Below are 44,493 nucleotides of genomic sequence, written 5' to 3'. Positions count from 1 at the left end.
TAACTTAAATTTTAAGGTGGTTACAGCGACGGGGCTCACCTCTTACCATTCCGAACAGAGAAGTTAAGCCCGCCAGCGCCGATGGTACTGCAATCCGTGGGAGAGTAGGTCGCCGCCTTTTTTGAAGACTCAATCATTAACTTGGTTGGGTCTTTTTTTTGCGCTTTACTGAATAAACTAAAAAAATACCTGACAGCCACTGGCTGTCCTCCTTTTAATTTCAAATATTATTATCTTTAGTCTCCTTTAAAAAAGAAGCTCCCGATTTGTTACAAACATGATGTACACCATTATAGATGTTGAAACTACTGGTAAAAGCAATAAGCTTACCGAAATATCTATGTTTAAACATGATGGGACGCAAGTTATAGATGAGTTTACGTCTTTAGTGAATCCTCAGCTATTAATTCCAGATTATATCACGGCGCTTACTGGTATTGATAACGGTATGGTAGCCCCTGCGCCCGCCTTTTCTGAAATTGCAGAAGATATTTTGAGGTTTACCGAAAACTGCATTTTTGTGGCACACAATGTCAATTTTGATTATAATGCTATCCGGAATGAATTTAAAGCTATAGGGATTGATTTTAACAGAAAAAAACTGTGTACCATCCGATTGGCTAGAAAACTGATACCCGGACACAGATCTTATAGTTTAGGAAAATTGTGTCATGCCTTGCATATTCCTATAGCAGAGCGTCATCGGGCGAGAGGTGATGCTGAAGCTACTGTTATTTTATTTGAACGCTTGCTTTATCAAGAACATGCGGAAACTGTTTTTAATGACTTTTTAAAAAAATCATCTAAGGAAGCCACATTGCCTTCGCATTTGCCAACTTCGGTGTTTCATAATTTACCCAACACGCCCGGTGTATATTATTTTAAAAATAAAAAAGGTAAAATTATTTATGTGGGGAAAGCTAAGGATATTAAGAAACGCGTGCTCAGTCATTTTTATAGTAAAACGAAGAAATCTTTGGCGATGTGTCGTGAGACTGCGGATATTGACTTTGCATTGTCTGGCAGTGAATTGATAGCCTTGCTAATGGAAGATGCGGCCATAAAACAGCATTACCCAGAATACAACCAAGTAGCCAAACGGGCGCCCAAAATGCATGCTATTTTTTCTTATACCGATAGAAAAGGGATTATACATATGGCGTATAATACGCTTAAAGCGACACCAAACCCGATACTGACCTTACATTCTATAACCGAATGCCGCCAGCAGATAGAACAGTTGTGTAGCCGGTTTGAACTCTGCCCAAAGTACTGCCATTTACAAGAAAATGTGGGCACTTGCAATCACTTTAAAATACATACCTGTAAAGGCGTTTGCAAGGACCAAGAGCATGTTGAAGATTACAACCAACGTGTATTGCAAGCTATAGAAAGTCTCAATAACGACAAAAAAGATGTTGTTTTAAAACAAAAGGGAAGATACGACTACGAAGATGCCTTTATTATGATTGAAAAAGGCACCTATTTAGGTTACGGTTTTATTGATAAAACAGAACAAATTAACTGCACCGAAGATTTTGAACCCTTTTTAATACGGCAGCAAGATAATCGTGATATTCAAAAGATTATTAGGAGGGTGTTGGTTTAGTTGTATGTATACTTTATGATTTTTAACTTCTACCCTTTATTTCTTTTTTCAATTTCATTCATATACCAATCTAAGGTTTTACCATTTTTTCCAAGTTCCCTTGATAAATAATTCTCGTGCCCTCTGATAACGATTTTCTTCGCGTTTAGCATCTTTAAAATCGTATCCCATTGTTTGTGCTTCCAATATATTCCTAATTCCTTTGGAAAATCTTCTGGAATTTTGTTTGATGTCTCTAAGAAATTCTTCTCGAACTGATTGATCAAGTTTGCTTTCTTCTGATTTAAGTCGTCTAATTTCTGCTTCAAAATATCTTTGTTCTTGTTCCTCAAGTTTTCTATATTCTTCTGCAAGTTTGCTTTTTTCTCTTTTAAGTCCAGTGATGCTTTCTTTTTCTCGTTCAATACTGATTTTAACTCTTTCTGTACGTTCAACAAATTCTTGCCCAATAGTTTGTTGTTGTTCTTCAAATTCAGCTCTAATTCGTTCTTCAGATTTATTGCTGTCGAGTACTTCTTCTGTAAGTTCATCAACTCCTTCTTGCTCAATTTCAAGTTCTTTTGCTTTTTCAGTATATCTTCTTTCCAAGTTTGAACAGTGTTCCTGAAATTCTTCTTCTTCTGAATTAATTGCGTCGAAGTTGCCTCTAAGTTCTGAAGATACTTCTCTTTCAATTCGTATTTCCATATCTTCCAATCCCTGCTTCTCTGTTTTTGTAGCGTTCTCAATTCTTGATATTTCAGATTCAAACTCATGTTCAGCTCTTCTGTAAGGTTCAGATTGAAGGCACTTTTTAATAGTTCGTAACGTATTGTTAAGTCTCGCTTTACGACACGAGATCGATTCTTCAAAAATTCTTCTTTGGTCTTCATCAAATTCCAATACTCCCTCTGAAGTTCCAGAGGAAACTCGTATATACTTGGTGCTTGCTTCGATTCCATTATATTCCCACTTTACGCGTTTTGTTGTTTTAAAATTGTCTTCTATCTCTTGTTCAGATGATTTAGGTATTATAATACTTATTGTATCAATTCCTAGGCGTCTTAACTTAATTTTCTTCTCTTCATTTACCTTATGTGTGATTACTAATTCAATTAATAGAATTGGTTTATCATTTTCATCAAAAAAAGTGACATCAGGTCTAATTAATAAATATCTATCTTCAACTTCTGGGTTTTTCCCATACTTGATTTCTCCATTACCATCTTCATAAAAAGTAAGTTGAGATTTAACCTTTTTTGCGGTTACAAATTTGGCTTTTTCTAATAAAATTGGTGAGCCATCATTTCCTTTAGGTGGATATTTATAAAGATTAGGAACTTTAATTGTTTTTAGCCTTTGTAAAATATCTGTTGCTAAAATTTCTCTATATTCTCGATTACTGAATGTACAAGGTTTCTCATCTTTTACAATATCTACTGGAACGTGACGAAAATATGACCTGTGGTTAATATTCTTTTTTTTAACAGCTTCCATCTGCTTGTCACAACCAATACAGAAATAGCCTTTACGTCCACTTTGAGCATTATCAATGAAAAGGTGCTCTCCTTTAACATTTTTGGCCCAATCGTTGTTTGCTTCTATATCATATTTTTTTTCTTCTAATGACATTTACTGTTGTAATTGAATATAAGTAAGCCTAAAAATATAAATCTTTATCAGAATAGTTGTACTATTTTTAATTAATGTTTTAGGGTTTTTGAACTTTGCAGATAGGTATATAATTTAGATTAGTCTTTGACTTTGGCAGACACCTGCGGGAGCGATAGTAGTGGTTAGCTTTTGGTGAGGCAGTCCCGATAGTTATCGGGAAGCCAAAACTAGTAACGGATAGCGCGGTTTTTACTTTTTCAGTAAAAACCCGCCCAAAAAATCGTTCAAATTAGTATCTTCAAAGTTTAAATTTTCATCTATTTAATGGCCGATAATAAGGAACTAGATTTAGCATGGCAGTTTGTGAACCATACCAACCGCTCGATTTTTTTAACGGGTAAGGCGGGGACTGGTAAAACTACATTTTTGCACCGTTTGAAAATGCGCAGTTTGAAGCGCCTTGTTGTTGTTGCACCTACTGGTGTGGCGGCCATTAATGCTAAGGGGGTGACGATCCATTCATTTTTTCAGATGCCTTTTGGCCCAATTTTACCGGATACCGATTTGAATGCGGGTAAGGGTTTCAATCGTAAATTTAGTAAAACCAAGATTAATATTATTAGGAGTATGGACCTGCTGGTGATTGACGAAATTAGTATGGTTCGTGCCGATTTGCTGGATGGTATTGATAGAACATTGCGCCGTTTTAGAAATCGTAATAAAGTGTTTGGTGGTGTGCAGGTACTGATGATTGGTGATTTACAACAACTATCGCCTGTCATCAAAGAGAACGAATGGGAGTTATTGCGCCATGAGTATAAAAATGGTTTCTTTTTCAGTAGTAAGGCATTCATGGCCTGTAACGCTATTACTATAGAACTAAAGCATATTTACCGCCAAGAAAACCCGAAGTTTATTGAGATTCTGAATGAAATTAGAAATGATCGACTGTCGGAGCAAGGCGCGGCAGAGCTCAACAAACGCTACTTTCCTGATTTTAAACCTGAACCGGATGAAGGTTACATTTCCCTAACGACGCACAACAATAGGGCAGAGGCTACCAATACCAAAGAGTTGGAAAAGTTGAGTACAGCACCTTTTACGTATCGGGCAAAGGTGAAAGGCAAATTTCCCGAAATGTCTTATCCCAATAAGGAAATTCTGGAATTGAAGGTTGGGGCCCAAGTGATGTTTATAAAAAATGATAGTAGTCCGGAGAAGCGCTATTTTAATGGGAAGATTGGGAAAGTCATCCATTTGGACGCAGATGAAATTACGGTGCATTGTCAGGACGATGAGTTCAATATTATTGTGACACCTGAGGAATGGGAAAACGTAAAATACTCTGTGGATGATGAAACGAAAGCTATTACGGAGGAAAATATTGGCAGTTTTACCCAAATGCCTTTGCGCTTGGCTTGGAGCATCACGATTCATAAAAGCCAAGGGCTAACCTTTGAAAAGGCCATTATAGATGCCGAAGGTGCATTTGCCCATGGGCAAACTTACGTGGCGCTTAGCAGATGCAAGTCTTTGGAAGGTTTGGTGTTAAAAAGTAAGATTCATTCCAATCAGATTATATGCGATGGTAATGTAGCAAGTTTTAATGCTCAGGCGGCTGCAAATGAACCGGATCAAAAGGTTTTGGAGGATTCTCAAAAGTATTTTCAGTTGGATTTGATCGCAGAGATTTTTGGGTTTTATCCATTTTTAAATCCTTTGAACCGTATTTTGGATATTTACTATAAAAACCGAACGGTAATTGAAGGGCCTGTTGAAACTACGTTTTTGCCTATTAAAGCATGCCTGACCAATTTTTTAAAAGTAGCTAATGGGTTTAATGCACAATTAAAAGAGCTTTCGGAGGGTGAAGGTTTGGCTGAAGATAGTGCAGTAATTCAAGAACGTTTTAAAAAAGCGATAGCTTATTTTAAAAGTGAAACCGAAACCAAAATTTTAGAGCCTTTAAAAACGTTTGCATTTACTACGGATAACCAAACTATAGATAAGGATATTACCAAGAATTTGGACGTCCTTGAAGATTTACTTACCGTGAAGCTACTGTATTTTAGGGGCATGATATCGGGCTTTAAAGCAAAGCAATTTTTGGAGTTGCGTGCTAAATCCGTGTTCACAGGAAAAGATAAGCCTAAAAAACCAAGAAAAGCTGTTATTGAGGGCACCAGCAATGTGGAGCTTTTTGAAAAATTGCGCATATTAAGAAATGATATTGCCCAAGAAAAGGATTTGATACATTATCAGATTTTTGCTCAAAAGACACTGTACGAAATGTGTGAAACCTTACCGACTACAAAACAGGAATTATTGAAAGTAAATGGTATGGGGAAAACACGGGTTGAAAAATACGGTGATGCTATTTTAAAGGTTATTCGGGCCTATTGTGATGAGCATGATATTGAGACTTCTGCGGAAGCCGAAATTTTTGATGCGCCCAAACCAAAGCGTAAAAAAGGGGATACCAAAAAAGAATCTTTATCATTGTTTCAATCGGGTAAATCCGTGCAGGAGATTGCGGATGTTCGAGAGCTGAACACCAACACCATTATTGGACATTTAGCGAGTTTTATACCTTCTGGTGAAGTGGAAATAACGGATTTAATCCCTGAAACGCATTACAATGAACTAAAGGAAATTATTCCGCAGAAAACCTTTGAAAACCTATCGGATTTGAAGCATCAGTTGGATGATAAATATAGTTATGGTGCATTGCGGTTGGTACTTGAAGATTTGAATTCCTGACCCCTCCGCCTTCAGCACCTCCCCTTAAAACAAGGGGAGGAGTTCAGAAAGCATTTAGATATTTTGATTACTTTTTGTAAGGATTTGAATGTGGTTTGACTAAACGAGCATTCTATTTGAAATTCAAATTATTTAGTTAAATTAGTGTCCATGAACGTTATCATCCTATCTACTTTAAAAACCCTTCGGAAATCCCAAGTTTTATTAGATAATTTATCGAATGCACAATTATGTGATGCTTCTGTGCCTCCTTATTATTCTAGCATAGGAACGCACATTCGTCATATCTTGGATTTTTATGATTGTATTTTTAATGTGGATGAAAACAGTAAAGTGGACTTAACAGCTAGAAGCAGAAATAAGGTTGTGGAATCAGATTGTGGCTGTGCGCAAGATTATTTGAAGAGCATTATCTCAAGATTGAATAGGGCTTCTTTTGATATTAACGACACCGTTTTGGTTACGGATGATTTGGGATTGGGGAAAACCGAGATTCCCTACACATACGGCTCGTTATTGGCGCAGGCTAACAGCCACACCATTCACCATTACGCTATTATAAATTATATTTTCGATAGTTTGGGTATTGAGATCAATGATGATCAATTTGGGTATAATCCAACTACGCCCAAGCAAGTAGCTTCGAAGTGATATTTTTTGAAAGAGAGAGGGTTCTCGATACGATTTTTTGCAAAAATCACTCGAACTTGTAGAAGTCAACTAATTCGAGGACGAAATTAACAATAATTAATTTTGTCCAATGAGAAACACAAATGATGATTATACATTAATCCGGAATTATATTCAGAAGTATCAGTTTTTGATAAAAGAATATGATTTGGTAGCAAGTTCTACTTCTTTTTGAACATACTGTTCATGATGGTTCTGATACCTTTGAACATCATGATTACGGCCATTGCAGAAATGGCACAGCCCATAATTAGAAGTGGTAAATATAATTTGTCATCTGGCTTACTAAAGGCAAAGCTTAGCAATATAGGCCCCATAAAAAGGCTTAACAAAGCAAATACCATTGTCTTTATACCCTTCAGCAAAACTTTTTTATCTGTTCTATTTTCTTCGCTCATTATTGTAGTGTTTTATAGCGTTTCTTACGCTTTTGTGTTCGTTAAGTAGTTCTAAAGCTTCAGCTTCAGAAACCTTAATTTCTTTCATTATCATTTTTGTTCCTCTGTCCACTAACTTGTTGTTGCTCAATTGCATGTCCACCATTTTATTACCCTTTACATGGCCTAGCTGAATCATTGTGGATGTAGTAATCATATTCAATACCAATTTCTGGGCGGTGCCAGCTTTCATCCGCGAACTTCCGGTTACGAATTCTGGGCCAACTATCACTTCAATAGGAAATTGGGCAGTTTGCGATAAGGGACTATTACGGTTGCAAGTAATGCATCCCGTTACGATATTATTTTGATTGCAAGTTTCCAAAGCTGAAACCACATAGGGCGTTGTACCCGAGGCCGCAATTCCGACAACAACATCTTTTGCACTGATTTGATATTCCTGTAAATCCTTCCAGCCTTGGGTTGTGGAGTCCTCGGCAAACTCAACTGCTTTTCTAATGGCAGAATCACCACCTGCAATTAAACCAATTACCAAGTCATGGGAAACGCCAAAAGTTGGAGGACACTCTGAGGCATCCACAATCCCCAATCTACCACTGGTTCCTGCACCCATATAAAATAGGCGACCACCATGCTTTAGTTTTGAAACAATTTGATGTACTAAGGCTTCGATTTCTGGCAAGACCTTTTCAACAGCGTGAGGGACGGTTTTGTCTTCGTTGTTAATGTTTTTCAACAATTCCGAAACGCTCATCTTTTCCAGATGGTCGTGATTGGAATCCTGCTCGGTAGTTTTGGTGAAACTCATGTTTCAAAAATACTAATTATAAAAAAAGCTCCCGAAATGGAAGCTTTAATATTTTAATTTAAAATCGAATTAAACGTCGAATTTGGTCGCATTACACTATTCGCTTCCGATTCATCAGGAAGATAATAACCTCCAATACTTACAGGTTTACCTTGAATTTCATTTAGGGCTGTTACAATATCGGACTCGGCTTTCTCCAATTTTTGAGCAATAGGGTCAAACTCTTCTTTTAAGGATTGATCCTCATTTTGATTTGCCAATTCCTGTGCCCAATAAAAGGCAAGGTAAAAATGACTACCTCTGTTGTCCAATTCTCCGGCAACCCTTGATGGGCCTTTATTATTATCCAATAACTTTCCTGTTGCTTCATCCAATGTTTCGGCCAAGACTTTAACTTTTGGGTTGCTGTTTACCTCACTGTAATGTTCCAAAGAAACTGCCAGCGCTAAAAACTCACCCAAAGAATCCCAGCGTAAATGGTTTTCCTCCAACAATTGTTGTACGTGCTTTGGAGCAGAACCTCCTGCACCAGTTTCAAATAAGCCTCCTCCATTCATCAAAGGCACAATAGACAACATTTTTGCGCTAGTTCCCACTTCAAGAATAGGGAATAGGTCCGTTAAATAATCACGTAGCACATTACCAGAGACCGAAATGGTATCTTTCCCATCTTTCAATCTTTTACAAGTGAAAAGCGTTGCATCCACTGGAGCAAGAATTCTTAAATCCAACCCAGAGGTATCGTGGTCTTTTAAATAAGTGTTTACTTTTTTAATCAATTCCGCATCGTGCGCTCTGTTTTTGTCTAACCAAAATACTGCAGGAGCCTGTGAAGCTCTCGCCCGGGTAACGGCTAATTTTACCCAATCCTGAACAGGAGCATCCTTTGTTTGGCACATGCGCCAAATATCACCTTCTTCAACATTATGTCGCAACAATACGTTGCCGGAAGCATCTATAACTTTTACAACACCGTCGGAAGCAATTTCAAAAGTTTTATCATGAGAACCGTATTCTTCTGCCTTTTGAGCCATTAAACCAACATTAGGTACTGTACCCATTGTTGTCGGGTCAAAAGCACCATGTTCCTTGCAGAAATCTATAGTAGCCGCATAAACACCGGCATAACTACTGTCCGGGATAACGGCTTTGGTGTCCTGAAGATTGCCCTGGGCATTCCACATTTTACCAGAAGTACGAATCATCGCAGGCATCGAAGCATCAATAATTACATCACTTGGTACATGCAAATTGGTAATCCCTTTATCGGAATTTACCATGGCAATGCCAGGTCCTTTTTCATAAGTGGCGGCAATATCCGCTTCAATTTCTTGGCGTTTATCAGCGGGTAGTTCCTGGATACGTTCCAATAAATTTCCAAGACCTGAATTAACGTTAACACCAAGCGCTTCAATGGTTTCACCATGCTTTTCAAAAACATCCTTGAAGAATATTTTTACCGCATGCCCAAAAATAATTGGGTCGCTCACCTTCATCATGGTGCCTTTCATGTGCAATGAAAACAGAATATTTTGTTCACGAGCATCCGCTACTTGAGCTTCAAAAAACGCCAATAATGCCTTTTTGCTCATTTTGGTGGCATCAATAATCTCGCCTTTTAATAAAGGAAAACTACCTTTTAAAACAGAGGCATTGCCATTGGTGTCCTCATGCACGATTTTGATACTTGTCGCTTCACCAAGAGTCACCGATTTTTCGTTATGGGCAAAATCGCCGGCACTCATAGTGGCCACATGGGTCCTTGAATTTTCAGACCATGCACCCATTCTGTGCGGGTTCTTTTTCGCATAATTCTTTACGGCCTTTGGAGCCCGTCTATCACTATTACCCTCGCGTAAAACAGGGTTTACGGCACTTCCCTTTACTTTATCGTAACGCTCCTTAATGTCTTTTTCTGTGTCATTTTCCGGTTCATTTGGGTAATCTGGAATCGCAAAACCTTTGGACTGCAACTCCTTAATGGCCCCTTTCAACTGAGGTACTGAAGCACTGATGTTCGGCAATTTTATGATATTGGCTTCTGGCTTTTTTGCCAATTCGCCTAGTATTGCCAAATCATCAGAAACCTGTTGTTCTTCCGTTAAAAAATCGGGAAAAACTGCAAGGATTCTTGCCGCCAAGGAAATATCCCTAGTTTCAATTTCGATACCAGAAGATTTTACAAAAGTCTCCACGATTGGTAAAAAGGATCGTGTTGCCAAAGCTGGTGCCTCGTCAGTTTTTGTATAAATAATTTTAGACATTCGCGTCGCGTTTTTTTATGAATAAAAGAGCTAAAAACAGCAGAGAAAATTCGATTCGTTTTTAGCGACTGCGAATATACGAAATTTGATAGTTATAATGGAAGCATATGGAAGGGAAAAACAGAGAACCCGGAGACATTTCGCATAATTTTAATATATCCTCTGAGAAGTATTGAATTGTCAAAATTGCATATCATATAATGCCAAAAATAAAAAGCCATATCACTATAGAATTTAATCTATTCTGACATGGCTTTCCTTGAAATAACTTTACGTGACCTAATTTAACATTGCTGTTAAAATCAACCTGCATTTTCAAACAGATCTTTTCAATTCAAGTAACGGTATTTCAAATGAAACATAAGATGTAATTTTCAAAATGTATTGACCTATTACTATCATGTTTCATGATGTAATTGTTTTTTCTCAGTGTTTGCTTTCATTCTACATTTTCATGAGGAAATCCTGTCAAACATCACTTTCAAATGCCTCGGGCGTTTTAAGTCCTTCTCATTTTTAAGCTTTTAGTCACGCGTTCATTCCAGCAATCTACATTTGGGGAATGTTTGTAACCTGCGGTTTCATTATTTACATTTTCATGTAAATCGTTCAACCTAAAAAAAACAATTATATGTGTAAAGAACGTTTCTTTTACGGAATTTTTAAATTTAAATCTGCATGAGTTGCAAAACCGGCATGCACCGTTATTTTTAATTCCTCACCTAATATACGCCAAAAGTTCCGTATTGCCAAATTTTTGTAACGTTTTATATGTCAACCGCTTATCAACAGCACTTATTAACTTTTGTTCATAAAAAAAGCCCTGGGCAAATCCAAGGCTTTTCAGTGTTGTTAGTTTTTCTGTTAGTGTCTTTTCTCTTTAATTCTTGCTTTCTTACCAGTAAGGCCTCTAAAGTAGTAAATACGTGCACGACGTACTTTACCACGCTTGTTCACCTCAATTTTCTGCAAAGCAGGCAAGTTTACAGGGAAGATACGCTCAACGCCGATAGACCCCGACATCTTTCTGATGGTAAATGTCTCAGAGGAACCAGAGCCTCTTCTTTGGATCACAACCCCTCTAAAAAACTGGGTACGCGTCTTGTTGCCTTCCTTAATTTCGTAATAAACGGTAATGGTGTCACCGGCACCAAAATCCGGTATGTCCTTTTTTGTTACAAATTCGTCTTGAACAAATTTTACTAAAGATTCCATGTCTTTATGCTTAAAAATAGTTGATTCGAAACAACATACACGATTCTCGCCAGAGGTTAACCCGAAATTGGGTGCAAATATAATTAATAATACAAAATGCACAATTATTAATTTTATTTTTTATTTGGGCGCGTGCCTACCTGTGGTATCGCAGGCAGGTTACCCTTTTTAGTAATTTGGGCGTTCCCCTCGATGTAACTTTAGAAAGCGTAATGAAACATCCGTCCTCGGGTCGGGCTTTCCGTTATATCTTTTTTTGTAACTCCACCGAGGGTCATTGCGAGCTTGGCGAAGCAATCTCATCAACCAAAGAGATTACTTCGTCGTGCCTCCTCGTAATGACGGGATATTTGTAAAAACAAAAAAAGGATGCCACTTCAATCCCTAACACGGGCTTGTTTAATTGCTTCGGCGCGAATACCATGGGTATCGTGGTTTTTTTGGAGAGGTTCGTTTAACGGAATTGTATATGAAAAGTAACATTTTTATGTAAAATACTTTTCAGATTAAAACAAAGATAACAGAAAAGAACTATACTTAAAGTTTAGCTCTTGACTGCTATTTTTTATAAACCGCGTTGGCCATAGTAATTCTTAGAATGGATTTGTAGCCCAAATTGTAACTTCAGGAATGAATCCTTTTTTTCTCATTTCTATAATTGAAATAATTGCATGAGCTACATCTTTAGAACCTAATTTGTTTGATTCTTCTTCTCGTTCTTTTCTTTCCTTGTCTGCAAATGCTGTAGCTACTTCACTTGGATTAACTAAACAAACTCGAATATTGTCTTTTCTCAATTCAGCTTGCCATGATTGCGTTATTCCTCTTACAGCAAATTTGGAAGAAGCATAAACACTACCTCTTACAAACCCTTTTGAACTTGCTGTAGAACCTATGTTTATAATATCTCCATGGTTTTGTTTCTTGAAAACAGGAAGAATCTCTTGAGTTAATAGAATTAAACCAAAGACATTGGTAGAATAAATATCCATTAGGTTTTCTTCTGTAATTTCACCTAATAATGGGAAAACACCAATTCCTGCGTTATTAATTAAGACATCAACTTTTCCATTTAATAAATCTACTGCTTCTTTTGCCTTTATAGGAATAGATTTTAAATCGCTAATATCAAATGGGAGAGGGATGGCATCCAATTCATTGGCAACTTCTTTTAATTTATTAGCATCCCGTCCAGTAATAACTACGTTAGCACCTTTATCTATAAATTGTCTAGCAGTTTCTTTACCTATACCAGAGCTACCACCAGTAATAAGCACATTTTTATTCCTTAGTTCCATATTTACTTATTAACAGACAAAAGGTGCCCCATTTGTAATGCATCTTTTACCAAGGATTCTTGAATTGGCGCAACTTTAGTATTGTAATCAATTAAACCGTAATCAATTCCTGACACAACACGTTCTGCACGATTTCCTTTTTCAGCTTCGACAAGTTCAGTAATACTGTCTGCTACTAATTGTGGATTCGGTGCATCATCTGTTGCATAAAAACCTTCGAAGTTTTTTAACATAGCGTATGGAACATCTTTGTGTTCTCCATAAGCGTTAAATACATCTTGATTTTCTTCTTTAGGACCTGTAAATAACAAATTTGTTCCAAATGGCCCAGGCTCTACTATACTCACTTCAATGCCAAAAGGAGCTAATTCGTATCTCATTGCCTGCGAATAGGCTTCTACAGCGTGTTTACTTGCGCAGTAAATTCCGAAATACGGGAAAGTAAGTCTCCCCGCTAATGATGTTACATTTACGATTAGTCCGTCTTTTTGTTTTCGCATATAAGGTAGAACTGCTTTTGTCGTACGCAGAATACCAAAGAAGTTCGTTTCAAATTGTTCTTTGGCTTGTTCAATACTGTAAGCTTCTGTAATGCCAACAAACATATAACCAGCATTATTTATAAGATGGTCAATTTTTCCATCGCTTTTGGCAATTGTATTTATAGCTGATATCACGGAATAGTCATTATTCACGTCCATATCAAGAACTGATATTTTCAGATTTTCTTTTTCAGCAATGTTTAATAAGTCTTCTTTTTTTGAAGCATTTTTAGTTTCACTATTTCTCATTGTAGCCCATACTTTATAACCTTTTCTGGCTAAAGTTAATGTAGTTAGGTAACCGAATCCACTACTACTTCCTGTAATTACAACTGTTTTGTTTTTTGAATTTTCCATTTTATTTATTTTGAATTATTTATTATTAGACCAGTCTACTATTAAATGTTAAAAAAAATTATAATATATATTTTTCTAGGTATAGAATAAATGTTTCAATCGACTCTACATTTTTTGCCGACTTCATTCTTAACAATGCTCCTTCCCACATTGTAAGGATTAAATCACTTAAAATTTTAGGGGATTCACTTATTTTAATATTTCCTTCAATTTGTCCTTCTTGAATACAGTTTTCAAAACACTTTTCCCAAACACTTAATTCGTTTGCAATCGAAATACTAAATGATTCAGAAAAGTCAGATAGTTCTGTGCTACAATTTCCTAGTAAACAACCTTCTTTATACTCTTTCACTATATAAATATCTTGCATATCTCTAAAGAAAGATATTATTCTTTGTTTATGATTTTTAGTGCCATCTTCTAAATAACTTCTAAGTACAACTAAAGATTTCTCAGAATAAAACTTGATTATTTGTAAACCAAAATCCTCTTTACTTTTGAAGTAATAGTAGAATGAACCTTTAGGAATATTAGCTTCTTTCAGAATTTTATTCAAGCCAATATTATGATATCCATTTTTTAGAATTAAATCAGTTCCTTTTTCTAAAATACTTTCTACTATTTCTTTTTTCATTATTCAAATATTAGACCAGTCGTCTACAAATTTAATAATAAATTTATAAATGAAAAGTATTTCTTTAGGTTTTTATTATTGCCAACGCGGTCACGGATATTTGCCGTTCTGATTTCCTTATATCCGCCGTTAAACGAATGTATCATTTTTTTTCTGACAAAGTCATGGTTTTGGCTTTCATGAGCAGGAATGTTTATTAGGTAAAACTATAGATCACCCTAACAGAATATGTGTCCTTATCCAAGGATTTTCTATGTGATTAAAACCCCTCAAATACTCCCAATCCAAAAAGGGCAAAATCATACTTAACCGGGTCTTCAGCATCCAGTTTCCGCAAATTTTTGTCCAGTTCCAAAAGCGCTTTGGCATCATTTTGCTTTCTTTTCAGCAAGCCCAGTTTTCGGGCCACGTTACCGGAATGTACATCCATGGGGCAAGATAATTGGCTGGGCGAAAGGTGTTTCCAAATCCCAAAATCCACCCCGGCATTATCCTGTCGGATCATCCACCGCAGATACATATTGATACGTTTCGCTGCCGATTTCTTCAACGGGTCGCTTACATGTTTTTGACTACGGGGAATATGCTCAATTTCAAAAAACAGCGTTTTGAATTTCGAAATAGATTTTTGAAGTGAATCCTTTTCCGCATGTTTTGAAAACACTTGTTCCAAACCACCATGATTCTTATAAATATGTTGCAACGATTTTATAAATTGAATGCAATCATCCCCATTAAAGGTGCGGTGCACAAAAGGCTCCAGTTTTTCCAAATCACTCTTTTGATGGTTCAAAACAAAATCAAAGGGCGAATTATCCAAAAGTTCCATTAACCTTTGGGCATTGTTGATAATGCTCTTTCGGTTACCCCATGCAATGGTGGCCGTAAGAAAACCTGATATTTCAATATCCTCTTTTTTTGAAAATCGGTGGGGTACCTGTATGGGGTCACTTTCAATAAATTTTGGGTTGTTGTACTGTTCTACCTTTTCGTCTAAGAAGATTTTGAGTTCCGCCTTTGGAAGTTTATTTCCTATTTTATTCATATTTGGCAAAAATAGCTGTAATTAGCTAAGTACAAAATAGACTAAGATCTTTATTAAACCTAGTAGCCAATTTATGATTCGCCCTAATAAGTCATGTATTCTTCCAATTATAGTGTTTTCCCAATTTTGCTGTACATCCCTGTGGTTTGCGGGTAACGGGGTTATGGGCGGAATTACGGAAAGCTTTAGTTTAGAAGGTAATGCCTTAGGATACTTAACTTCTGCGGTACAGTTGGGATTTATTTTTGGGACGTTTGTTTTCGCTTTATATACAATAACAGATAGGTATTCACCCTCAAAGGTGTTTTTTTGGAGCGCCATAATTAGTGCCGTATTCAACCTTTTTGTTGTGTTTGAATTTAATACAACAAGTTCTTTATTGGCCTTTCGGTTTGTAACAGGCGTTTTTTTAGCAGGTATTTATCCTGTGGGAATGAAAATAGCAGCAGATTATTTCAGTAAGGGTTTGGGGAAATCACTTGGGTTCTTGGTCGGCGCCCTGGTTTTAGGAACTGCCTTACCACATCTTTTGAGGGGTTTAGGATGGTTTCCGTCATGGCGATCAGTGATTTATGCCACCTCCGTGTTGGCTATTTTTGGAGGTATAATAGTATTGGTGTTGGTTCCAAATGGCCCATACAGAAAACCGGCATCTAAGTTTGATTTTTCTTTTGTTTACAAGGTTTTTAAGCCTTTAAATTTTAGGTCTGCGGCTTTTGGGTATTTTGGGCATATGTGGGAACTTTATGCGTTTTGGGCTTTTCTTCCCGTAGTTCTGGCCGCTTATCAGAATTATCATGGTATAATAGAATTTAATACTTCCTTGATTAGCTTTATGGTAATAGCCATTGGGGCATTGGGTTGTGTGCTTTCAGGATATCTATCACAAAAATATACATCAAAAAACGTGGCTGCATTCGCACTAGGTATTTCTTGTGTTTGCTGTATTTTGTCGCCATTCTTTTTTCTATCAGAATTTCAAGTATTGAATTTTATCTTTTTGGTAATTTGGGGAATGGTGGTAATAGCGGACTCTCCATTGTTTTCAACGTTGGTGGCTCAAAATACCGAAGCCGAAGTAAAGGGTACTGCTTTAACTATTGTAAACTCTATTGGTTTTGCGATAACTATTATAAGCATTCAAATTTTGAATACTTTGGAGTTAATTATTGATGCGAAATATTTGTTTCTAATTCTATCGATAGGACCCATTTTTGGATTAATGGCCTTACTGAAAGAAAAGAAAGCTTAGGAAACAATCTTGCCATCTACCATAACCAGTTTTCTATCAGCCATATCGGCCAATTCCTCATTATGGGTAACGATAACAAAGGTCTGCCCAAATTCGTCGCGAAGCTTAAAAAAGAGATTGTGCAGGTTTTCGGCAGATTCGCTATCCAAATTTCCGGACGGCTCATCTGCAAAAATTAAATCAGGTTTGTTTATCAATGCCCTTGCCACGGCAACGCGTTGTTGCTCACCACCGGAAAGTTCGTTGGGCTTGTGATTATAGCGATGCGATAGTCCCAAAAAGTCCAGTAACTCTTTAGCACGTTTTTCAGCTTCGGCTTTGTTGGTGCCTTTTATAAACGCTGGCAAACACACATTTTCTAGGGCCGTAAACTCGGGCAATAATTGATGAAACTGAAAAATAAAACCAATATGTCGGTTTCTAAATTTAGCCAATGCTTTATCGTTAAGCGATTTTATTTCGTTATTATTGATAACCAAGCTAAAATCTCCAGTTTTTGAAGCTTTGTCCAAAGTGCCCAAAATCTGTAAAAGTGTTGTTTTTCCAGCTCCCGAGGCTCCAACAATCGAAACCACTTCACCTTTTTTTACTTCAATATCCACGCCCTTCAGGACGTGTAAATCGTCATAATATTTATGGATGTTTTTGGCTTGAATCATGGGTTATAAATAACAGGCGTGAATTTACCATTTTAAGTCGTTACCCACAATTATGATTTAAAATTATTGTTTGAAATTACTATTTCGGCACAAATGATGGTGTAAACCGATAAAATAAATTTTGAAATTTATATATTGAGGCTATAATCGGAAAAGATGCCATACAAGAATTTTGAAGAGTACAGTATCCAAGTAACGGATGATGTTAAGGAGCGCTATAAAAAAATAATTGAAGACTTAGGAGAAGATACTGACCGGGACGGTCTTTTAAAAACCCCGGAACGGGCCGCCAAGGCCATGCAGTTTTTGACCCAAGGCTATGACCAGGACCCCGTCGAAATCCTGACAAGTGCTATGTTTAAGGAATCCTATAATGAAATGGTGATTGTTAAGGATATTGAATTGTATTCGCTTTGCGAGCATCATATTTTACCTTTTTTCGGAAAAGTGCATATTGCTTACATCCCTAATGGCCACATAGTTGGGTTGAGCAAATTGCCAAGAATTGTGGATGTATTTGCGAGGCGTTTGCAAGTGCAAGAGCGTCTAACAGAACAGATTTTAGATTGTATAAACGATACCTTGAAGCCACAAGGCGTAGCTGTGGTTATTGAGGCCTCACACATGTGTATGATGATGCGGGGAGTGCAAAAACAGAATTCAATAACCACTACATCGGGTTTTCGTGGGCAGTTTGAAAAAATAGAAACTCGTAATGAATTCTTGAAATTGATTGGTAAGTAGTTAGTTATCTTGCAAATAGGTGTAACATTTGGTATGCTTATTGTACTTATCAGTTAAATTAGTTATTGAATGAATAAATACAAAAAATTAGCTCTAAGCCTAGTGTTGGACGCCTGTGGATACATCTCTTTCGTGTTTCCGCCATTTGATATTGCATGGGCACCATTATCAGCTTACTTAATGACAAGACTTTACAAAGGCAAACAAGGTAAAATTGCGGCAGCGATAGCGTTTATCGAAGAAGCTATGCCAGGGCTGGATGTGATTCCTACTTTTACTTTGATGTGGTTATACACGTATGTGTTCAAACCCAAGGAAACGATAATTGAAGTGTAAAAAAATCCCTTTCTAGTTTAGAAAGGGATTTTTTATCAGAAGGCAAAAAGGTCTATTGCACTACAACATTAAATGTTTCGGTAATGTCTTCTTCGCCTCCAGCGTTGGTCATATCACCATTACTAACACCACTGGCATCCTTCATTGGCTCATGGATTAGGGTTACCGTAACAGTTCCAGTTCCGGCAGCACCAGTGGTCAGTGTAAAACTTAATCCAATAGGATTGTTGTCGGCATCCATGTCACTATAAGCAAAAGTGGCGATAGAGTTGGTTGCCTCGAAAAAGAACTGGTGTTCTTCATCTTCTTCCTCAACTTCCTCAGTAATATCTTCGGCAGGCGTTTCTAATTCATTCAGTAACTCTATACTTCCATTGTAGGTAGTATTGGCCGTTAAATTTACTGGATCAGTTACAACAGGAGGGTTTGGGCCATCACCATCTGTATCCCTAGTTTGCATAGTTACTGTTGTACCTCCACCAACTGGTGTTAAGGTAATCGTCATTGTGGTAATCACTTCTTCCTCAACAACAGGTGCTGGGGTGTCGTCGTCATTATCACAGGCAACGAATGTTCCAACAAGCATTGCTAAAATTAAAATTCGATTTAATGTTTTCATTTTTTTTAAAATTTAATAGTTCAACTTTATTTGTAACATAAAATTCCTTCCCAAGTCATCGGCAAAATATCTTAATCTATTTAAGTATTCTCTATAGGAAGTATTCAATACATTGAACACGGTCAGTCCAATGTTCAATTTTGTTCGTTCTGATAGCGGGACGGTAATATCACTTCTAAAGTGCAACAAATGATAGGCTGGCGGAGGCGTACTGATATCCACCAAAACAATTTCTTGCGTTGTCGGATTTAAGGTTTCGAAATTGAAATCCGGATAGTCGTTTTGCTCAAACACCCATTCACTTTCCAGACTGGTATTAAAGTCTAACCATTTCTCATTACTGTATCCTAATACGTTAACAGTCCTAAAAGCAGGCATATCAATTAATGCGGTTTTCGCTTTGGTATCTCTTCCTTTAATGAAAGAGGATGTGTGATTGATTTGCCACTGCTCATTAAACTGGTAATTCCCTGAAAGATCCACACCATATAAAAGTGCATTGGTCTGCAAGTAATTCCAAACAGGGAATGCTCCTCTTATGGTCTGTTCCGTTCCAAAAGGCACAATTTGAATAAAGTCTTTAATGTGGTTGGCAAAGGCTTCAACCTTCAGGTCTAATTTCGATGTTTTCAATATGTAGGATGCACCAAACCGATTTGAGGTTTCCTGTTCCATTCGTAGATCACCCAATTCAATTCTTGCGGCAGAATGGTGCAACCCATCGCTAAATAATTCAGAAGGGTTGGGCGCACGTTGGGACAAGCCGTAATTGAACATCACAGAATTCCGGTCATCAATTTTATGTGAAATTCCAGCGGAAATGGATACGTTATGAAAATTATAAACCGGGTTGGTCAATAACTGTTGCGCATCAAAATCGATGACACCGTATTGAATTTCCCTACCAAAAACGGAGCCCAGAATAATATCATTGAACTCATTGCTGTAATTTCTTTCCAGCCACCTGGAAGTCTGATAGAATTTTTGGGCATCAATTCTATTGAAATCATAGCGCAGTCCAAAATCCACATTCGTGTTATCGCCCCATTTTAAATTTGAAATGGCGAATACCCCGATGTCATATCTGTCGTAATCAGGAATCAATCGCCTTATACCCGTATCCGGATTGGCAAAGTTGTTTTGGTACCTGGCGTGAATGCCAAAATTGTAAATGGCATTACTGTTGGCATCCAATTTTAAATCTGCCAAAATGGAGTGGGTCTTTAAATTCAAATCCACTGCGGGTTTGCCATCATCACCGCGCCTGACATCGTATTCAAAACGCTGATTGTTCTGAAAATCGTATTGCACTTGAAAACGTCCAAATTGCTTAAAACGTTTATAAAACTCTGCTTTCAAAATTTGATGTGTCACCTCTTGTCTTGGTGAATTGATGTCGTAACTGAAGTCTTCAATCACGATAGGCTGTCCACTGTTTATGGCTTCAACCAAATCATTAATGCTTCCAATATGCGCCGACCTTAAAATGCCTATTTCATTATTCAAATAACTGTAATTGACATTAAACCCTTTTTCAAAAGTCTTAAAGCCACCACTTACATTAAATCCTCTGGCTTTCAAACCGGAATTGGTCAAAACGTAATCCGGGGCTTCAAAATCCCCAAAACGCTTCATTGAGGCCTGCCCATTTATAAACCAACCTTTTTTCCATGTTTTGGTTAATGAACTTGCCACGTTATAACCCCTTCCGTTAGTTTGTCCGCTTAAAATGGTTTTACCGTAAAGTGAATCTTCAGCTATAACTGCAGTTGGCTTCAATACGACCACACCACCTATGGCATCTCCACTGTAAGCCAAAGCATTGGCTCCTTTTATAACATTTATTGTTCCGGCGGCATTCAAATCGATATTGGGCGCATGTTCGATGCCCCATTCCTGATCTTGCAATAAAACACCATTGGTAATTACAGAAATTCTACTGCTATGCAAGCCATTGATGACTGGTTTTACAATTGAATTTCCTGTGTTTATGGACGAAACACCACTAACTTGCTTTAAGGCGTCACCTAGATTTAGGGCGCTAAAACGCTCCACCGTCTCCGTATTTAATTGGGTTTCCTGAGCCGTTTTAGTCAACTTTCTTGTAGTATTCCCGGATACTTTCACCTCGTGCAATTCTTCAACGTGGTGCTCCATGTTGATTTCCTTGTAAGTATCACCATTGATATCGATTTTCACACGTTGGGTTTCACAACCCACATGGGATACGACCAATACTAGCTTGCCATTGCAGAGGTTTTTAATGGTGAATTTCCCATTTATATCCGCAGTGGTGTAGGTATTGAGCGTCTCAATATAGATGGTGGAGCCAGACATAGGCGTACCATCGTGAAAATCTTTTACTTCACCTAAAAGCGTATATGTACAATTTTGAGAATGGACCACGCTGAAAAAACAGCAGGCCAAAATCAGCAAATAGTGTTTCATTAATTTATGTTTTAGTTCAAAACCAGAGGGCTTAAACTAAAACTGGAGGACCACGCAATGAAAAAGATAATTGCCGATGATTATCTAGGAATCTGTATGTTAGAATTTGAGTTTTATGATGATGGGCAATTTGAACCCAGTCACCAAAACCCTGTGGTGCTAAAAAGTGATTGTTGATTTGGAATTTCTGGAATTCGCAATCCAAATCCACTTTGTGAATGTGCGTGTCATCACCCCCAACACAAAGCACATGCTCGTGATGCTCAAAAATATGGGCAACCTTTATAGCTGTTGGGGTAAAAAGGGTTGCTACCAGTAAAATGGTAGATAACCTAAAAACAATATGTTGCCTTAGTCCCTGCACTATTCCATAAATCGCTTAAATCCCAATCTGGACAACATTTTCTTTTCAAAGTTCCAAAAGAATTTGAACTGCCCAAACACCCAGCCGAAAAACACAAGAAGAAATTGGTACATCACAAACAGAATAAGTATTCTGATAACCCAATACCCGAAGGTGCTAAAAGTATCTGGAGTAATATTTAATGCGGAAAGAATTGGTTTCCCAATGTAGGACGCCGTAGATCCGGTAACCGCAAATACGATAAGTATTAATACAATTTGCAGGTTAGATTCTATACCCCAGCGTTCCTTTAATTTTTTCACTCTTGCAATTTACGTGCAAAAGTATTAAAATGAAATTAAATTCTCGGAACGAAGGGCCCTAATCTTTGGTTGTATTTCAATTGAAAGTAGATAAAGTAGTGGTAAAGCAAATAATTTACCTCATACCCATAATCAATATTTGGTTCATAGTTTATTTGGAGCTCATATAGTCCTGGGTTGAAGCGTTGCGGTTGTAACACACGCTGGTTCCACTCAATTACATATATCCAGTTTCGGTTTTCCATAAAGTTTTGGCCGTAATGCCCTCTTTGCCGGGCATTGGACGCCAGCCAAAAATTAAAACCAGGTTCGATTATGATTATCTCATACTCCAGCTCGTTGTTTGCAATTCTGATGGTGTCATTTTGAGCGCTTGCTAATGATTTTTCATCTTTAGTTTTGTTTTGAACTGTCTGTTTTGAGGTATTGCAACTTACAATAAATATACTGGCGAGTAGAATGAGAATAAAATGTTTCATAGGGTAAAGTTTCTAATTTATACCTCAAAAGTATGTCGACTTTAAAGTTCAATAAAGTAACAATGAGTGAATCGTTATTCTTATTTAGTCTTTGGAACAATATGATTTGTTCTCTATGTATAAAGGTACAAAAACCGTTCCCAAAAGTGGATGGCCTAATCAGTCTAACAAAAAATGCCGAATCTAAAGGATTCGGCATTAATGAAGTCTATTTAAAGCAAAAAAAATTACTTTCCAAAAAGGCCACCGAGCAAGCCGCCAAGGCCACCTTTATTTTTGGCTTGACCCAATACCATACCGGCCACATCATCAACAACACTACCGTCACCATCTGCATCCAAAATGGATTCTAAAAAACTTTGCTCTTGTTTGGCCTCGCTGCCACCGAGCAATCCACCCAATAGTCCACCTAAGTCGTTCGAAGAGCTTACGTTGTTCTGTCTTGTTTGTTTACCTAAAACCCCCATTAAAATAGGCGCAGCAACTTTAAGTATGTTTGCAACAGAGCCTGCATCCAAACCAGATTTTTCACCGATAATTTTTTCAACACCTTGGCGTCTGCCACCAAGTACATGGCCCAGTATTTTTTCACCATCGGTTTTTACTTCCTCGTTTACACCGCCACCAAAAAGGCCTCCTAAATTGTCAAGAATACTGCCGTCGTGCTTGTTGTTTAAAGCACCCATCAATCCTTCAGCGCCCTGTGGTGTGGAAGCATTGCGTTTCATTGCCTGCATTAAAACGGGCAAAGCCATCGTTAATACACTGCTTGTTTTTTGCTGGTCGTTACCAGTGGACCCAGCTACACCGCTAATGATGGTTTTTCCGAGGTCGCTGTTTAATAAATCTAAAATTCCTGACATGATTGTATGTTTTTTTAATTAAATAAGAGTTAAAATTTGGAAGCTTAATGTACAAAAAAAGTCCCAACGTTTATAGTTAGGACTCCAATTTTATTGTTAGGTCACAATTGTGGTGATGCTATCCCAAAATGCTGATGATTTGTGATGCCAACTCCGTGCCGATTCGGTCTTGTGCCTCGTTGGTAGCCGCACCTGTATGTGGTGTTAAAGACAAGGCTGAATTCATCAATAATTGAACCTCTGGTTTTGGCTCTTTTTCAAATACGTCTAAGGCTGCTCTGGCTACTTTTCCGCTTTCAATGGCTTTTACCAAAGCAACTTCGTTCACCACGCCACCACGGGCAGCATTGGCCAAAATCACACCGTCCTTCATCATGTTGAATTCTGCTTCATCGATCACGTAATCCTTTTGCGCCGGCACGTGCAGGGTGATAAAATCTGCTTGTTTTAATACGTCTTCCTTTGAAATGGTTTCGATTTTAAAAGTAACTGTTTGGCCATCAAAGAATTCCAAAGTCAAATCGGCTTTTTCCAAGAAAGGGTCAAATGCCACGACTTTCATTCCTGCACCAAGTGCAACTTTCGCTGTGGCTTGTCCGATACGTCCAAAACCTAAAACGCCCAAAGTTTTGCCTTTCAATTCGGTACCTTTCGCGTAGGCCTTTTTCAAACCTTTAAAATTGCTATCGCCTTCCAAAGGCATCTCCCGGTTGGAATTATGTAAAAAACGTGCCAATCCATATAAGTGACCGAACACCAATTCCGCAACAGAATGTGAGGAAGCGGCTGGGGTGTTAATTACATGCAACCCTTTTTCACGGGCGTATTCCACATCGATGTTATCCATACCTACACCACCACGACCAATAATTTTTAAGCCTGGGCAAGCATCGATTAAATCTTTACGAACTGTTGTAGCACTGCGCACCAATAGTACGACAATGTCCTTATCGTTGATGTAGTTAATCAATTGCTCCTGCGCCACGGTTGTAGTGCTTACTTCATATCCTGCCTTTTCAAGGGCATCAATACCGCTTTGTGAAATTCCGTCGTTTGCTAATACTTTCATTTTTTTATTCTTTGTCATTGTGAGGAAGAATGACGTGGCAATCTTGATCAATAGATGCCGCACGCTTCGTTTGCAACGACGATTATTTATTTTATTTATTTCGAGTTTGAGTGAGCTACTGCTCCCGATAGCCATCGGGACTGCAACGGCTCACTGCCTACAGATTTAAGCTTTACTCTCTAATTCGCTCATTACTTCCACCAATACCTTAACACTATCAATTGGTAAGGCATTGTACATGGATGCTCGGTAACCCCCAACACTTCTGTGACCGTTTACGGCACTGATGCCAGCTTCTTTCAGCATGGTTTCAAAAGTTTCCTTTAGGTTTTCATTTTCCAAGGTGAAAGTGGCATTCATTAAGGAGCGGTCAGACTTTGCAGCAAATCCCTTAAACAATGGGTTCAAGTCGATTTCAGAGTACATCAATCGCGCCTTCTTTTCGTTTTCTTTTTCAATTGCCGCAATACCGCCTTGCTCCTTCAGCCACTCTAGGGTCAACATAGAAGTATATACCGCAAATACTGGAGGTGTATTGAACATACTGCCCTTGTCGATGTGGACTTTATAATCCATCATGGATGGAATTTTTCGGGATACTTTTCCTAAAACATCTTCCTTCACTACCACTAAAGTCGTTCCAGCAGGGCCCATATTCTTTTGTGCTCCGGCGTAAATGATATCGAATTGGGTAAAATCCAAAGTACGCGAGAAGATATCGCTACTCATATCGCACACCATCGGAATAGGGGAATTCGGGAATTCCTTCATCTGCGTTCCGTAAATGGTATTGTTTGATGTACAGTGGAAATAATCGTAATCCTCAGGAATTTCATATCCTTTAGGAATATAATTATAGTTGGCATCCTTGGAAGAGCCCACCTCATAAATGTCGTCATAAATTTTCGCTTCCTTAATGGCTTTTGCGGCCCAAGAACCAGAATTTAAATACCCGGCTCTTTTTTCTAAAAGATTCAGTGCTACCATCAAAAATTGAGTGCTGGCACCGCCTTGCAAAAACAACGCTTTATAACCTTTGCCTTCAAGTCCAAGCAATTCCAAGGCCAACGACCTTGCGTTTTCCATGATGTCAACAAAAGCCTTGCTTCTGTGGGATATCTCGATAAGCGATAAGCCACTTTCGTCTAAATCTACAACGGCCTGCGACGCTTTTAACAATACTTCTGGGGGTAAAATACTTGGTCCTGCGCTAAAGTTATGTTTCTTCATTTTTGCTAGTAAAATTTAAAGATGCAAAGTTGCTAATTAAAAAGCGAAATTTTATTAAAAATTCAATAATTTTTTCGTCAAATCGATAATAAAAATTTAACGGAATCTTTACTATCCGCATAATCCCAAAGTTGGGGTTTTTGTGTATGCCCAAATGGGATTTCGTTTTCGGCAAAACCACTGGCAACGATGCACTGAATTTGGTCAGCATCCGCACTAAGTTTGGCTTTCAATCCGTCAATATCCTGGTAAAATTCGTAAAAAAGGGTAGCAATGGGCGAGGCGTAACTTTGGTCTTCTTTGGTGATGAAAAAGCCGTTTTCCAATATATCAAATTCGCTCATCAAATATACGGCTTTATTGTAATCATAGTTATTGGCGTATTTGGCCTTATCGATGATGGGGTGCCAATGGTAGATGCTTTCAAAAAACCGATTGAAATCATAGCCTTTTGGTACAAATAATTTAGACACATTTCTACAACCTAATCCGTAATACCTAAAAATATCTTCGGAAAGGTGTTTTAAATCGGCTTCGCTTTCATTGCCTGTCAGTACCGCAACCGAATTTCGATTATTACGTATAATGGACGGTCTGCCCTTAAAATAGTATTCAAAATAGCGCGCGGTATTGTTGCTTCCCGTCGCGATAACGGCATCAAAACCGGTGACTTTTTCCTCTGTAAAACTGATATTGCCTTTGAATCCCGGGGCAGCATATTCCAAATATTTGGACAGATAGGGGAGCAGGTGCTTATCGTTTGAAGATTGTTTTACCAGCACCCGATGGCCAGAAATCAACACCGACAAAAAGTCATGAAAGCCCACCAATGGGATGTTTCCCGCCATAATGATGGCCACCTGTTTGGGCGTAATATTGTCAATTTTGTAAGGTTCCAACCATTTGGATAAGTTTTCCAAAGTCAAAGCCTCAGCCCAAGAATTCAGAGCAAACCGAATATTCTCTTGGGTAAACCAACCGTTGTGCTCTTCGGCAAGTTTTAGCTGATGTTTAAAACCATCAAAAAACAGGTCGTTGTGTTCAAGGTTTTCCGCTTTTTGGATGTTTGCTTTAGAAAATTGCCGTATAAAATCTCCTAATTTTACAAAAGCGTTAATTCTTTCCTGTAATTGCATCCTTAATTTGCTTATGAAGGGTTTTGGCTTTATTTTTGCTTTTCTGTTGGAAAAACAGATGCAAAAATAAAAAGAAAAAACGCTATGGCAATTATAATAACAGACGAATGTATAAATTGTGGGGCCTGCGAACCGGAGTGCCCTAACACTGCAATATACGAAGGCGCAGACGATTGGCGCTATAAAGACGGAACCAGTTTGGAAGGTACTGTGGTGCTGACCGACGGCAGGGAAGTAGATGCTGAAGAGGCCCAAGAACCCGTAAGTGACGAACTGTATTACATCGTACCCGATAAGTGTACCGAATGTAAAGGATTCCACGACGAGCCACAATGTGCGGCGGTTTGCCCAGTGGATTGTTGCGTACCGGATGAGGACCATGTAGAAACCGAAGACGAACTATTAGCCAAACAACGCTTTATGCATCCCGACGGATAGTCGAGTCGAGTCGATAATCGACATTAAATAATAATGGAAACCCTGAGTGAAAGCTTGGGGTTTTTTGTTTATAAGTGCTGATAAGTCGTGTTTTATATATAATAAGAAAAGTATAGCTTAGCTTGTAGGTTTATGTTAATAAAGAACATGAATTAGTTTTACAGTTAAGAATATTTGAGTCATTAAATTATTGATGAAAAGCGTAAAATCCTTTATAAAGGCTTTAGGAGAAAATTATTATCAAGATTTTCTAATTGATCCATGTTCAGATTTGGTAGATTATGAAGAGCATTTTGTTCTTTTGAAATATAAAAACAAAAATTACTATGAAATAAGCCTTAGTGAAATAAAACTTCGGCAAGAAGAAATTTTAAATGCTTTAAAAAAACAATATGAAAATGCTCTATCACAAATTTATTTGAAGTTATCGACAGCAAAAACAAATACATTTCGACCATTTATAAAATTTAATATTGATGCAGTCAATATTAAGATTCGAACGCTTAAGGCGGATATGTTTATTGATAGTAAGAGATCCAGATATTTTTCTATTCTCATTGATAATTTTGACTCCCAAAGTTTGACTGATTTGTATACTAGGGATATTGATTCTAATGAGTATCCAGAAGATGGGGTTATGCTCAGAATTTTTGAAAAAATCAATGACAGCTCAATTTCGTGGATGAATGATTCTTCCGAAAGCTTCTATTTTACTAATTTTCATTATTTGAGATTTCAAGTTTTAAGCTGGTTGCCTTTTGCTCTGTTGCATATAGCAAATCAATTCGTTCTAGACTTATTAAGAATTGAAAAGTATATGAATGAGACATTTAAGGTTCATATGTTATCGAAAAAAATTAAATGGTTAGGAAAGAGACTCATATTGGTTATGTTCTAAGTGCGCTAGCTCAAGAAGGTTATATCGAGCCTCCAAGATTGAAGAGTGGAGAAATAAATTATACTGCATTTGCTAAGCAAATTAAGGATTTATTTGAGGTAGATGTAGCTGAAGGTACTTTGCGGAAATACCTCAATCCAGAGGATGATAAATTTGAAGAGAACCAGAGAACTTTTAAAAAACAAAATTTTCATTTGCCAAATGTAAAACTGGTCAACTAATCCGTTCCGGAACGCATTGGAACGGCCAAGAAAAAGAAATGGATGTTATTTTGTGAGTAATACATCTATATTATGGAAAGACAATCATTTAACTTAATTGCGTTGCTCATCTTTTTTTTAGTAATTCTTGTTTTATTCTGGATTATGCCATCAAAAAAGTCGGATATTGTTGTCAAAAGAATAGTAGTCCTTTTTAGTGCCTTTCCAATTTCTAAGATATTTATTGCCTTAATAGATAAAATGGAGGGCAGGAAAAAATAGTTGAATTTTGTTTGTTCAAAATAATATGGTTGTTCCCTCTGGCTCCCCTGCTCCCGCTAGTTTTCAACTAGTGGCCATAAGGTAAGGTAAAGAGTAAAAAGGAAAAGAAAGCTTTTACAGTAATGTAGAGGCTTTTATTTTTAACGAAACCACTAGCTACAAGCTAGCGGTAGCGTATCGTGGTTTTTGTTGTATTGGTTACTATTGGTTACTGTTGTTCCGCCCGCTCCCGCTAGTTTTCAACTAGTGGCCAATAGAGTAATATAAAGAGTAAAAAGAAGAAAAGTAAAGCTTTTACAGTAATGTAGAGGCTTTTATTTTTAACGAAACCACTAGCTACAAGCTAGCGGTAGCGTATCACGGTTTTTGTTAAATTGGCACTATGAGCAGAAACTATAAATTCGCCATAGCGCCGGTACATTAATATCATTGGGTACGAACAGAATTGTGATGACCAAACAAGCTACACTTGGACCAATTGACCCAAGTGTGAATGGGCCGCTTAACCCTGCAATTCCAGGAACAAATAATCCAAACGCCAGAGTACCAGTCAGTGTTGAATTTGTAGATTCTTATTTGCAGATGGCGCAAAGTGAATTAGGAATTACTGACCAGAGAGGGTTGTCTGACATATTAATTGATCTTACTAAACATATTCACCCTTTAACCTTGGGACAAGTTTATAAATCAAAGGCACAAATTAAAATGTTGGCAAAAAAGCTACTCGCTAATCATGAAATTGAACCTGAACACGAAGATGCCGTCATTAAATTCTTGTGCTCAGAATCGGGTTCACACGATTATACAATGCATCGAAAAGAAGCAAAAGAGCTTGGACTTAAAATTGAAAAGCCTAATATGGATTTGTATAATTGCATAAAATCAATCTATGATGATATTGAAAAGGAGTTAGAATTAAGAACACCTTTTGAGCCAAATGTCATGTTAGGAAATCAAAATCAAGTAACTTATCAATTGAGAAGAGCACTAATAGAAAGCCTAGAATATGGGTGTGACGTATTTGTAAGTGAAGGAATTTTAAACAGACAAGTTATACAGCAACCAAATCAACAACAGCAAACAATGATTCAAGACAATAGAACGTTTGAAGGTTGGAGAAAGGAAAAAATAAATTAATTTTGTACTTTTGCAAATAATGAATACAGGGAAAAAAATACAGGATATACTAGTTCATCAGCAATATTTGATTCTACTGCGATTGAAAGTCCATTTTATGAAACTTCTTCAATTAGAGGGACTTTGATAGAAGAAATGAAAAATAATTTTTTAATAGTTGATGAGCCAATTTATGTTGAAGAGAAGTCAATTGATAAACAAATGAAATAAAGGAATAAACACTTTGTGCCTTACTAGAATAAATGACGGTTTCGGTTCTTGTATCGAAATCGTTTTTTTTTAATCTTGCGGCTGTTTAAAGTGTTAGCCCCTGCTCCCGCTAGTTTTCAACTAGTGGCCATAAGGTAAGGTAAAGAGTAAAAAGGAAAAGAAAGCTTTTACAGTAATGTAGAGGCTTTTATTTTTAACGAAACCACTAGCTACAAGCTAGCGGTAGCGTATCGTGGTTTTTGTTGTATTGGTTACTATTGGTTACTGTTGTTCCGCCCGCTCCCGCTAGTTTTCAACTAGTGGCCAATAGAGTAATATAAAGCGTAAAAAGAAGAAAAGTAAAGCTTTTACAGTAATGCAGAGGCTTTTATTTTTAACGAAACCACTAGCTGCAAGCTAGCGGCAGCGTATCGTGGTTTTTTTTTATTTTGGTTACCGCTAGTTTTTAACTAGTGGCCATAAGAGTAAGGTAAAGAGTAAAAAAAGAAAAGTAAAGCTTTTACGGTAATGTAGAGACTTTTGTTTTTAACGAACCACTAGCTACAAGCTAGCGGTAGCATATTATGGTTTTTGTTATATTGGCTCTATGAGCAGAAACTATAAATTCCACAACAAGGACGGCCTATACTTTGTAAGCTTTGCCACTGTAAATTGGATTGATGTATTTACAAGGCAGGTCTATTTTGATGTGCTGGCGGATAGCGTAAACTATTGCAGAGCAGAAAAGGGTATGGAATTGTACTGTTATTGTTTTATGCCAAGCCATGTGCATTTTATATTCCGTTCGGCTAATAGCCAGCCATCAGATTTATTGAGGGATTTTAAGCGATACACGGCTAAAAAAGTAATTGAAGCCATTGCAAACAATCCACAAGAAAGCAGAAAAGAGTGGATGTTATGGATGTTTGAAAGAGCAGGTAAAAAGAACGCAACCACTAGCAAATACCAATTCTGGCAACAACACAATAAACCTATCGAGTTATGGAGCGAAAAGGTAATTAAACAGAAAATAGATTATATACACAATAATCCAGTGGTGAGTGGTTTTGTAACGAATGCCGTGGATTGGAAGTACTCAAGTGCTAGAAACTTCCGGGAAGACCATACCGTTTTAGAGATAGACGATACGGGATTTTTGGTATAGGATAAACATAATCCGTTCTATTAAATTGAGCTTCTTTTGTTTTAGAGGCGTATTTAAAAATGTTTTCTGGTGTATAAAAACAAAAGGCCGGAGTTTAAAACAATTTTAAGCCCCAGCTTCTTTCGATATAAAATATCTAATGGATTAACGACGTAACGACGGCATTTCTTCTACAATTTTTTGGTCAAAATCTTCGGTTATTGCCTTGCTTTTGGGTGATGCACTCGATGCCACTGCATCTCCATTGGATGTGTAATATTTATACTCTCCAAAGGCGTCCAAAGAGGGCATTTCTCTCATAATATTTTTGTAGTAATCCGTAAGGTTTTTTTGGTTATCACCTGCACTTTCACGAAAAGTGGAAGCTTCACTTTTTAATACAGTATATTTATGTTCGCCAAACGCATCCAGTGATGGCATTTCCTTTAGAATTTTCACATAAAACTCAGGCTGATCTGCGCTGATTTCACTTTGGGCAGTAATGGAGTTAGTACCTAAAAACAGTACTGCAATTACGAATAATTTAATTATCTCTTTCATTTTTTTTAAAATTTTAATTTTTCACATTTAAAATTACGAAATTTTGATTTATGATTTTTTAAAAATACATTAATGTTTTTTATGAATACTATAATTGGATGTTATGGTTTTGAGGTGCTTTCAGAAGGATTGCTGTTTTCTAAAAACTATGAGTAATGAACTGCTTTGTCCTATACACGTCCCATACATATCCGAAACCCTTCGTATAATTGTCCTATAAATTGTATTTTAAGGTTTTAAATCAAATTCTATGAAGCCGATATCACACCGCAACCGATTCCGCTATTTATGTAGTTTCATGATATTCACATTTTGTTTAGTATCCTCAGTTCTTGCTCAAAATGAAACTGTGGATGCCATGGTGTCCAAAATCAGAACCGAAGTAGATTCCAACTATATTTACAGCTATGAAAAAACAAAGTTTGTACCGCCCGCAGGTAAAACCTTGTTGGTGATGGGGCAAACAGAGGAGCGTATCAAAGAATATAAACGTAAGTTTCCCAATCAACCCAATCCCGGAGGCTGGTCGGCCTATTGGGCCATTACCGAGTTTGTTGGCGTTACAAAAAAACATACCAACAGCACTGGCACCAGCCAAAACCATCAAATGTTGGTCAATACATTTCCAAACTCGGCATTGCACAGTGCCATGTGGATGGTGGGTAAATGGAATGTGACTGAAAACACTATATTAGGCATTTACGATTCTGTCATCAAACGCTACGCCAATTGGGTTAAATCGATAAACCGGCCGGTATATCTTCGTATTGGCTATGAGTTTGACGGCCCGCATAATGTTTTAGAACCCAAGGACTATGTTAAAGCCTATCGGCATATTGTGGATATGTTGCGTGCCGAAGGGGTGGACAATATTGCCTATGTGTGGCATTCCTATGCAGCGGTACCCTACAAAAATTATCCGCTGTCCGACTGGTACCCGGGGGACGATTATGTGGACTGGGTGGGCATTTCCATTTTTGGTCATGCCTATTCCAAAACAGGACTCAACAAAGAAGGCGAAGCCGTTTTGGATTTTGCCAAAGTGCATAAAAAACCTGTGATGATTGCCGAGTCTAACCCCATTTTTGGTATCGAAGCAGACAACCCAAAAGTTTGGGACGACTGGTTTGTCAACTACTTTTCACTGGTTTATGAAAAAAATATCAAGGCCATCTGCTTTATTAATGAGGATTGGACTTTGGTTAATATAGAAGGACTGTCCAAATGGAAAGACGCAAAGCTTTACAATAACGAGCTGGTTTCCAAAGCATGGTTTAAGGAAACGGACAAGGATAAATATTTAAAGGCATCTTCCAAGCTTTTTGAGCAATTGGGGTATGAGTGAAATGCAAAGATTTAATATTTTATTACTTCCATGAACTTTCTAAAGCCCATGCGCAAGGTTCTGGGGTTCTTTGCCAAATTGATTTGAATTTCTATTAGTCCTCACTGGCATCAAAAGTCTTCATTTCCAAAGTGGGCTCTAAAATATCTCCATCCCCCCAAATGGTCTCTTCAAAAGAAGACAAGAGCGTATAAGGTACCGTGTCGTCCTGTTTTATGAGTTTAAACCCTTCAAGCGTCAACTTTTCGTTTGCCGTAAATAGAAGCTCTTCTTTGTTCAGGTTTTGGCCTTCAATTTTAAAGTTGATGTTCGTTTTATTTCTGGCTCTGCTGTTTTCAATAAATTTCAAATCTCTATTCACATAAAAATACGCCCCGGTGGTTTGCTTTAAGTACTTGGGATGGTATTTGCCGTTTTGGTTTTTTTCAAATAGTAAGGTGCCTTCGTCAACGTTAGCTATAAATTTAACGCCCAGTACCAGTTTTAGGTTCACTTTTTGTCCGTGCCTGTTTTTGTAATATCCATAGTCCACTCTTGTGATAGCGTAATCGGCTTCGCTGATGTACAGTTTGCCCCCGTACTTTGATTTTCCCCTTCGGGGTTCAAAGTCGATCAAATAAAAGAGCTTGCCGTCTTTTAAGGCAGAACCATCATAGGCGTAATCATATAATTTGGGGTTGATTATGTTGGACAAAAAGGATTCTTCAAAAAATTGGGCCTTTCTGAGCAGGTTCCGTGATTCGTTATTCAAATAAGGCATATTATACACCTGCTTTTCAAAATCCTTAAACTGCTCGTCGGTAAGGGAAAGCGTGTCTTCAATCTTAAAAAGCCCAGATTTCAATTTATAAGTGATGGTAGTGTCCAAGTATTTAAGTACAATATTTTGAGTCTTCTTCTGAACGTCGTCTATCGAAAAATTGTTTTTAGAGTCAAGCAATTTTGTGGCTTTGCTGACTTTTATTTTGCTACTGTCCGGATTCAAATTGAAAAATTCACCTTTAAAATCCTTAAAGTGCACCATGTCGCTCGCAATAATTTCCGAAGCCATTTTTTCCAAAGAGGCGTTGGCATCGTTGATATTTTTTTTCTTGACGTGCGATGCCTTTTCTATTTCAAACCCTAAATTCCTAAAATCAACCCGGTCAGTATTCCTATGGAAAATACTGTAGGCATTGAGTTCGTTATCGTAATTTTCCGAAATTTTGGAGCGTACTTTTTCAATGATGGCATCGGCATTGGGCCTTTTGTTGGTGATTAAAACTTCGTTTAATTGGTTCACAGCATCCTTCAGCGCAATGGTGAAATTCAGTTTCTTGATTTCCGAAATACTTAGGGTTTTGCTTTCAAATCCCATACAAGTAATTTCAATGGTTTTGGAGTCGTCGGTTTGGGCATGTATGGTGAAATAGCCCTCATCGTTGGAAATTACTCCGCTATATTTACCTGTTTTAATATTTGCATAGGGGATGGGTTTGCCATTGCTTTTCGCAACGAGTTTAGCCGTTAGGTTTTGGGAAAAACCAAGGCAGAAGAAAGCAAAAAAACTGAGAAGAGCTAAAATTTGTTTCATCAAGACATTTTTATGTAAACATAACGATTAATGCTGGATTTTGTTACAAAAATTAATTCTGAAATTAACTACATTTGCAATCGCAAAAATCAAAGTCTTGGTTCTTGAGTCTTTAATCTAATTTCTAAGGAAAATGAAAGCAGGTATTGTAGGATTGCCAAATGTGGGGAAGTCAACGTTGTTCAATTGTTTGTCCAACGCGAAGGCGCAGAGTGCCAATTTTCCGTTTTGTACCATTGAGCCGAATATTGGTGTGGTAAACGTGCCAGATACAAGGTTGGAAAAATTAGAGTCTTTAGTGAATCCTGAGCGCGTAATTCCTGCTACGGTTGAGATTGTGGATATTGCGGGATTGGTCAAAGGAGCGAGTAAAGGTGAAGGATTGGGCAACCAGTTTTTGGCAAACATTCGGGAAACGGATGCCATTTTGCATGTATTGCGGTGTTTTGACAATGACAATATTGTACACGTCGATGGCAGTATCGACCCCATCCGCGATAAGGAAACCATTGATATGGAGCTTCAGTTAAAGGATTTGGAAACTGCTGAGAAAAAGCTGGATAAAGTAAAACGTGCGGCCAAAACAGGTAATAAAGAAGCTCAAAAAGAAGAAGCCGTTTTGCTGAAAATCAAAGAAGGGTTGGAATCGGGGAGTTCCATCAGAGCTCTTGATTTTAGTGAAGACGATTACAATGACTACGTCAAACCATTGCAATTTATTACAGACAAACCGGTGATGTACGTATGCAATGTTGATGAAGGTGCAGCCGTTTCGGGGAATACTTATGTGGAGCAAGTGAAAGAAACCGTTAAGGATGAAAATGCCGAGGTACTGGTGCTGGCCGTAGGAACAGAAGCTGATATTAATGAATTGGATGATTATGAGGAGCGCCAGATGTTTTTAGAGGATATCGGTCTGGAAGAGCCAGGGTCTTCTAAATTAATTAGAGGTGCTTATAAGTTATTGAATCAACAAACCTATTTTACTGCTGGAGTGAAAGAAGTACGGGCGTGGACGGTGGATATTGGAGCTACGGCACCACAGGCGGCCGGTGTGATCCATACTGATTTTGAAAAAGGATTCATCCGTGCTGAAGTGATTTCTTATTACGACTATGTCAGCTACGGTAGCGAAGCCAAAGTAAAAGAAGCCGGTAAAATGCGTGTCGAGGGTAAAAACTACGTGGTTAAGGATGGGGATGTAATGCACTTTCTTTTTAATGTGTAGTTAATAATTTTCCTATTTTTCTTTGTTGAAGTAAGATTTTGTATATATTTGAAGTCTTAATTTACTCATAGATCATATAGGATGTCTCATATAACCATACGGACTGAAATCATTGCAGATATTAGGACCTGCTTTAATTTAGCACGAAACATAGACTTTCACAAGGAATCTCTAAAGCACACTGGAGAAATACCTGTCGCGGGGAAAACTACCGGCTTGGTAGAACTTGGGGAGTGGGTAAGTTGGGAGGCTACGCATTTAGGTTTTGTGCAACATTTCACAACCAAGGTTACAGCTTATGAGTCCCCGAATTTCTTTATTATAGAGATGGTTTTTGGTGCTTTTAAATCCTATTGGCACGAGCATAGATTTTATAATGAAGGCCAGAAAACCATAATGGTCGAAAAGATGTTTTTTAAGTCCCCCTATGGTATATTGGGCAAATTGTTCAATAGCATCTTCCTAAAGCGGTATATGTCCAAGTTGATCAAAACTAGGAATGCAGCTTTAAAAGTGCGTGCGGAAAGTATGCACATGAAAAACGTGTTAGATGCTAAAAGTAAGGACTTTCAAAAACAGATTTTACAATTTTGACATTCGCACATTTTTTGGAGCAGTGTAAAGCCTTAAACACATGAGGTGCATTCAATAGTTTATCTCAGCTTCTCAAAGAATTTAGGTTAACGTTGAACTTGGGTGGGAAGGATGGTGTTGTGATACATTTCCTGTTTAGCTTATGCGCACATTAATTTTTATAATCGCATTACGATGCTGGCAAAAGGGGTAGTTTGGGCGTCGTAATCTCAATTGTTTTCAGACACAAGGCTAAAATTACCTTTCTACTTTCGCTCTATGCAACAATCAAATCGATTTTGGTACGGTATAGGGATTGGAATTCTGGGCATCGTCCTGTTTTCCTCTAAGGCGGTCATGGTAAAATTGGCATATGTCTACGAGATCGATCCCCTTGAAATTTTATTACTTCGAATGGTGTTTTCCTTTCCGTTTTATATCGTTTTGGCCGTTATTTCCGCCAGACGGGCAGAGCGAACTACGCTAAGTAAAAACGATTGGCTATGGTTGGCCTTCTTCGGTTTTTTGGGGTATTATTTGGCAAGTTATTTTGATTTTGTGGGTTTGGTGCATATTAAGGCTAGTTTGGAGCGCATCATCTTGTTTGTGTACCCTACGATAGTCCTTTTGCTCAATCGGTTCTTTCTGAGGCAGCCAATTTCAAAGGTACAAATGGCCGCTATTGGTATAACCTATTTGGGAATTGTCCTCGCATTTGGAGATGAAGTCCAAATATCTGGGGATAACACCATTTTGGGCGGTGCTTTTATCCTGTTAAGTGCGTTGACCTACGCCTCTTATTTGGTCGGAAGTGGCTGGCTAATTCCAAAATTTGGGGTGATGCAATTTACATCCTATGCCATGATTGTGTCTTGTTTATGTGTGTTTTTGCATTATGGAATTAGCCAAGGGTTCAGTCTGTTTCATTATCCTTGGGAAGTTTATGGACTTGGATTTTTAATCGCCGTTTTTGCCACGGTAATTCCCTCGTATTTGGTGTCCGCTTCTATAAAAATGATCAGTTCATCGAATTTTGCCATCATAGCTGGAATTGGACCAATTTCGACTATCGTTTTGGCATCAATTTTTCTGAATGAACAGCTTAGTTTGCTCCAAATATTTGGGGCATTGATAGTTATCATTGGTATCCTTTTGATTTCCCTAAAAACCTCAAGCAGGGCTTAGGGTGACGTTCTCAACAATATTCCATTTTTATTGTTAATTACTTTGTTCCAAGCCTGTTTTATAATTTGATATGTTGTGCTATATTAGCGTGCTATCTCACAATTTTACACCGTTTTTATGGCAGAACAAACCAAATATACCGAAGACAATATACGTTCGTTGGACTGGAAGGAGCATATCCGAATGCGTCCGGGAATGTATATAGGTAAACTCGGTGATGGCTCTTCTCCCGATGATGGGATTTATATTCTTTTAAAAGAGGTGCTGGACAACTCCATAGACGAATTTGTCATGGGTGCGGGAAAGACCATTGAAATCTCCATTCAGGGCACTAAAGTTATTGTGCGTGATTATGGGCGTGGGATTCCATTGGGAAAGGTGGTGGACGTGGTGTCCAAAATGAACACAGGGGGCAAATACGATTCCAAAGCATTTAAAAAGTCTGTAGGATTGAATGGGGTGGGTACTAAAGCTGTTAATGCATTGTCCAATTATTTTAGGGTGGAATCTACTAGGGACGGCAAGTCCGCTTCCGCTGAATTTGAGCAGGGCAATTTGACGAATCAGGAACTGTTAGATGACACCAGTCGAAGAAAAGGCACAAAAGTCTCCTTTGTTCCTGATGACACCATCTTCAAAAACTACAAGTATCGGAGCGAATATGTAGTAAAAATGTTGAAAAACTATGTATACCTCAATCCGGGATTGACCATAGTGTTCAACGGTGAAAAATATTATAGCGAAAATGGATTGAAGGATTTGTTGTCCGAGAATATCAACGAATCCGATTTGCTGTATCCTATCATTCATTTACGGGGCAATGATATCGAAGTAGCCCTGACGCACAGTAAAACCCAATATAGCGAGGAATACCACAGTTTTGTAAACGGCCAAAATACCACACAGGGAGGGACGCATTTAAACGCCTTTCGGGAAGCTTTGGTCAAGACCATTAGAGAGTTTTATGGAAAGAATTATGATGCCTCGGACGTTAGAAAATCGGTAGTGAGCGCCATCGCCATTAAGGTGATGGAACCTGTTTTTGAAAGCCAGACCAAAACCAAACTGGGCTCTACCGATATGGGTGGGGATTATCCAACCGTTAGAACTTATATCAATGATTTTGTAAAGACTAATCTCGATAATTACCTTCATAAAAATCCAGATACGGCCGAGAAAATCCAACGCAAAATTCTTCAGGCCGAACGTGAACGAAAGGAACTTTCCGGCATTCGAAAATTGGCTAGGGACCGAGCTAAAAAGGCCAGTCTTCACAATAAAAAATTAAGGGATTGTCGTGTGCATTTTGGGGATACCAAAAACGAAAGAAACCTTGAAACGACTTTGTTTATTACTGAGGGGGATTCGGCTTCGGGAAGTATCACCAAGTCCAGAGACGTGAACACGCAGGCAGTATTCAGCTTAAAAGGAAAACCACTCAACTGTTACGGCTTGAGCAAAAAAATCGTTTATGAAAACGAGGAGTTCAATTTATTGCAGGCCGCATTAAATATTGAAGAGTCGCTTGAGGATTTGAGATACAATAACGTCGTGATTGCTACCGATGCCGATGTGGATGGGATGCACATCCGGTTGTTATTGATAACCTTCTTTTTGCAATTTTTCCCCGAGGTCATTAAAGAAGGACATTTGTATATTTTACAAACCCCATTATTCAGGGTTCGGAATAAAAAGGAAACCATTTATTGCTATTCGGAAGAAGAGCGCATTAATGCTATAGAAAAATTAAAACCAAAACCTGAGATTACTCGGTTTAAGGGGTTGGGCGAAATATCTCCTGATGAATTTAAGTATTTTATTGGAGAGGATATACGACTCGACCCTGTGATGTTGGATGATAACATGTCTATTGATGAATTGTTGGCCTTTTATATGGGTAAAAACACACCATCTAGACAGGAATTTATTATTGATAATTTGAAGGTGGTATTGGATGTGGTTGAGTAAGAGAATATTAATAATTTATGGCTCAACTACCTATGGAAATATTTGCTTTTAATGGGTTTGATTATTAATTTTATGTATTAAAAATCAAACTAAAATAAGATGTTATATTCCAAGGAAAAAGAGTATGGAAAGCGATCGTATGCACACCTTTATATCCATACCACAAGCGAACAAGTGCATAGATTACAAAGAAAAGGCAAAGTAAAGCTTAACGGAAGACCAAAAAAATAAAATTGCTGGATGATTGAAGAAGGTGACGATTTAACAAACGAACATAACGAAGAGCCCCAAGAAACCATTACCCGTGTAACGGGGATGTACAAGGACTGGTTTTTAGATTATGCCTCGTACGTTATTTTGGAGCGTGCAGTACCGGCCATTGAGGATGGATTTAAGCCTGTGCAACGGCGTATCATGCATTCCATGAAGGATTTGGATGATGGGCGTTATAACAAGGTAGCAAACATAGTGGGCCATACCATGCAGTACCACCCGCATGGTGATGCAAGTATTGCCGATGCCATGGTCCAGATTGGGCAAAAGGACCTTCTGATTGATACCCAAGGAAACTGGGGAAATATTTTAACTGGTGATAGTGCGGCGGCGTCCAGGTATATTGAGGCACGACTTTCAAAGTTTGCATTAGACGTAGTTTACAATCCGAAAATTACCGAATGGCAAGCGAGTTACGACGGCCGTCGGAAAGAGCCCATAAATCTCCCTGTAATGTTTCCTTTGCTTTTGGCACAAGGGGGTGAGGGTATTGCCGTTGGGTTGTCTACAAAAATATTACCGCACAATTTTATTGAACTTATTGATGCTTCCATAAAGCATCTGCAAGGCAAACGTTTTACTATTTTACCGGATTTCCCAACTGGGGGTATTGCCGACTTCTCAAATTACAATGATGGGAATCGAGGTGGAAAAGTACGTGTCCGTGCTAAAATTTCCCAACTGGATAAAAATACTTTGGTTATCACCGAATTGCCCTTTGGTACTACCACTTCTTCATTAATCGATTCCATTTTAAAAGCGAACGATAAGGGAAAAATAAAGATTAAGAAAATTGAGGACAATACTGCCGCCGAGGTTGAAATTTTAGTGCACCTGCCATCGGGCTTATCACCTGATAAAACCATAGATGCCTTGTATGCTTTTTCAAGTTGCGAGTCTTCCATCTCGCCTCTAGGTTGCGTCATTGAGGAGAATAAACCATTATTTATTGGAGTTTCAGAAATGTTGCGCCGTTCTACGGATAACACCGTTCAGCTACTAAAACAGGAATTGGAAATCAAACTCGGGGAGTTTGAAGAACAGTGGCACTTTGCTTCACTGGAGCGTATTTTTATTGAAAACCGAATTTATCGCGATATTGAAGAGGAAGAAACTTGGGAAGGTGTTATTTCGGCTATTGATAAAGGGTTGCAACCACATATTAAGCATTTAAAACGAGCCGTTACCGAAGACGATATTGTGCGCCTAACCGAAATTCGTATCAAGCGTATATCTAAGTTTGATATTGATAAGGCACAGCAGAAAATTGACGCGCTTGAAGAGCAAATTGCGGAGGTAAAGCACCATTTGGAACATTTAATTGAGTATACCATTGCCTATTTTCAAAGGCTGAAAAAAGATTATGGCGAGGGGCGGGAACGCAAAACTGAAATTAAGATATTCGATGATGTGGACGCCACCAAAGTAGTGATTCGTAATACAAAGCTTTACGTGAATAGGGAGGAAGGTTTTGTGGGGACATCTTTGAGAAGGGATGAGTATGTGGGCGATTGCAGTGACATTGATGATATTATTGTTTTCACCAAAGAAGGTAAAATGATGGTGACCAAAGTGGATTCCAAAACCTTTGTAGGCAAGGACATCATTCATGTAGCTGTATTCAAAAAGAAAGACAAGCGCACCATCTACAATATGATTTATCGCGATGGGAGGAAAGGGCCATCGTATATCAAGCGTTTCGCAGTGACCAGTATCACCAGGGACAGGGATTATGATTTGGCCAATGGGAATAAAGGTTCTTTGGTATTATATTTTTCAGCTAACCCCAATGGTGAGGCCGAAGTGGTTACTATAAATTTAAGGCAGGCCGGAAGCATCAAAAAACTAAAATGGGATATTGATTTCGCAGATATTCTGATTAAGGGACGTGCTTCCAAAGGAAATTTGGTCACCAAATATCCAGTGAAACGTGTGGAGCTTAAAGAGAAAGGCGTCTCCACTTTAAAACCACGAAAAATATGGTTTGACGATACGGTGCAACGTTTAAATGTAGACGGAAGAGGAGAGTTAATAGGTGAATTTAGAGGCGAGGATAAGTTGCTGATTATTAATCAGTCAGGAGTTGCGAAAACCGTTACACCGGAGGTTACTATGCATTTTGGTAGTGATATGATAGTACTTGAAAAATGGGTGCCTAAAAAGCCCATTTCGGCTATATATTTCAATGGTGAAAAAGAACTGTATTACGTCAAACGTTTTTTAATTGAAAATGAAGGAAAAGAGGAACTGTTTATTTCTGACCATCCGAATTCGCAATTGGAAATCGTTTCTACGGATTGGAAACCTATGGCGGAAGTCGTTTTTGCAAAGGAAAGAGGCAAAGATAGAAAGGACAACCTCGAAGTCAACCTTGAAGAATTTATTGATATTAAGGGTATTTCGGCCATGGGGAATCAGCTCACTAAGGATAAAATCAATCAAATCAATCTATTGGAGCCTTTGCCCTATGAAGCTCCCGAGGAAGTGCATGCAGATGATTTAGAAGTAGTTGATGAAATGGAGGTTTCTAGTGAATCTCCCACAGAGACTACCGATAACACATCCGAAACGCCCCAGCAAGGTGAATCTGACCTTGAAATTGATGATGAAGGACAGATTACCTTGTTTTAAGCTCTGTTTCGATGTCTTTTCTAGCACCTTTGAAAACTACTGTTCAAGGATTTGGTAATAGCAAAGTCTGCAAAAGGGCCTCGAAGGTATTAGCCTTGCTTCTCATTTTAGCCTGTATTTTTTCATATTTCACGTTGAGTACGTCTTCTTTTTTGCTCTCCTTATCATTACCAATTTTATTCATATTGAATTTACTCATAGGATTGTTTTGGCTGATGAAAAGAGGCAAGTATGCCTTGTTGCATCTTTTTGCCCTAATCCTATTTTTTCTGTGTTTCAGTTCACCTTTGCAATTGAATTTTTTTGGCGAAACGGAAGAAAGTGGTGCTATTAGTTTTATGTGTTTTAACGCTAATAATTTTTCTTCTACTGAAGATTTTAGAAACGTGTCCGAGGCTCAAAAGTTAATTGATTTTGTTAAAAAAGAGAATCCGGACATTGTTTGTTTTCAAGAATTTTCAAAATTTGAATTTGAAGGATTTTCGCATTATCCTTATTATTTTGTGGGCTATAGGCCAAATTATGAAAAAACCTTGCAGGTAATTTACTCGAAGTATCCTATTATAGACAAAGGCTATATTGACTTTCCTGATACGCGAAATCAAACAATTTATGCCGATGTGGATATTGATGGAACCATCGTTCGTATTTACAATATCCATTTGCAATCCTATCAGCTTATTTTTGATGAAACGATGGGTGTCAGCAAATTTTTTGGGCAAATCAAAGATGGCCAGATAAAACAAAAGGAACAGGTTAAAATAGTTTTAGAGCATGCCAGTAAATTTGACGGTAAGGTTATCTTTGCCGGTGATTTTAACAGCAACCCCTATTCACAAAACTATCGAAAGTTGAAGGGTGATAAAAAAGATACTTTTGTAAATGCTGGAACCGGAATCGGGACGACTTACAGATTTGCAAATTACCCTTTTAGAATTGATTTTGTTTTGGTGGATCCTTCGATTGATGTCGTTTCTCACCAAAATTTTAAGGTAAATTTATCTGACCATGAGCCGATTTTGACCCATCTCAAATTGGATTGATGTATGATTTGAGAGTTCGATGAATTTTAAAACTCTAAGATGGTTTCAGAGGAAAACAAAGAAATTAACCTCTCGAGCAGTGCTACATAATTTTCCAATTCGGATTTGGCAATAAATTCATTTTGTCGATGTGCCTGCTTAATGGACCCAGGGCCACAAATTATACTTTGCAATCCAGCCAGATTGTACTGACCCGCTTCAGAAGCGTAGGCCACGGTATCAAAATTGGTATTGCTATTTATTTTGCCAAACAACTTTACAATGTCACTATCGGTTTTACTATCAAAACTGGCCACAGGCGGATGCACTTCTTCAGTTTCAATTTTAAAATCTGGAAAAACGTTTTTGAGTTCAGCCATGCGCTTGTCGCAATGCGAATAAAATGCTTCCACGATTTCAGTTAAACTATCGTTAGGAATCACCCTTGCATCCCAGGAAAAATAGGCTTTATCGGCAATCACATTTGGCGCAATACCGCCATGGATTACTCCCGTATGTAAGGAGGAGTGGGGTGGTGTAAAACGTTCGTCGGTATTTCCAGAAGAAATCAATTCGTTCATTTTGTCCTCCAACCATAAAATTAATCTTGCCGCTTCATGCACAGCACTTACTTCTTGAAGGATACGGCTACTATGCCCAGCCGATCCATTCACCTTTGTGGTGTACAGGCAAATGCCCTTGTGTCCGATAATGGGTTGCAACAAAGAAGGTTCCCCAATGATGGCGTACTTCGGGGTTTCGGGATAGTGCTGTTTTAAATGCTCAATTAGTTCAGGTGCGGAAAGACAGCCAATTTCCTCATCATAGGATAAGGCGAAATAAATAGGCTTTTTTAAATCAGCTTTAACCATTTTTGGCAAAAGGCTAAGGGAACAAGCAATGAAACCTTTCATATCGCAAGCGCCCCGGCCATAAAGTTTGCCATCACCTTTATCCGTCAACACAAAAGGATCCGTATTCCAATCCTGGCCTTCAACGGGTACAACATCTGTATGCCCAGAAAGGATGATCCCGCCATCTACCGAAGGCCCAATTCTGCAATGCAGTGAAGCTTTGGTGCCTTCTGGATTTGGCACTAAAGTAGAGTCCACACCGAAGGATTCCATATAGT

The 44,493-nt window shown here is 38.1% G+C and carries 40 protein-coding genes and 1 rRNA gene (1 of these 41 cut by a window edge); 19 read left to right on the top strand and 22 right to left on the bottom strand.

What is annotated here, in order from left to right:
• Nucleotides 1–12 precede the first annotated feature (12 nt).
• Together rrf and H7U19_RS16505 are read left to right on the top strand one after the other, a co-directional pair.
• Nucleotides 13–121 (top strand): 5S ribosomal RNA (gene rrf, locus H7U19_RS16510).
• 156 nt (nucleotides 122–277) lie between these two features.
• Complete coding sequence (locus tag H7U19_RS16505) at nucleotides 278–1,609, top strand: exonuclease domain-containing protein (RefSeq protein WP_186563988.1); 1,332 nt, start codon at nucleotides 278–280, stop codon at nucleotides 1,607–1,609.
• 78 nt (nucleotides 1,610–1,687) lie between these two features.
• On the opposite strand, the gene H7U19_RS16500 is transcribed toward H7U19_RS16505, so the two are convergent.
• Complete coding sequence (locus H7U19_RS16500; RefSeq protein WP_186563987.1) at nucleotides 1,688–3,220, bottom strand: coiled-coil domain-containing protein; 1,533 nt, start codon at nucleotides 3,218–3,220, stop codon at nucleotides 1,688–1,690.
• A gap of 306 nt (nucleotides 3,221–3,526) precedes the next feature.
• Between H7U19_RS16500 and H7U19_RS16495 the strand changes: the two genes are divergently transcribed.
• Nucleotides 3,527–5,962: a helix-turn-helix domain-containing protein gene (locus H7U19_RS16495; RefSeq protein ID WP_186563986.1), complete on the top strand. Its 2,436-nt coding sequence runs from the start codon at nucleotides 3,527–3,529 to the stop codon at nucleotides 5,960–5,962.
• Between the two features lie 150 nt (nucleotides 5,963–6,112).
• Nucleotides 6,113–6,613: a hypothetical protein gene (locus H7U19_RS16490; protein ID WP_186563985.1), complete on the top strand. Its 501-nt coding sequence runs from the start codon at nucleotides 6,113–6,115 to the stop codon at nucleotides 6,611–6,613.
• Between the two features lie 200 nt (nucleotides 6,614–6,813).
• Here the strand turns inward: H7U19_RS16490 and H7U19_RS16485 are convergent, their stop codons facing one another.
• From H7U19_RS16485 to H7U19_RS16450, 8 genes are all read right to left on the bottom strand, one after another.
• Entirely contained in the window at nucleotides 6,814–7,050 is a 237-nt protein-coding gene (locus H7U19_RS16485) for a DUF6095 family protein (RefSeq protein ID WP_186563984.1), read from the bottom strand.
• Nucleotides 7,034–7,858: an N-acetylmuramic acid 6-phosphate etherase gene (gene murQ / locus H7U19_RS16480; protein WP_186563983.1), complete on the bottom strand. Its 825-nt coding sequence runs from the start codon at nucleotides 7,856–7,858 to the stop codon at nucleotides 7,034–7,036. Before murQ ends, H7U19_RS16485 begins: the two co-directional genes overlap by 17 nt.
• A gap of 53 nt (nucleotides 7,859–7,911) precedes the next feature.
• The gene (locus tag H7U19_RS16475) at nucleotides 7,912–10,122 is read right to left on the bottom strand and encodes an NADP-dependent isocitrate dehydrogenase (RefSeq protein WP_186563982.1); all 2,211 of its coding nucleotides are present in this window, start codon (nucleotides 10,120–10,122) and stop codon (nucleotides 7,912–7,914) included.
• An 864-nt stretch (nucleotides 10,123–10,986) separates the two neighbouring features.
• On the bottom strand, nucleotides 10,987–11,337 hold the full coding sequence (gene rplS, locus H7U19_RS16470; RefSeq protein WP_186563981.1) for a 50S ribosomal protein L19: 351 nt from the start codon (nucleotides 11,335–11,337) through the stop codon (nucleotides 10,987–10,989).
• A 593-nt stretch (nucleotides 11,338–11,930) separates the two neighbouring features.
• Nucleotides 11,931–12,635: an SDR family oxidoreductase gene (locus H7U19_RS16465; RefSeq protein ID WP_186563980.1), complete on the bottom strand. Its 705-nt coding sequence runs from the start codon at nucleotides 12,633–12,635 to the stop codon at nucleotides 11,931–11,933.
• A 2-nt stretch (nucleotides 12,636–12,637) separates the two neighbouring features.
• Nucleotides 12,638–13,534 carry an SDR family oxidoreductase gene (locus H7U19_RS16460; protein ID WP_186563979.1) on the bottom strand — a complete coding sequence of 299 codons (897 nt, stop codon included), beginning with the start codon at nucleotides 13,532–13,534 and terminating at the stop codon, nucleotides 12,638–12,640.
• Nucleotides 13,535–13,592: 58 nt separating this feature from the next.
• Complete coding sequence (locus H7U19_RS16455; protein ID WP_186563978.1) at nucleotides 13,593–14,168, bottom strand: TetR/AcrR family transcriptional regulator; 576 nt, start codon at nucleotides 14,166–14,168, stop codon at nucleotides 13,593–13,595.
• Nucleotides 14,169–14,427: 259 nt separating this feature from the next.
• Nucleotides 14,428–15,213: a TIGR02757 family protein gene (locus H7U19_RS16450; RefSeq protein ID WP_186563977.1), complete on the bottom strand. Its 786-nt coding sequence runs from the start codon at nucleotides 15,211–15,213 to the stop codon at nucleotides 14,428–14,430.
• Between the two features lie 73 nt (nucleotides 15,214–15,286).
• On the opposite strand from H7U19_RS16450, the gene H7U19_RS16445 reads away from it, so the two are divergent.
• Nucleotides 15,287–16,465 (top strand): MFS transporter, encoded by a 1,179-nt coding sequence (locus tag H7U19_RS16445; protein WP_186563976.1) that lies wholly within the window; start codon nucleotides 15,287–15,289, stop codon nucleotides 16,463–16,465.
• Here H7U19_RS16445 and H7U19_RS16440 read toward each other — a convergent pair.
• Nucleotides 16,462–17,124 carry an ABC transporter ATP-binding protein gene (locus tag H7U19_RS16440; protein ID WP_186563975.1) on the bottom strand — a complete coding sequence of 221 codons (663 nt, stop codon included), beginning with the start codon at nucleotides 17,122–17,124 and terminating at the stop codon, nucleotides 16,462–16,464. The two genes, H7U19_RS16445 and H7U19_RS16440, sit on opposite strands and share 4 nt — an antisense overlap.
• Nucleotides 17,125–17,280: 156 nt before the next feature.
• Here H7U19_RS16440 and folE point away from each other — a divergent pair, with 156 nt between their 5' ends.
• Nucleotides 17,281–17,868 (top strand): GTP cyclohydrolase I FolE, encoded by a 588-nt coding sequence (gene folE / locus H7U19_RS16435; RefSeq protein ID WP_186563974.1) that lies wholly within the window; start codon nucleotides 17,281–17,283, stop codon nucleotides 17,866–17,868.
• Nucleotides 17,869–17,937: 69 nt separating this feature from the next.
• On the top strand, nucleotides 17,938–18,204 hold the full coding sequence (locus H7U19_RS16430; RefSeq protein WP_186563973.1) for a hypothetical protein: 267 nt from the start codon (nucleotides 17,938–17,940) through the stop codon (nucleotides 18,202–18,204).
• A gap of 52 nt (nucleotides 18,205–18,256) precedes the next feature.
• Here H7U19_RS16430 and H7U19_RS16425 read toward each other — a convergent pair whose 3' ends face one another.
• From H7U19_RS16425 to H7U19_RS16390, 8 genes are all read right to left on the bottom strand, one after another.
• Nucleotides 18,257–18,823, bottom strand: a complete 567-nt coding sequence (locus H7U19_RS16425) for a type 1 periplasmic binding fold superfamily protein (protein WP_186563972.1) — start codon at nucleotides 18,821–18,823, stop codon at nucleotides 18,257–18,259.
• Between the two features lie 12 nt (nucleotides 18,824–18,835).
• Complete coding sequence (locus H7U19_RS16420; protein ID WP_186563971.1) at nucleotides 18,836–21,271, bottom strand: TonB-dependent receptor; 2,436 nt, start codon at nucleotides 21,269–21,271, stop codon at nucleotides 18,836–18,838.
• Nucleotides 21,272–21,634: 363 nt separating this feature from the next.
• Nucleotides 21,635–21,937: a DUF6787 family protein gene (locus tag H7U19_RS16415; RefSeq protein ID WP_186563970.1), complete on the bottom strand. Its 303-nt coding sequence runs from the start codon at nucleotides 21,935–21,937 to the stop codon at nucleotides 21,635–21,637.
• A gap of 35 nt (nucleotides 21,938–21,972) precedes the next feature.
• Entirely contained in the window at nucleotides 21,973–22,416 is a 444-nt protein-coding gene (locus H7U19_RS16410) for a DUF6146 family protein (protein ID WP_186563969.1), read from the bottom strand.
• 227 nt (nucleotides 22,417–22,643) lie between these two features.
• Entirely contained in the window at nucleotides 22,644–23,279 is a 636-nt protein-coding gene (locus H7U19_RS16405) for a DUF937 domain-containing protein (RefSeq protein WP_186563968.1), read from the bottom strand.
• A 118-nt stretch (nucleotides 23,280–23,397) separates the two neighbouring features.
• On the bottom strand, nucleotides 23,398–24,348 hold the full coding sequence (locus H7U19_RS16400; protein WP_186563967.1) for a D-2-hydroxyacid dehydrogenase: 951 nt from the start codon (nucleotides 24,346–24,348) through the stop codon (nucleotides 23,398–23,400).
• Nucleotides 24,349–24,513: 165 nt separating this feature from the next.
• Nucleotides 24,514–25,578 carry a 3-phosphoserine/phosphohydroxythreonine transaminase gene (gene serC / locus H7U19_RS16395; protein ID WP_186563966.1) on the bottom strand — a complete coding sequence of 355 codons (1,065 nt, stop codon included), beginning with the start codon at nucleotides 25,576–25,578 and terminating at the stop codon, nucleotides 24,514–24,516.
• Nucleotides 25,579–25,655: 77 nt separating this feature from the next.
• Entirely contained in the window at nucleotides 25,656–26,714 is a 1,059-nt protein-coding gene (locus H7U19_RS16390) for an aldehyde dehydrogenase family protein (protein ID WP_186563965.1), read from the bottom strand.
• A gap of 84 nt (nucleotides 26,715–26,798) precedes the next feature.
• On the opposite strand from H7U19_RS16390, the gene H7U19_RS16385 reads away from it, so the two are divergent.
• The 5 genes from H7U19_RS16385 to H7U19_RS16365 all read left to right on the top strand — a co-directional run bounded on the left by H7U19_RS16385 (nucleotide 26,799) and on the right by H7U19_RS16365 (nucleotide 31,023).
• The gene (locus tag H7U19_RS16385) at nucleotides 26,799–27,152 is read left to right on the top strand and encodes a 4Fe-4S dicluster domain-containing protein (protein ID WP_186563964.1); all 354 of its coding nucleotides are present in this window, start codon (nucleotides 26,799–26,801) and stop codon (nucleotides 27,150–27,152) included.
• A 193-nt stretch (nucleotides 27,153–27,345) separates the two neighbouring features.
• Nucleotides 27,346–28,050 (top strand): hypothetical protein, encoded by a 705-nt coding sequence (locus tag H7U19_RS16380; RefSeq protein WP_186563963.1) that lies wholly within the window; start codon nucleotides 27,346–27,348, stop codon nucleotides 28,048–28,050.
• Nucleotides 28,014–28,271: a hypothetical protein gene (locus tag H7U19_RS16375; RefSeq protein WP_186563962.1), complete on the top strand. Its 258-nt coding sequence runs from the start codon at nucleotides 28,014–28,016 to the stop codon at nucleotides 28,269–28,271. The genes H7U19_RS16380 and H7U19_RS16375 overlap by 37 nt, the downstream gene beginning before the upstream one ends.
• A gap of 711 nt (nucleotides 28,272–28,982) precedes the next feature.
• Complete coding sequence (locus tag H7U19_RS16370) at nucleotides 28,983–29,669, top strand: hypothetical protein (RefSeq protein ID WP_186563961.1); 687 nt, start codon at nucleotides 28,983–28,985, stop codon at nucleotides 29,667–29,669.
• Nucleotides 29,670–30,465: 796 nt separating this feature from the next.
• Nucleotides 30,466–31,023 carry an REP-associated tyrosine transposase gene (locus tag H7U19_RS16365; protein ID WP_186563960.1) on the top strand — a complete coding sequence of 186 codons (558 nt, stop codon included), beginning with the start codon at nucleotides 30,466–30,468 and terminating at the stop codon, nucleotides 31,021–31,023.
• Between the two features lie 144 nt (nucleotides 31,024–31,167).
• Here the strand turns inward: H7U19_RS16365 and H7U19_RS16360 are convergent, their stop codons facing one another.
• Nucleotides 31,168–31,563: a hypothetical protein gene (locus H7U19_RS16360; protein WP_186563959.1), complete on the bottom strand. Its 396-nt coding sequence runs from the start codon at nucleotides 31,561–31,563 to the stop codon at nucleotides 31,168–31,170.
• 250 nt (nucleotides 31,564–31,813) lie between these two features.
• On the opposite strand from H7U19_RS16360, the gene H7U19_RS16355 reads away from it, so the two are divergent.
• Nucleotides 31,814–32,908 (top strand): glycoside hydrolase family 26 protein, encoded by a 1,095-nt coding sequence (locus H7U19_RS16355; RefSeq protein WP_186563958.1) that lies wholly within the window; start codon nucleotides 31,814–31,816, stop codon nucleotides 32,906–32,908.
• 94 nt (nucleotides 32,909–33,002) lie between these two features.
• Here H7U19_RS16355 and H7U19_RS16350 read toward each other — a convergent pair whose 3' ends face one another.
• Nucleotides 33,003–34,481 carry a carboxypeptidase-like regulatory domain-containing protein gene (locus H7U19_RS16350; protein ID WP_186563957.1) on the bottom strand — a complete coding sequence of 493 codons (1,479 nt, stop codon included), beginning with the start codon at nucleotides 34,479–34,481 and terminating at the stop codon, nucleotides 33,003–33,005.
• A gap of 133 nt (nucleotides 34,482–34,614) precedes the next feature.
• Here H7U19_RS16350 and ychF point away from each other — a divergent pair, with 133 nt between their 5' ends.
• The 5 genes from ychF (at nucleotide 34,615) to H7U19_RS16325 (ending at nucleotide 42,339) form a co-directional block, all read left to right on the top strand.
• On the top strand, nucleotides 34,615–35,709 hold the full coding sequence (gene ychF, locus H7U19_RS16345; protein WP_186563956.1) for a redox-regulated ATPase YchF: 1,095 nt from the start codon (nucleotides 34,615–34,617) through the stop codon (nucleotides 35,707–35,709).
• 81 nt (nucleotides 35,710–35,790) lie between these two features.
• The gene (locus H7U19_RS16340; protein ID WP_186563955.1) at nucleotides 35,791–36,303 is read left to right on the top strand and encodes an SRPBCC family protein; all 513 of its coding nucleotides are present in this window, start codon (nucleotides 35,791–35,793) and stop codon (nucleotides 36,301–36,303) included.
• Nucleotides 36,304–36,561: 258 nt separating this feature from the next.
• Entirely contained in the window at nucleotides 36,562–37,467 is a 906-nt protein-coding gene (locus H7U19_RS16335) for a DMT family transporter (protein WP_186563954.1), read from the top strand.
• A 117-nt stretch (nucleotides 37,468–37,584) separates the two neighbouring features.
• On the top strand, nucleotides 37,585–39,435 hold the full coding sequence (locus H7U19_RS16330) for a DNA topoisomerase IV subunit B (protein WP_186563953.1): 1,851 nt from the start codon (nucleotides 37,585–37,587) through the stop codon (nucleotides 39,433–39,435).
• A 240-nt stretch (nucleotides 39,436–39,675) separates the two neighbouring features.
• Nucleotides 39,676–42,339, top strand: coding sequence for a DNA gyrase/topoisomerase IV subunit A (locus H7U19_RS16325; RefSeq protein ID WP_186563952.1), 2,664 nt, complete (start codon nucleotides 39,676–39,678; stop codon nucleotides 42,337–42,339).
• Nucleotides 42,340–42,382: 43 nt separating this feature from the next.
• On the opposite strand, the gene H7U19_RS16320 is transcribed toward H7U19_RS16325, so the two are convergent.
• A complete protein-coding gene (locus tag H7U19_RS16320; RefSeq protein WP_186563951.1) occupies nucleotides 42,383–42,538 on the bottom strand; it encodes a hypothetical protein in 156 nt (51 codons plus the stop codon).
• Here H7U19_RS16320 and H7U19_RS16315 point away from each other — a divergent pair.
• Nucleotides 42,525–43,382, top strand: a complete 858-nt coding sequence (locus tag H7U19_RS16315) for an endonuclease/exonuclease/phosphatase family protein (RefSeq protein ID WP_186563950.1) — start codon at nucleotides 42,525–42,527, stop codon at nucleotides 43,380–43,382. The genes H7U19_RS16320 and H7U19_RS16315 overlap by 14 nt on opposite strands.
• A 26-nt stretch (nucleotides 43,383–43,408) precedes the next feature.
• On the opposite strand, the gene argE is transcribed toward H7U19_RS16315, so the two are convergent.
• Nucleotides 43,409–44,493, bottom strand: partial view of an acetylornithine deacetylase gene (gene argE, locus H7U19_RS16310; RefSeq protein WP_186563949.1) — the 3' portion only. The gene runs 88 nt beyond the window's last position; 1,085 of the gene's 1,173 nt are visible here — the last part of the coding sequence; the start codon falls outside the window, past its right edge — the gene reads right to left on this strand; its stop codon occupies nucleotides 43,409–43,411.

It is taken from the genome of Hyunsoonleella aquatilis (assembly GCF_014270105.1).
Taxonomy (GTDB): Bacteria; Bacteroidota; Bacteroidia; order Flavobacteriales; family Flavobacteriaceae; genus Jejuia; species Jejuia aquatilis.
Note: the sequence above shows the minus strand (reverse complement) of the source record. Positions and strands in the feature narration are given on the sequence as shown.

What these genes read in the sequence shown, in the direction of transcription:
- H7U19_RS16505 (WP_186563988.1), top strand. Translation starts at nt 278, where the DNA reads ATGATGTACACCATTATAGATGTTGAAACTACTGGTAAAAGCAATAAG.
- H7U19_RS16500 (WP_186563987.1), bottom strand. Translation starts at nt 3,220, where the DNA reads ATGTCATTAGAAGAAAAAAAATATGATATAGAAGCAAACAACGATTGG.
- H7U19_RS16495 (WP_186563986.1), top strand. Translation starts at nt 3,527, where the DNA reads ATGGCCGATAATAAGGAACTAGATTTAGCATGGCAGTTTGTGAACCAT.
- H7U19_RS16490 (WP_186563985.1), top strand. Translation starts at nt 6,113, where the DNA reads ATGAACGTTATCATCCTATCTACTTTAAAAACCCTTCGGAAATCCCAA.
- H7U19_RS16485 (WP_186563984.1), bottom strand. Translation starts at nt 7,050, where the DNA reads ATGAGCGAAGAAAATAGAACAGATAAAAAAGTTTTGCTGAAGGGTATA.
- murQ (WP_186563983.1), bottom strand. Translation starts at nt 7,858, where the DNA reads ATGAGTTTCACCAAAACTACCGAGCAGGATTCCAATCACGACCATCTG.
- H7U19_RS16475 (WP_186563982.1), bottom strand. Translation starts at nt 10,122, where the DNA reads ATGTCTAAAATTATTTATACAAAAACTGACGAGGCACCAGCTTTGGCA.
- rplS (WP_186563981.1), bottom strand. Translation starts at nt 11,337, where the DNA reads ATGGAATCTTTAGTAAAATTTGTTCAAGACGAATTTGTAACAAAAAAG.
- H7U19_RS16465 (WP_186563980.1), bottom strand. Translation starts at nt 12,635, where the DNA reads ATGGAACTAAGGAATAAAAATGTGCTTATTACTGGTGGTAGCTCTGGT.
- H7U19_RS16460 (WP_186563979.1), bottom strand. Translation starts at nt 13,534, where the DNA reads ATGGAAAATTCAAAAAACAAAACAGTTGTAATTACAGGAAGTAGTAGT.
- H7U19_RS16455 (WP_186563978.1), bottom strand. Translation starts at nt 14,168, where the DNA reads ATGAAAAAAGAAATAGTAGAAAGTATTTTAGAAAAAGGAACTGATTTA.
- H7U19_RS16450 (WP_186563977.1), bottom strand. Translation starts at nt 15,213, where the DNA reads ATGAATAAAATAGGAAATAAACTTCCAAAGGCGGAACTCAAAATCTTC.
- H7U19_RS16445 (WP_186563976.1), top strand. Translation starts at nt 15,287, where the DNA reads ATGATTCGCCCTAATAAGTCATGTATTCTTCCAATTATAGTGTTTTCC.
- H7U19_RS16440 (WP_186563975.1), bottom strand. Translation starts at nt 17,124, where the DNA reads ATGATTCAAGCCAAAAACATCCATAAATATTATGACGATTTACACGTC.
- folE (WP_186563974.1), top strand. Translation starts at nt 17,281, where the DNA reads ATGCCATACAAGAATTTTGAAGAGTACAGTATCCAAGTAACGGATGAT.
- H7U19_RS16430 (WP_186563973.1), top strand. Translation starts at nt 17,938, where the DNA reads ATGAATAAATACAAAAAATTAGCTCTAAGCCTAGTGTTGGACGCCTGT.
- H7U19_RS16425 (WP_186563972.1), bottom strand. Translation starts at nt 18,823, where the DNA reads ATGAAAACATTAAATCGAATTTTAATTTTAGCAATGCTTGTTGGAACA.
- H7U19_RS16420 (WP_186563971.1), bottom strand. Translation starts at nt 21,271, where the DNA reads ATGAAACACTATTTGCTGATTTTGGCCTGCTGTTTTTTCAGCGTGGTC.
- H7U19_RS16410 (WP_186563969.1), bottom strand. Translation starts at nt 22,416, where the DNA reads ATGAAACATTTTATTCTCATTCTACTCGCCAGTATATTTATTGTAAGT.
- H7U19_RS16405 (WP_186563968.1), bottom strand. Translation starts at nt 23,279, where the DNA reads ATGTCAGGAATTTTAGATTTATTAAACAGCGACCTCGGAAAAACCATC.
- H7U19_RS16400 (WP_186563967.1), bottom strand. Translation starts at nt 24,348, where the DNA reads ATGAAAGTATTAGCAAACGACGGAATTTCACAAAGCGGTATTGATGCC.
- serC (WP_186563966.1), bottom strand. Translation starts at nt 25,578, where the DNA reads ATGAAGAAACATAACTTTAGCGCAGGACCAAGTATTTTACCCCCAGAA.
- H7U19_RS16390 (WP_186563965.1), bottom strand. Translation starts at nt 26,714, where the DNA reads ATGCAATTACAGGAAAGAATTAACGCTTTTGTAAAATTAGGAGATTTT.
- H7U19_RS16385 (WP_186563964.1), top strand. Translation starts at nt 26,799, where the DNA reads ATGGCAATTATAATAACAGACGAATGTATAAATTGTGGGGCCTGCGAA.
- H7U19_RS16380 (WP_186563963.1), top strand. Translation starts at nt 27,346, where the DNA reads ATGAAAAGCGTAAAATCCTTTATAAAGGCTTTAGGAGAAAATTATTAT.
- H7U19_RS16375 (WP_186563962.1), top strand. Translation starts at nt 28,014, where the DNA reads ATGGTTAGGAAAGAGACTCATATTGGTTATGTTCTAAGTGCGCTAGCT.
- H7U19_RS16370 (WP_186563961.1), top strand. Translation starts at nt 28,983, where the DNA reads ATGACCAAACAAGCTACACTTGGACCAATTGACCCAAGTGTGAATGGG.
- H7U19_RS16365 (WP_186563960.1), top strand. Translation starts at nt 30,466, where the DNA reads ATGAGCAGAAACTATAAATTCCACAACAAGGACGGCCTATACTTTGTA.
- H7U19_RS16360 (WP_186563959.1), bottom strand. Translation starts at nt 31,563, where the DNA reads ATGAAAGAGATAATTAAATTATTCGTAATTGCAGTACTGTTTTTAGGT.
- H7U19_RS16355 (WP_186563958.1), top strand. Translation starts at nt 31,814, where the DNA reads ATGAAGCCGATATCACACCGCAACCGATTCCGCTATTTATGTAGTTTC.
- H7U19_RS16350 (WP_186563957.1), bottom strand. Translation starts at nt 34,481, where the DNA reads ATGAAACAAATTTTAGCTCTTCTCAGTTTTTTTGCTTTCTTCTGCCTT.
- ychF (WP_186563956.1), top strand. Translation starts at nt 34,615, where the DNA reads ATGAAAGCAGGTATTGTAGGATTGCCAAATGTGGGGAAGTCAACGTTG.
- H7U19_RS16340 (WP_186563955.1), top strand. Translation starts at nt 35,791, where the DNA reads ATGTCTCATATAACCATACGGACTGAAATCATTGCAGATATTAGGACC.
- H7U19_RS16335 (WP_186563954.1), top strand. Translation starts at nt 36,562, where the DNA reads ATGCAACAATCAAATCGATTTTGGTACGGTATAGGGATTGGAATTCTG.
- H7U19_RS16330 (WP_186563953.1), top strand. Translation starts at nt 37,585, where the DNA reads ATGGCAGAACAAACCAAATATACCGAAGACAATATACGTTCGTTGGAC.
- H7U19_RS16325 (WP_186563952.1), top strand. Translation starts at nt 39,676, where the DNA reads ATGATTGAAGAAGGTGACGATTTAACAAACGAACATAACGAAGAGCCC.
- H7U19_RS16320 (WP_186563951.1), bottom strand. Translation starts at nt 42,538, where the DNA reads ATGAGTAAATTCAATATGAATAAAATTGGTAATGATAAGGAGAGCAAA.